The organism is Nonomuraea rosea (assembly GCF_039539705.1).
GTDB lineage: Bacteria > Actinomycetota > Actinomycetes > Streptosporangiales > Streptosporangiaceae > Nonomuraea > Nonomuraea rosea.
In genome coordinates, this window is the sequence record NZ_BAABDQ010000050.1 from 57,672 (window position 1) to 106,501 (window position 48,830).

The 48,830-nt window shown below is 70.4% G+C and carries 44 protein-coding genes (1 of these 44 only partly in view); 18 read left to right on the plus strand and 26 right to left on the minus strand.

All coding sequences use genetic code 11. The annotated features are described in order from the left end of the window. The 5 genes from ABEA43_RS58635 to ABEA43_RS58655 all read right to left on the minus strand — a co-directional run. On the minus strand, positions 1-304 hold the start of the coding sequence (locus ABEA43_RS58635; RefSeq protein WP_345576593.1) for a glycoside hydrolase family 130 protein. The gene continues 1,172 nt to the left of window position 1, outside the view; only the first 304 of its 1,476 coding nucleotides appear in the window; the start codon lies at positions 302-304; the stop codon falls past the left edge of the window. Beyond that, positions 301-1,305: a glycosyltransferase gene (locus tag ABEA43_RS58640; RefSeq protein ID WP_345576595.1), complete on the minus strand. Its 1,005-nt coding sequence runs from the start codon at positions 1,303-1,305 to the stop codon at positions 301-303. Before ABEA43_RS58640 ends, ABEA43_RS58635 begins: the two co-directional genes overlap by 4 nt. After that, a complete protein-coding gene (locus ABEA43_RS58645; protein ID WP_345576597.1) occupies positions 1,302-2,429 on the minus strand; it encodes a glycosyltransferase in 1,128 nt (375 codons plus the stop codon). Before ABEA43_RS58645 ends, ABEA43_RS58640 begins: the two co-directional genes overlap by 4 nt. A gap of 273 nt (positions 2,430-2,702) precedes the next feature. Then, on the minus strand, positions 2,703-5,474 hold the full coding sequence (locus ABEA43_RS58650) for an ATP-binding protein (protein ID WP_345576599.1): 2,772 nt from the start codon (positions 5,472-5,474) through the stop codon (positions 2,703-2,705). 75 nt (positions 5,475-5,549) lie between these two features. Beyond that, positions 5,550-5,951, minus strand: coding sequence for a hypothetical protein (locus ABEA43_RS58655; protein WP_345576601.1), 402 nt, complete (start codon positions 5,949-5,951; stop codon positions 5,550-5,552). A gap of 100 nt (positions 5,952-6,051) precedes the next feature. Here ABEA43_RS58655 and ABEA43_RS58660 point away from each other — a divergent pair, with 100 nt between their 5' ends. Next, complete coding sequence (locus tag ABEA43_RS58660; protein ID WP_345576603.1) at positions 6,052-6,501, plus strand: MarR family winged helix-turn-helix transcriptional regulator; 450 nt, start codon at positions 6,052-6,054, stop codon at positions 6,499-6,501. A 101-nt stretch (positions 6,502-6,602) separates the two neighbouring features. Here ABEA43_RS58660 and ABEA43_RS58665 read toward each other — a convergent pair whose 3' ends face one another. Further along, the gene (locus tag ABEA43_RS58665) at positions 6,603-8,096 is read right to left on the minus strand and encodes an arabinofuranosidase catalytic domain-containing protein (protein ID WP_345576605.1); all 1,494 of its coding nucleotides are present in this window, start codon (positions 8,094-8,096) and stop codon (positions 6,603-6,605) included. A 140-nt stretch (positions 8,097-8,236) separates the two neighbouring features. Then, entirely contained in the window at positions 8,237-8,434 is a 198-nt protein-coding gene (locus tag ABEA43_RS58670; protein WP_345576607.1) for a hypothetical protein, read from the minus strand. Positions 8,435-8,829: 395 nt separating this feature from the next. Between ABEA43_RS58670 and ABEA43_RS58675 the strand changes: the two genes are divergently transcribed. The 4 genes from ABEA43_RS58675 to ABEA43_RS58690 all read left to right on the plus strand — a co-directional run bounded on the left by ABEA43_RS58675 (position 8,830) and on the right by ABEA43_RS58690 (position 14,849). After that, complete coding sequence (locus ABEA43_RS58675) at positions 8,830-9,255, plus strand: RICIN domain-containing protein (RefSeq protein WP_345576609.1); 426 nt, start codon at positions 8,830-8,832, stop codon at positions 9,253-9,255. 5 nt (positions 9,256-9,260) lie between these two features. Then, positions 9,261-11,273, plus strand: coding sequence for a family 43 glycosylhydrolase (locus ABEA43_RS58680; RefSeq protein WP_345576611.1), 2,013 nt, complete (start codon positions 9,261-9,263; stop codon positions 11,271-11,273). 56 nt (positions 11,274-11,329) lie between these two features. Further along, positions 11,330-12,763, plus strand: a complete 1,434-nt coding sequence (locus ABEA43_RS58685; protein ID WP_345576676.1) for a non-reducing end alpha-L-arabinofuranosidase family hydrolase — start codon at positions 11,330-11,332, stop codon at positions 12,761-12,763. A gap of 298 nt (positions 12,764-13,061) precedes the next feature. After that, positions 13,062-14,849 (plus strand): acetolactate synthase large subunit, encoded by a 1,788-nt coding sequence (locus ABEA43_RS58690; protein WP_345576678.1) that lies wholly within the window; start codon positions 13,062-13,064, stop codon positions 14,847-14,849. 17 nt (positions 14,850-14,866) lie between these two features. On the opposite strand, the gene ABEA43_RS58695 is transcribed toward ABEA43_RS58690, so the two are convergent. The 4 genes from ABEA43_RS58695 to ABEA43_RS58710 all read right to left on the minus strand — a co-directional run bounded on the left by ABEA43_RS58695 (position 14,867) and on the right by ABEA43_RS58710 (position 20,134). After that, a complete protein-coding gene (locus tag ABEA43_RS58695; RefSeq protein ID WP_345576613.1) occupies positions 14,867-16,417 on the minus strand; it encodes an AMP-binding protein in 1,551 nt (516 codons plus the stop codon). Positions 16,418-16,454: 37 nt separating this feature from the next. After that, positions 16,455-18,374: a flavin-containing monooxygenase gene (locus ABEA43_RS58700; RefSeq protein WP_345576615.1), complete on the minus strand. Its 1,920-nt coding sequence runs from the start codon at positions 18,372-18,374 to the stop codon at positions 16,455-16,457. An 84-nt stretch (positions 18,375-18,458) separates the two neighbouring features. Then, positions 18,459-19,094, minus strand: coding sequence for a TetR/AcrR family transcriptional regulator (locus ABEA43_RS58705; RefSeq protein WP_345576617.1), 636 nt, complete (start codon positions 19,092-19,094; stop codon positions 18,459-18,461). Positions 19,095-19,186: 92 nt separating this feature from the next. Continuing rightward, positions 19,187-20,134, minus strand: coding sequence for a helix-turn-helix domain-containing protein (locus ABEA43_RS58710; RefSeq protein WP_345576619.1), 948 nt, complete (start codon positions 20,132-20,134; stop codon positions 19,187-19,189). Between the two features lie 101 nt (positions 20,135-20,235). Between ABEA43_RS58710 and ABEA43_RS58715 the strand changes: the two genes are divergently transcribed. Continuing rightward, the gene (locus ABEA43_RS58715) at positions 20,236-21,273 is read left to right on the plus strand and encodes a saccharopine dehydrogenase family protein (RefSeq protein ID WP_345576621.1); all 1,038 of its coding nucleotides are present in this window, start codon (positions 20,236-20,238) and stop codon (positions 21,271-21,273) included. A gap of 89 nt (positions 21,274-21,362) precedes the next feature. Then, entirely contained in the window at positions 21,363-22,088 is a 726-nt protein-coding gene (locus ABEA43_RS58720) for a hypothetical protein (protein WP_345576623.1), read from the plus strand. On the opposite strand, the gene ABEA43_RS58725 is transcribed toward ABEA43_RS58720, so the two are convergent. The 4 genes from ABEA43_RS58725 to ABEA43_RS58740 all read right to left on the minus strand — a co-directional run bounded on the left by ABEA43_RS58725 (position 22,045) and on the right by ABEA43_RS58740 (position 24,679). Beyond that, positions 22,045-22,542 carry an SRPBCC family protein gene (locus tag ABEA43_RS58725; protein WP_345576625.1) on the minus strand — a complete coding sequence of 166 codons (498 nt, stop codon included), beginning with the start codon at positions 22,540-22,542 and terminating at the stop codon, positions 22,045-22,047. The two genes, ABEA43_RS58720 and ABEA43_RS58725, sit on opposite strands and share 44 nt — an antisense overlap. Before the next feature lies 1 nt (position 22,543). After that, positions 22,544-23,737 (minus strand): RNA polymerase sigma factor, encoded by a 1,194-nt coding sequence (locus tag ABEA43_RS58730; protein ID WP_345576626.1) that lies wholly within the window; start codon positions 23,735-23,737, stop codon positions 22,544-22,546. A 6-nt stretch (positions 23,738-23,743) separates the two neighbouring features. Next, on the minus strand, positions 23,744-24,100 hold the full coding sequence (locus ABEA43_RS58735; protein ID WP_345576628.1) for a YciI family protein: 357 nt from the start codon (positions 24,098-24,100) through the stop codon (positions 23,744-23,746). Positions 24,101-24,241: 141 nt separating this feature from the next. Continuing rightward, the gene (locus tag ABEA43_RS58740; protein ID WP_345576630.1) at positions 24,242-24,679 is read right to left on the minus strand and encodes an ester cyclase; all 438 of its coding nucleotides are present in this window, start codon (positions 24,677-24,679) and stop codon (positions 24,242-24,244) included. Between the two features lie 611 nt (positions 24,680-25,290). Here ABEA43_RS58740 and ABEA43_RS58745 point away from each other — a divergent pair. Then, entirely contained in the window at positions 25,291-26,310 is a 1,020-nt protein-coding gene (locus ABEA43_RS58745; protein WP_345576632.1) for an NAD-dependent epimerase/dehydratase family protein, read from the plus strand. Here ABEA43_RS58745 and ABEA43_RS58750 read toward each other — a convergent pair. The 6 genes from ABEA43_RS58750 to ABEA43_RS58775 form a co-directional block, all read right to left on the minus strand. Beyond that, complete coding sequence (locus ABEA43_RS58750; RefSeq protein WP_345576634.1) at positions 26,300-27,508, minus strand: cytochrome P450; 1,209 nt, start codon at positions 27,506-27,508, stop codon at positions 26,300-26,302. The genes ABEA43_RS58745 and ABEA43_RS58750 overlap by 11 nt on opposite strands. Positions 27,509-27,594: 86 nt before the next feature. After that, positions 27,595-31,362 carry a type I polyketide synthase gene (locus ABEA43_RS58755; RefSeq protein WP_345576636.1) on the minus strand — a complete coding sequence of 1,256 codons (3,768 nt, stop codon included), beginning with the start codon at positions 31,360-31,362 and terminating at the stop codon, positions 27,595-27,597. A 48-nt stretch (positions 31,363-31,410) separates the two neighbouring features. Then, positions 31,411-32,454 (minus strand): ketoacyl-ACP synthase III family protein, encoded by a 1,044-nt coding sequence (locus tag ABEA43_RS58760; RefSeq protein ID WP_345576638.1) that lies wholly within the window; start codon positions 32,452-32,454, stop codon positions 31,411-31,413. Positions 32,455-32,473: 19 nt separating this feature from the next. Continuing rightward, positions 32,474-32,725, minus strand: coding sequence for an acyl carrier protein (locus tag ABEA43_RS58765; protein WP_345576640.1), 252 nt, complete (start codon positions 32,723-32,725; stop codon positions 32,474-32,476). Beyond that, positions 32,722-33,774 (minus strand): ketoacyl-ACP synthase III family protein, encoded by a 1,053-nt coding sequence (locus ABEA43_RS58770; RefSeq protein WP_345576642.1) that lies wholly within the window; start codon positions 33,772-33,774, stop codon positions 32,722-32,724. The genes ABEA43_RS58765 and ABEA43_RS58770 overlap by 4 nt, the downstream gene beginning before the upstream one ends. Before the next feature lie 360 nt (positions 33,775-34,134). After that, entirely contained in the window at positions 34,135-35,457 is a 1,323-nt protein-coding gene (locus ABEA43_RS58775; RefSeq protein ID WP_345576644.1) for a cellulose binding domain-containing protein, read from the minus strand. A 482-nt stretch (positions 35,458-35,939) separates the two neighbouring features. Here ABEA43_RS58775 and ABEA43_RS58780 point away from each other — a divergent pair, with 482 nt between their 5' ends. The 3 genes from ABEA43_RS58780 (at position 35,940) to ABEA43_RS58790 (ending at position 38,379) form a co-directional block, all read left to right on the plus strand. Then, entirely contained in the window at positions 35,940-36,161 is a 222-nt protein-coding gene (locus ABEA43_RS58780; RefSeq protein WP_345576646.1) for a hypothetical protein, read from the plus strand. Between the two features lie 131 nt (positions 36,162-36,292). Then, positions 36,293-37,591 carry a family 4 glycosyl hydrolase gene (locus ABEA43_RS58785; RefSeq protein ID WP_345576648.1) on the plus strand — a complete coding sequence of 433 codons (1,299 nt, stop codon included), beginning with the start codon at positions 36,293-36,295 and terminating at the stop codon, positions 37,589-37,591. 8 nt (positions 37,592-37,599) lie between these two features. Next, the gene (locus ABEA43_RS58790) at positions 37,600-38,379 is read left to right on the plus strand and encodes a DeoR/GlpR family DNA-binding transcription regulator (RefSeq protein ID WP_345576650.1); all 780 of its coding nucleotides are present in this window, start codon (positions 37,600-37,602) and stop codon (positions 38,377-38,379) included. 14 nt (positions 38,380-38,393) lie between these two features. On the opposite strand, the gene melA is transcribed toward ABEA43_RS58790, so the two are convergent. Both melA and ABEA43_RS58800 read right to left on the minus strand, forming a co-directional pair. Continuing rightward, complete coding sequence (gene melA / locus ABEA43_RS58795; protein ID WP_345576652.1) at positions 38,394-39,662, minus strand: alpha-glucosidase/alpha-galactosidase; 1,269 nt, start codon at positions 39,660-39,662, stop codon at positions 38,394-38,396. After that, positions 39,659-40,576, minus strand: coding sequence for a carbohydrate kinase family protein (locus ABEA43_RS58800; protein ID WP_345576654.1), 918 nt, complete (start codon positions 40,574-40,576; stop codon positions 39,659-39,661). Before ABEA43_RS58800 ends, melA begins: the two co-directional genes overlap by 4 nt. 116 nt (positions 40,577-40,692) lie before the next feature. On the opposite strand from ABEA43_RS58800, the gene ABEA43_RS58805 reads away from it, so the two are divergent. Genes ABEA43_RS58805 through ABEA43_RS58815 form a run of 3 tightly spaced genes read left to right on the plus strand, consistent with a single transcriptional unit; the run spans position 40,693 to position 43,735 of the window. Next, positions 40,693-41,991 carry an ABC transporter substrate-binding protein gene (locus tag ABEA43_RS58805; RefSeq protein ID WP_345576656.1) on the plus strand — a complete coding sequence of 433 codons (1,299 nt, stop codon included), beginning with the start codon at positions 40,693-40,695 and terminating at the stop codon, positions 41,989-41,991. 2 nt (positions 41,992-41,993) lie between these two features. After that, positions 41,994-42,917, plus strand: a complete 924-nt coding sequence (locus ABEA43_RS58810; RefSeq protein ID WP_345576658.1) for a carbohydrate ABC transporter permease — start codon at positions 41,994-41,996, stop codon at positions 42,915-42,917. Then, positions 42,917-43,735: a carbohydrate ABC transporter permease gene (locus ABEA43_RS58815; protein ID WP_345576660.1), complete on the plus strand. Its 819-nt coding sequence runs from the start codon at positions 42,917-42,919 to the stop codon at positions 43,733-43,735. The genes ABEA43_RS58810 and ABEA43_RS58815 overlap by 1 nt, the downstream gene beginning before the upstream one ends. On the opposite strand, the gene ABEA43_RS58820 is transcribed toward ABEA43_RS58815, so the two are convergent. From ABEA43_RS58820 to ABEA43_RS58830, 3 genes are all read right to left on the minus strand, one after another. Next, positions 43,725-45,236 (minus strand): carboxylesterase/lipase family protein, encoded by a 1,512-nt coding sequence (locus ABEA43_RS58820; RefSeq protein WP_345576662.1) that lies wholly within the window; start codon positions 45,234-45,236, stop codon positions 43,725-43,727. The genes ABEA43_RS58815 and ABEA43_RS58820 overlap by 11 nt on opposite strands. Before the next feature lie 82 nt (positions 45,237-45,318). Next, on the minus strand, positions 45,319-45,732 hold the full coding sequence (locus ABEA43_RS58825) for a nuclear transport factor 2 family protein (RefSeq protein ID WP_345576664.1): 414 nt from the start codon (positions 45,730-45,732) through the stop codon (positions 45,319-45,321). A 22-nt stretch (positions 45,733-45,754) separates the two neighbouring features. After that, positions 45,755-46,237 (minus strand): DUF3237 domain-containing protein, encoded by a 483-nt coding sequence (locus ABEA43_RS58830; protein ID WP_345576666.1) that lies wholly within the window; start codon positions 46,235-46,237, stop codon positions 45,755-45,757. 129 nt (positions 46,238-46,366) lie between these two features. On the opposite strand from ABEA43_RS58830, the gene ABEA43_RS58835 reads away from it, so the two are divergent. From ABEA43_RS58835 to ABEA43_RS58850, 4 genes are all read left to right on the plus strand, one after another. Next, positions 46,367-47,056 (plus strand): winged helix-turn-helix transcriptional regulator, encoded by a 690-nt coding sequence (locus ABEA43_RS58835; protein ID WP_345576668.1) that lies wholly within the window; start codon positions 46,367-46,369, stop codon positions 47,054-47,056. A 139-nt stretch (positions 47,057-47,195) separates the two neighbouring features. Continuing rightward, positions 47,196-47,711 carry a hypothetical protein gene (locus tag ABEA43_RS58840; protein ID WP_345576670.1) on the plus strand — a complete coding sequence of 172 codons (516 nt, stop codon included), beginning with the start codon at positions 47,196-47,198 and terminating at the stop codon, positions 47,709-47,711. An 11-nt stretch (positions 47,712-47,722) separates the two neighbouring features. After that, a complete protein-coding gene (locus tag ABEA43_RS58845; protein WP_345576672.1) occupies positions 47,723-48,145 on the plus strand; it encodes an SHOCT-like domain-containing protein in 423 nt (140 codons plus the stop codon). A 363-nt stretch (positions 48,146-48,508) separates the two neighbouring features. Further along, the coding region (locus ABEA43_RS58850; protein ID WP_345576674.1) for an ATP-binding cassette domain-containing protein at positions 48,509-48,830 on the plus strand (322 nt) is incomplete at its 3' end.

The window sequence follows — 48,830 nt, forward strand, 5'->3', positions numbered from 1 at the left end:
CCACGAGAAGCCGAGCCGGCAGGGACAGCTCGGTCTCGCGCGGGACGCGATGGCGGACCAGATCGTGGTGGTGGGCGAAGGTCGTTTCGAGGTCGTCGTGACGACCGCCGAATCGCCGCAGCGTCTCCTGGAGCAGCTCGGTTGTCTTGTCCTCGCCGAGGAGCATGATGCGATCGATCAGCGCGGCGGCGCGGGAACGGGTGAGCGCGGCGTCCTCCCCGGGCACGAAGAGCTTGATGATCACTCTTCGCGGGTCCGGAGTGAGCGTCGGGCCGATTCGGGTGGCCAGATCCCCTGCGGTCACGGCAGGCGCCGCTCGTGCTGCATGGTGGAGATCAGCGCGAGAGTCGATTCGGCTCCCTGGTTGAGGTTGGGGCCTTGTTCGGTCAGGCCGTCGTAGCCACCGCCGGTCGCGGGGCTCCACATCGCCGCCCCGGCGTCGTTGGCGCCGTGAAACCACGCCACCGCCCGTCGTACCCGCTCATGCCACGCGTCGTCGCCGGTCACCTGGGCGGCGGTGGCGCAGGCGTCGGCGAGCGCGGCCACCTCGATCGGCTGCTGGTCGTAGCGGGATCGCGGCGCGTCCCGCCGCCAGCCGGCGACGGGCACGACGGAGAGCCGGCCCTCCGTCGTCTGGATGTCGCACAGCCAGGTGAGCATGTTCAGGCCGCTGGTGAGCAGCGGCCGGTCGCCGCTGAGGTCTCCGGCGGCGATGACCACCTCGGCGAGCGCGGCGTTGGCATAGGTCAGGTACGGCTGCGGCCACGGCCAGGAGGGATCCTCCGCGGGGGCGCCGACGACCTCCGCGGCGTCCATCAGCAGGCTCGCGGCCGCGCTGTGGTCCGGGGTGACGCGCAGGACCTCGGCCGCGCCGAGCCCGGCGAAGGCCATGGCGCGCGGATGCGGGGAGCGCTGCTCTGCGCCGAGGACGAAGGCGTGCAGCGCGTCCTGCCGGACCCAGGGAGTGGAGTTGCGGGCCGCGGCCGTGCCCAGGCCCCACATCGCTCTCCCCCACCAGTCGCCGACGCCCGGCCGGTCGCTCCAGCGCCGATCGAATGAGAGCCGGTTGTGGAACGCGCCAGAGGGATCCTGGGCGTGCGTGAGGAAGGCCAAGTAGCAGTCGGCGAGCCGGGAAAGACGGTGGACCGGGCTCGGTTCGCGGCTGGCGACGACGAGGCCACGGGCGACGTCGTCGGTGCAGTACCCGTGGTGGCGCAGGACGACGGCGTGCCGGGCATGCTCGAACACACCGGTGTCGTCGCTCAGCCGCAGCAGGTGTTTGAAGCCGGGCGTGGGGGCCCTCATGGCAGCATCGCGGCCGCCGCGACGGGCCGCTCGGCGAGAAGCGATCGCGCGAGGCTGTCGTACCGGGCCGCGACCGCGGGCCACAGCAGGGTCGGGATCAAGGCGCGGGTACGGCCGGTGACATCGCTGACCGACCGGGGGTCGGTGATGACCCGGCGGATGGCGGCGGCGAGCTCGGCGGGGTCGCCATGCGGGACGATCAGGCCGGGACCGCCGGTGAGCAGCTCCACGGCATGCGGAAAGGCTGTGGCCACGACCGGCACGCCCGCGGCCACGGCCTCGATGAGGACACCGGACGTGACCTGCTCCGCCGAGTCATAGGGCAGCACGACGACGTCGGCCGAACGCACCAGTTCACTCAGCGACTCCTGGTCCCGGTAGACCGGGTCGTGCCGGACGGCCTTGGACACGCCGATGCGGGCGGCGAGCTCGTACAGGCTGTCGCGGTAGGCCTCGCCCTGATGCTCCAGCACCTTGGGGTGGGTCTTGCCGGCGATCGTGTACATGGGCGGCGGGTCGAGGTCTCCGAGGAGCGCGAGCGCGCGCAACGCCCATTCGATGCCCTTGCCGGGGCCGAGCAGTCCCCAGGTGAGCAGGTGTGGACGGGAGTGGCGCCGAGCAGGAACCCGCATGTGATCGGCGGCTCCGTGCGGGATGAGGGACACTTTGCCGGCATCGACCCGGTATCCGGTCGTCAACCGGTCACGGGCGGTGCCGGTCATGGTCACCAACGCGTCGGCGGCGTCCCCGATCTCCTCCAGCAGGGCTTTCTGCCGGGGCGTGGGCCTGGCCAGGACGGTGTGCAGCACCACGATGCTCGGCATGGCGAGACGGCACAGCAGCGGCACGACGTCCTCGCCGTCGGAGCCGGGGTAGATGCCGTACTCGTGCTGCACGATGGCCACGTCGAAGTCCTCGAGAGCGGCGGCGGCGTCCTCCCAGCCGCCGCGCCTGCCAGGAGTCCAGGTGTGCACAACTCCGGGCGGTGGCCGTTCGTCGTCGCCTTCCGCGGTGACGCGAACGATCCCGCCCCTGGCGAACTGGGCGGCCAGGGCCGAGTTGAAGGTCGCCAGTCCGCACTCAGTCGGCGGATGCGTGCTGAGAAAGCCATAAGTGCGGGGCAATTTCCTGCCTTCCAGAAAATGGACGCACCAGAATGGACACCGATGCGGCACGCGGTGAAGACGCCTGAAGAATCGAGCCTCTCACCGGGGGCCCGCCCTCATACGGGGGCCCGGCTGCCGCGACTCCTCAGCCGATGGAGGGCCTGCGGTGGAGTGACACTATCAGGCGCAAAATTGATTAAGGACATTCAGCTACATAAGCCGCAAAAGCCCAGAAAAGGTAGATACGTGCCAGGTCGCTGAACGGGCGCGCTCACACTCGCCCGCGTCGGTTCAGGTCTTGGGTGGCACGCAGCCCAGCTCGGCCAGCCCCCGTATCCCCTCGTCCGCCCGGCCAGGGAGCAGCAGCAGGGTGCAGGCGTGTTCGAAGCGGGCGTCGATTCGCTCCCAGATCTCCAGGGCTATGCGGAATTGGCCGTGGTCCTCGTGCAGGCGGCCCCTGGCGCGGGCCAGGCAGGCGGCGGCCCAGTCGTTCTCGTCCGCGCTCGTGGCCGCCAGCCGGTCGGCCGCCCCCGGGAGACCGGCGACCACCGCCAGCTCCGCCACGATCGCCGCCCGGTACGGCGCCGTCGCCGCTGTCGGGCTGCCGGTCAGGGCGGAGTCGACGAGCTCGGCCGCCTTTTCGAAGCGTCCGTGGTGCAGCGCCAGCCTGGCATCGGCGAAGGCCGTGAAGCGGGCGTACCGTTGCCGGTCAGGTGGGTTGAGCGCGCGTGAGCGCCATAGGTGCGCGGCGTCGCTGTCACCGCGCAGGCCGTGGGCGAGCGCGAGGGCGCCGACCGCGGGGCCGAGCTGCGGGCCGAACGGCCGGTCCACCCGTTGCCAGCCTTCCCACATCTTGGTCTCCAGGCTCATCGCCTCGTCGAACCGGCCGGTGAGGACCAGCGGCGTGATCAGGTGAGCAGCCGCCAGGTAGGAGCCTCCTACCAGGTCGTCGTCCATGGCCTGGCGGGCGACGTTCAAGGCGGCCGGCAGATCGCCCACGCTGAGCAAGCCGTAGAACGCCATCCTGAAGGTGTCCACGATTTCGGGGCAGGCGGCGGGGGCGTGCCGTGGCAGGCTCTCCAGCAGAGACAGACGCCGGCCGGTGACGCGGCAGGCGTGGCGCCGCCTTTCGCTCTGGAGCGCGGCGAGGGTCTCGATGTCCAGTGCCGCGCTGAGGAGCACGGGGTCCCCGGTCGCTCGCGACGCCTCCACCGCTGCGGCGATCGGCGCCGGATCCGCCCGGTCGCCCCTCGCGGCCGTCCTGGGTGCCTGGGCATGAGCAGGGGCCGCGGTCGCCATCCAGGCTGCCGCGGCGGCCAGGTGCGCCGCCACCGTCGGGTTCGCCGGGTCGCCGGCCGCCCGTGCCTGCGCCAGCAGCCCGGCCTTGCTCGCGTACGGCACCACTTCCTCGAACTCGGCGTGATGGCGGCAGGCGGCGCTGACGGCGCAGGCCAGCGTGATGGCCGTCAGGTCGCCGTCACCCGTCTCGCGCGCCCGGCCGACGGCCTTGAGCAGCAGCTCGAACGGCTGCCGTCCGATATCACCGACCGCGAACGTGCAGTCGGCCGCGGCGCGCAGGTCGGCCACCGCCTCCCGTGGGGTCGGTGCCCGCCGCGCCGCCGTCTCGTAGTGGCCGAGCGCCTCCTCAAGGAACCGGCGCGCGTACGTCAGGTGACCGAGCGAGCGGGCCAGCCGGTGCGGCAGGTGTCCGGGCCCGTCCGGCGCCCAGGCCAGGGCGCTGCGCAGGTTGTCGGCGACGGCGTCGAAGTCGTCGCGCCAGGAGTCGGCGGGCCGGCCGTCCGCCGCTGTCTCCAAGCGCGCTTCCAGGGCCGTCGCCACTCCCGCGGCCCATTCGAGGTGCAGCCGCCCGGCCGCTTCCCGCTCGCCCGCCTGGTCGAGCCGCTCCGCGGCGTAGGCCCGTACGGTCTCCAGCAGCCGCCACCTGGCCGCGCCGGAGCGGTGGCGTACGATGAGCAGGTTCTTGTCGGCCAGGCGGCCGAGCAGGTCGGCCGCCGCGCTCCCCGCCAGGCCGGGGGTGACGGCCACGACGGACTCCAGGTCGAACGGCCCCGCGAAGACGGCCAGCCGCCGGAACAGCGCCCGCTCCTGCTCGTCCAGGAGCTCGTGGCTCCAGCCGATGACCGCGCGCAGCGAGTGGTGCCGCTCGTCGGCGCCCCGGCCGCCGACCAGCAGACGCAGGTGATCGTCCAGTCCGACCAGCAGGGCATCGACCCCCAGCGCGGCCACCCTGGCCGCGGCCAGTTCGATGGCCAGCGGCATCCCGTCGAGCCTCGCGCACAGCAGCGCGAGCGTGGCGGGGTCGGCGGTGAAGCCCGGATCCGCCGCGGTGGCCCGGTCGAGGAAGAGCAGCTCGGCGTGCGAGGTGAGCGGCACCGGTGCCACCATGGCCGACGTCAGGGGGAAGGGCAGCAGGGGGAGGCAGCGTTCGCCGGGCACGCCGAGGCGTTCCCTGCTGGTGGCCAGGATCCGGGTGCCGGGGCAGCGGCTGAGCATCTGCTTGGTGAAGCGGGCGACGGCGTCGATCACATGCTCGCAGTTGTCGAGGATCAACAGCACCTCGCCCGTACCGAGCCGTTCGGCGATGGCCTCGTGCAGGTGCAGGTCCGGGCGTTCGGTGACGCCCAGTGCGGCGGCCACCGCCTGGGCGACGTACGCCTCCCCGACGGGCACCAGGTCGACGAACACCCCTCCCGAGGAGAACGCGCCCACCTCGATCGCCAGCCGCGTCTTGCCGACGCCACCGGGTCCCACCAGCGTCACCAGCCGCGCGGCTTTCAGCGCCTCCAGCAGCCGCTCGCGCTCGGCGCCACGGCCGATGAACGTGGTCAGCGGCACCGGCAGGCCGGCGATGCCGGGAGGCGCGGCCGATCCCCGCCCGGCCAGCTTGCCGAGCTCCCGCCGGTTGGTGACACCGCATTTACGCAGCAGGGACGACACGTGGTTCTCCACCGTGCGGACCGACAGGTGCAGGTGAGCGGCGATCTCCGCGTTGGACAGCTGCGCGCCGACCAAGGTCAGCACCTCTGCCTCACGCTTGGACACACCACCTGAAAACTGGACGGACACGGGCCCATCATGCCCTGGCGCGACTTGCGGAGTGGTCCGCACGGCGAAGGGTCAGGCCTCGCGCTCGCGGGTGACGAGCCGGGCGGCGAGCAGTCCCAGCACGACGATGCAGGTCAGGTCGAACCAGCTGCTCAGCGGCGACAGATCCCCGCGGATCGCCGCGTTGGGCAGAATGAGCGCGAGGAACGTGGCCTTGCCGGCCACGGCGGCCAGGGCGGCCGCGAGGCGCACCGGAGGGTGGAAGGCGGCCCACATGATGGCGGCCCCGAGCAGCAGCTGCAGCATGCCGCGGTGCTGCAGCAGGGCCTGCGTCATGGGAGTGGGGTCGGACACGCCGTAGTTCCAGTCGAGGATGCCGACGTTCAGGAGGGCGACGGCGGGCAGTGTGGTGATCGCGCCGATCAGGATGAGAACGACACGCAGGGCAGGCTCGCCACGGGAAGACAGCGTCATGAGAGCTCCTTGAGCGGCACTATTCGTCAGCCTGGCTGACGAATTTCCGTCAGTCTAGCTGACGATTATCGCCGGGCTCAAGGGCTCTACATTGGACGGCATGAGCAGGCGCGGCGCAGCAGAGCGGATCTCCATGGCCACCGGCTACCTGCTGGCGCGGCTCGGCGACTTCGCGCGGCAGCGCATCGAGGACGAGGCCGGCGGCTGGGGCCTCACCGGCAAGGAGCTGCGCGTACTCGCCTACGCGCACGACGCCTCCATGTCGCAGCGCGACCTGACGGCGGTGGCCCGCATGGACCGCACCACCATGACGGAGGTCATCAACACGCTGGAACGACTGGGGTATGTGCGCCGCGTCCGCAACACCGCCGACCGCCGCAAATACCTGGTCACGGTGACCGAGGACGGCGCGCGCACAGTGGAGGCGGTGCTGGCGCACATGGCGAAGGTGGAGGCCGACTTCCTCGGTACGCTGACACCCGCCGAGCGCTCGCTGCTGAACGACATGGTCGCCCGCCTGTTCGCCGCTCACGACCCCGATCGCGCGTAGCCGGACGCCACCACGGCAGGCGTGCCGCGATCACTGCCCGATCTGCCGGCGGCGGCCGAGGCGGTGCGCCCCGGAGAGGCGGCACCGCCCGCTCGCTGCCTCTACGGTGCGATCGACCAGAGCTGGCAGGGGTTGTTGAGCCACATCCACAGCCGGGCCGGCGTGCCGTTCGCCGTACCGCAGTTCTCGTCGTCGAGCACCATGCCGCTGTTCTCCACCACGAGCTCGTAGCGGCCGTTGCCCGCGGGGATGACCGCCCACTGCTGGCACGTGTTCCCGAGCGACTGCCACAGGTTGACGGCCGTGCCGAGGGCCTGCCCGCAGTTGACCGCGTCGAGCACCTTGCCGGCGTTGACGTTGGTGATCGTCCACTTGTTCGCACCGACGCTGTTGAAGCGCCACTGCTGGCACGTGTTGCCGAGCGACTGCCACTGGTCGACCTGCGTGCCGTTGGCCGTGCCACAGTTGACGGCGTCGAGCACCTTACCGCTGGTGAGGTTCGTGAGCCGGTAAGTGGCTCCGTTCACGGGGAAGGTGACGCTCTTGCCGTAGCCGACGGAGACGACGTTGGCCTGCACGGCGTTCTCCGTGGCGTCGGTCGGATAGCCGCTGGTCATGACGCCTTCGAAGAACGATCCGACAGAGCCGTTGCTGTTGTCGCCGCCGATGCCGAGGATGATCGCGCCCTGCTTGGTCATCGGCCGGTAGCCCGCCTGGGTCGGCAGTCCGCCGTTGTACCGCGTCGCCAGGCTGCCGGACTGCGCGTTGCCGTCCTTGATGGCGTACGTCGTGGTGCCGTTGTTCTTCAGCATCGCCGTCACGAACGCGGAGTTGCGGCCGGTGTTCGCGGTCCAGGAGCCGTTGCCGCCGGCGAACAGCCCGTTCTCCAGGTCCGCCGCGACGCGCGGTCCGGCCGCGCACGGTGCGAACCAGCACAGCGTGCCGAAGTAGATCGCGTCCATGTCGCCGTTGCCGGTGTCCAGGTTGTTGGTCTCGGCGTTGCCGTAGTCGAAGCAGCAGCGGTCGTTGACGTGGGTGCCCTCGGTCACCATGTACATGCCCTCGGGCTGGCTGCCGGTGGCGACGCCGTTCGTCGCGTTGTTGCGGTAGCCGTTGCCTGCGGAGATGTAGACGCCGTAGACCTTGTGGCCGCCGGCCGTCACGGGCAGGGCCGCCGCGTTCGCGCCCTGGTCGGGGGTGGGATTGGCGCCGCCACCTGGCGCGATCGTGAGGTCGTTGTGGCGCGGCGTCTGGTCGTAGATGCGGACGATCGTGCAGTACGTGCCGGAGCAGAAGGAGTCCTGGGTCGCGGCGTTCGCGTAACCGCCGGCGCTGAGCACGCCGATGTTGGTCGTCGCGCCGTCGGACCAGCGCCGCACCTGGTAGAGAGCGCCGTTGTAGGAGCCGAAGAGCGCGCGGGTGGTGCTGTGCGCGGCGACGCACGGCGTGCCGCCGCTCGCGTAGATGTCGCAGGACAACGTGCCTGCCGCCTGTGCCGTGCCCGAGACGGCGACCAGCGTGGTGACGACGACCGCCACCAAGGAGGCGACGGTGACGGCTGTTCGCCGCCATTGGCGCAGAGACCAGAAACCCATGGTGTGCCTTTCGTGTGTATGCGAGGCAGCGCAGTCCCCGGCGGGTGACATCGGAGGAAAGAGTCGTTTGTTAGCGCTAACATCTATACCCATTAAGCGGCATTGTTAGCGCTAACATTTTTGGGTGCACGCGTTTGGAGTTATTCAGCTATAACATCCAGGTTTCCGCCGTGTTTCGAGCAAAGTGTCATCAACGACGCGGCGACTGTCAATACCTGGCGGAACTGCCCCTTCACCTGGCCGCTTGTTCGCGACAACGCCTCCGACAGAAAGATAAAGCCTCTATTACCGCTAATTAACCGCCATTGGCTAAGAAACTTAATCAAGATCAGCTTCACGGAACCCATCAGACGCCGTCCAGCAGGCCATCCCAATGAGCCATAAGCCGACATATCGGCATAAAGCGGACAGAAACTTTCGGTTCCTGCACCGTTCGTAACGCCGACACGGCGCTCCCCGGCAGACCGCAAACCGGCTCAACCTGGCATCCACTTCCCTGTTGCCAACCGGTAGCTTCTGTGAAACTTTCACATGCGCAGGCAGTGCGACGTGATCTCCTCCCGGACGAATGTCCAGGCGGGGCAACGTCCCGGCGGCAATGCCCAGGTCGGCAAGGACCACCCCTCGTTGACGCCAGATCTGACCGTCGGATGTACTCCGCGACAACGCACTCAGTTGGAGTAGGCCACGTTTTCCTGCAAGACCGAATGTTAACGCTAACAAGGAGCTCCACATGTCCTTGGCCGTGCGGGTGGTCATGAAGGCCGCCAACGACAACCCGAACGTGCAAGCCGTCACGTACGGCCCGGTCGTGTTGTCAGGCGACTACGGCGACACCGGTCTGTCGCCGGCCCCGGCCCTGACCGCCTCGTCGATCACCCGGACCAGCACCTCGTCGTTGGCCTTCACCGCCACGGCCAGCGGGCTGGCGCTCGGCATCCAGAACATGTCCACCGCCGACGGCGGCCTGGCCGTCCAGCGGGCCGACAACGGCACCGCCGACCACCGCTGGCGGCTCCGCTACGGGCCGGGCGCCGCGTTCCGCGTCCAGTGCGCCAACGGCGGCCGGGGCCTCGGCCTCGGCGGCACGTCCCAGGGCGCGCAGGTCGTGCTCGCCGACGACAACGGCTCGAACAACAACCTCTGGAGGTTCCTGTGAGGCGCGTGCTCGCGGTTCTCTCGTCGCTGCTTCTCGTGTGCGTGGTCCTCACGGCCCAGGCGTCGGCCGCGACGGTCGACACCAGCGCGTGGTACGTCCTGGTCAACCGCAACAGCGGCAAGGCGCTGGACGTGTACAACCTGTCCACCGCCGACGGCGGCCGCATCACCCAGTGGACCCGCAACGACCAGAACCAGCAGCAATGGCAGTTCGTCGACTCCGGCGGCGGCTACTACCGGCTCAAGTCCCGCCACTCCGGCAAGGTGCTCGACGTCTACAACTGGTCGACCGCCAACGGCGGCGCGATCGTCCAGTGGGCCGACGGCAACGGCACCAACCAGCAGTGGCGGCTGGCCGACAGCACGGGCGGCTACGTTCGGTTCATCTCGCGCCACAGCAGCAAGGCCCTGGAGGTCCAGGGCGCCGCCACCGCCGACAACGCCGGCATCGTCCAGTACGACGACTGGGGCGGCACCAACCAGCAATGGCAGCTCGTCCAGGTCGGCAGCGGCCCGAGTCCTGGCGGCACTTACACCAACCCGGTCGTCTGGCAGGACTTCGCCGACGGCGACATCATCCGGGTCGGCGACGCCTACTACTACTCGGCCTCGACGATGCATTACTCGCCCGGCGCGCCGATCCTGCGCTCCTACAACCTGGTCGACTGGGAGTACGCCGGCCATTCGGTGCCGAAACTCGACTTCGGCTCGGGCGCCTACGACCTCAACGGCGGCCGGGCGTACGTGAAGGGCATCTGGGCCTCGGCCCTGAACTACCGCCCCAGCAACAGCAGCTACTACTGGATGGGCTGCGTCGAGTTCAACCGGACCTACGTCTACACCGCCTCCGCCGTGGACGGCGCCTGGACCAAGCGCTCACAGATCAACAACTGCTACTACGACGCCGGTCTGCTGGTCGACACCGACGACACCATGTACGTCGCCTACGGCAACGGCACCATCAGCGTGGCGCAGCTGTCGGCCGACGGGCTCAGCCAGGTGCGCGCCCAGCAGGTGTTCCAGACCCCGAGCAGCGTCGGCACCCTGGAGGGCTCCCGCTTCTACAAGCGGGGCGGCTACTACTACATCTGGCTGACCCGCCCCGCCAACGGCCAGTACGTCCTGCGCTCCACGTCACCGTGGGGCCCGTACGAGATGCGCCAGGTCCTGCTCGACCTGCCCGGCCCCATCGCCGGCGGCGGCGTCCCCCACCAGGGCGGGCTCGTCCAGACCCAGAACGGCGACTGGTACTACATGTCGTTCGTCGACGCCTACCCCGGCGGCCGGGTCCCGGCGCTCGCGCCGATCACCTGGACCGGCGACTGGCCGGCCGTGCAGACCGTGAACGGCGGGTGGGGCGCCACCTACCCGAGGCCGAACATCCAGACCAGCAGGACCGTGGCGTCCATGATCGGCCCCGACACCTTCACCTCGGGCACGCTCGGCCACCGCTGGGAATGGAACCACAACCCCGACACCAGCCGCTTCTCCACCGGCAGCGGCCTGCGCCTGCAGACCGCGACCGTCACCAACGACCTCTACACCGCGCGTAACACGCTGACCCACCGCATCCAGGGCCCGTCGTCCACGGCGACGATCGAGCTCGACTACGCGCAGCTGGCCAACGGCGACCGAACCGGGCTGGCGATGCTGCGCGACCAGTCGGCCTGGATCGGCGTCAAACGCGACAACGGCGTCAACCGGGTCGTGCTGACCAACGGGCTGAGCATGAACGGCTCGTGGCAGACCACCGGCACCGGCACCGAGGCGGCGAGCGCGAGCATCTCGGGCGGCCGGATCTGGCTGCGGGTCAACGCCGACATCCGGCCCGGTTCAGGCAGGCAGGCCCGCTTCTCCTACAGCACCGACGGCAGCACCTTCGTGAGCCTCGGCCCGGCCTTCACCCTGAACAACGCCTGGCAGTTCTTCATGGGCTATCGCTTCGGGATCTTCAACTACGCCACCCAGTCCCTCGGCGGCGCGGCGACCGTGCGCCGCTTCGACCTCACCACCCCCTGACAGCCGACGCATAGGAGCACATCGTGAAATTCAGATTCCCAGCCGTCCTCGCGGCGTTGGCCGCCTTACTGGTGAGCCTGTTCGTCGCCAATCAGAGCGCCAACGCGGCCACCGTCGACACCAACGCCTGGTACGTCCTGGTCAACCGCAACAGCGGCAAGGCCCTGGACGTCTACAACCTGTCCACCGCCGACGGCGGCCGCATCACCCAGTGGACCCGCAACGACCAGAACCAGCAGCAATGGCAGTTCGTCGACTCCGGCGGCGGCTACTACCGCATCAAGTCCCGCCACTCCGGCAAGGTGCTCGACGTCTACAACTGGTCGACCGCCAACGGCGGCGCGATCGTGCAGTGGGCCGACGGCAACGGCACCAACCAGCAGTGGCGGCTGGCCGACAGCACGGGCGGCTACGTTCGGTTCATCTCGCGCCACAGCAGCAAGGCCCTGGAGGTCCAGGGCGCCGCCACCGCCGACAACGCCGGCATCGTCCAGTACGACGACTGGGGCGGCACCAACCAGCAGTGGCAGCTCGTCCAGGTCGGCGGCGGCAACCCGAGCCCGACGCCCACGCCGACCGGTATGTGCGACCTTCCCTCGACGTACCGCTGGACCTCGACCGGCGTGCTGGCGACCCCGAAGTCGGGCTGGGTCTCGCTCAAGGACTTCACCGTCGCCCCCTACAACGGCAGGCAGCTCGTCTACGCGACGACGCACGACGCGGGAACGAGCTGGGGCTCGATGAACTTCAGCCTCTTCACCAACTGGTCCGACATGGCCTCGGCCAGCCAGAACACGATGTCTTCTTCCACCGTCGCGCCCACGCTGCTCTACTTCGCCCCGAAGAACATCTGGGTGCTGGCCTACCAGTGGGGCGGGACCGCCTTCTCCTACCGGACCTCCAGCGACCCGACCAATCCGAACGGCTGGTCATCGCAGCAGACGCTCTTCTCCGGAAGCATCACGGGCTCCGGAACAGGGCCCATCGACCAGACGCTCATCGGTGACAGCACGAACATGTACCTGTTCTTCGCCGGGGACAACGGCAAGATCTACCGGGCCGGCATGCCCATCGGGAACTTCCCGGGCAGTTTCGGCTCCACCTCGACGGTGATCATGAGTGACACGACGAACAACCTGTTCGAAGCCGTCCAGGTCTACAAGCTCCAGGGCCAGAACAAATACCTCATGCTCGTCGAGGCGATCGGCGCGCAGGGCCGCTACTTCCGCTCGTTCACGGCCACCAGCCTGAGCGGTTCGTGGACGCCGCAGGCCGCGACCGAGGGCAGCCCCTTCGCCGGCAAGGCCAACAGCGGCGCCACCTGGACCAACGACATCAGCCACGGCGAGCTGGTCCGCACCAGCGCCGATCAGACCATGACCGTCGACCCCTGCAGCCTGCGGCTGCTCTACCAGGGGCGCAGCCCCAGCTCCGGCGGCGACTACGGCCTCCTGCCCTACCGGCCGGGTCTGCTGACGCTGCAGCGCTGAAACTCGACGGCCCGTGGACCTGCCGGGGCACGATCACGCCCCGGCGGGTTCGCGCCCTTCCCAGCCTCGGGGGTGGTTGCCGATCAGTCGGCGCGGGCGCCTATAGTGGGCGGCGGAACCTGCGGAGACACCGGGCAGGCCCTGAAATCACGGGGTCGCGGGCGGGTTCCGTCGTTACTGCTTCGAGTGGATCCTCGTGCGGTTGTCTGCTCCGGCTCTCCATCGCGTCGCCCGATCCGTACGCGATCCGCTCTTCGCGGAATGGTGAGAGCCGTCCGAATCCGGCAACGCGCGACGTCTGCGAGCCCATCGGGACGACGCGCGCTCACATGAGGAAGACGCTGTGACAGAGACGATGACGGGTGCCCAGATCCTGATCCGGGCCCTGGAAGAAGCGGGCGTGGAGCTCATTTTCGGGATGCCGGGCGGGATGATCCTGCCCGCCTACGACCCGCTGATGGACTCCACGCGGTTGCGCCACATTCTGGTGCGCCACGAGCAGGACGCCGGTCACGCGGCGGCCGGCTACGCCACCGCGACAGGCCGGCCCGGGGTGTGCATGGCGACCTCAGGACCCGGCGCGACGAACCTGGTGACGCCGCTGTGCGACGCCGCGATGGATTCGGTGCCCGTGGTGGCGGTGACCGGCCAGGTCAGCCGCCCCCTGCTGGGCACCGACGCCTTCCAGGAGGCCGACATCTGCGGCATCACCCAGGGCATCACCAAGCACAACTGGCAGGTGCGCGCGGCCGTGGACATCCCGCGGGTGATCGCGGAGGCCTTCCACGTCGCCACCACCGGCCGCCCCGGCCCGGTCCTGGTCGACATTCCCAAGGACGTCCTGCAGGAGCACGCACCGTACGCGCACCCGGAGCGGATCGACCTGCCAGGAGTGCCCCAGACGCCGCGCCCGCACCAGCGCGGTCTCACGCAGGCGGCGGCCGCCCTGCGCGCGGCGCAGCGGCCGGTCCTGTACGCCGGCGGCGGGATCATCAAAGCCGGCGCGGCCGGCGAGCTGATGACCTTCGCCGAGCTCACGGGCATCCCCGTGGTCACCACGCTGATGGCCCGCGGCGCGTTCCCGAGCAGCCACCCGCAGAACCTGGGCATGCCGGGGATGCACGGCACGGTGCCCGCGGTCACCGCGTTGCAGCGAGCCGACCTCGTCCTCGCGCTGGGAGCCCGCTTCGACGACCGCGTCACGGGCGACCCGAAGACCTTCGCCCGGCACGCGAAGATCGTGCACGCCGACATCGACCCGGCGGAGATCGGCAAGAACCGCGCGGTGGACATCCCCATCGTCGGCGACGCCCGCGACGTCCTGACCGGCCTGACAGAAGCGGTCCGCCAGATCGGCGGCCCCACCCCCTGGCCGGCTTCCGGACCGTGGTGGGACACCCTCGAAGCCTTGCGCGCCGCCCACCCGATGACCTACGACCGGCCCGCCGACGGCTCGCTGGCGCCACAGCAGGTCATCGAGCGGATCGGGCAGCTCGCCGGCCCCGAGGCCCTCTACGTCTCCGGCGTCGGGCAGCACCAGATGTGGGCCAGCCACTACCTCCCGCTGGAGCGTCCCCGCTCGTTCCTGAACTCCGGCGGCGCGGGCACCATGGGATACGCGCTGCCCGCCGCGATGGGCGCCAAGCTGGCGTATCCCGGCACCGCCGTGTGGGCCGTCGACGGCGACGGCTGCTTCCAGATGACCTGCCGCACCCTGGCCACCTGCACCGTCGAGGGCGTCGCGATCAAGGTCGCGGTCATCAACAATTCCGGCCTGGGCATGGTGCGCCAGCTCCAGTCCCTGTTCTTCGACGACCGTCACTTCGGCGTCGACTGCAGCACCCCGCAGCTGCCGGACTTCGCCGCTCTGGGCGAGGCGTACGGCGGCGTCGGCCTGCGCTGCGACCACGCCGAGGACCTCGACGGGACCATCCGCAAGGCCATGGAGATCAACGACGTCCCGGTCGTCATCGACTTCCGCGTGAACCAGCAGGAGATGGTCTGGCCGATGATCGCGGCCGGAGCGTCCAACGACGACATCCGCATCGCCCGCGACACCGCTCCGACCTGGGACGCCGACTACTGAGCGCGCGCCGGTGAGGGTCAGATCTCGCGGGAGGCCTCCTGCCAGTAAGGGGCGCGGAGCAGGCGCTTGTACAACTTGCCGGTCGGGGTACGCGGCAGCTCGGGGAGGAAGTCGATCGATCGGGGCACCTTGTACCCGGCCAGCGACTTGCGGCAGTACGCCATCAGCTCCCCGGGCAGCTCGCCGGCCGCCTCGATGCCCTCCACCAGCTCGACGGCGGCTTTGACCTGCTCGCCGAACTCGTCGTCCGGGATGCCGAAGACCGCGACGTCCCGGACGGCCGGGTGCGTGATCAGCACGTGTTCGATCTCGGCCGGATAGATGTTCACGCCGCCACTGATGATCATGTCGATGGCGCGGTCGCACAGGAACAGGTAGCCGTCCTCGTCGAAGTAGCCGATGTCGCCGGTCGTGAACAGGCCGCCGGTGCGGTGGATCGAAGCGGTCTTGTCCGGGTCGCCCCAGTACTCGACGTCGTCACCGTTGGCGTACCGGAACCAGATCTCGCCCTGCTGCCCCTGGCCGACGGGGACGCCGTCGGAGTCCAGGATGCGGATCTCCGTCGCGGGCTGCGGGCGGCCGACACTGCCGGGCTTGGCCAGCCACTGCTCCGCGGCGATGATCGTGTTGACGCCCGCCTCGGTCGAGCCGTAGTACTCGTTGACCACCGGCCCCAGCCAGTCGATCATCTGCCGCTTGACCTGCGGCGAGCAGGGGGCGGCGCCGTGCCAGATCGCCGCCAGGCTCTCGCCGGAGAAGTCCTGTCTGGCGGCCGGATCCAGGCGCAGGAGGCGGACGAACTGGGTGGGCACCAGATGCACGTTGGTGATCGCGTGCTCGTCGATCAGGCGCAGGGTCTCGGCGGGGTCGAACGCGCGCCGCATGACGACGGAGCTGCCGCTCATGAACGCCATGAAGGAGAACATCCACTGCGCCGAGTGGTAGACCGGTCCCGCCAGCAGCGTGCGCGCGTCCCCGGGGAGCGAGAAGGTCGTGGCGAACCCGTCGGCGGCCAGCGCGAGGACGTCCACCGGCATCCCGACGATGGATCGCTTGCGGCTGACGCCCTTGGGACGGCCGGTGGTGCCGGAGGTGTAGAACATCGGGCTGCCCATGACCTGGGGCTCCGGCTCGCCCGCCGGGCCGGTGGCGAGGAACTCCTCGTACGGAAGGAAGCCCGGGATGCCGTCGCCGAAGGCGATCCGGGTGGGCAGGTCGAGCCCCTCGACGGCCTCGCCCGCCTGCGCGGCGAACGCCGGATCGGTGAACAGCACCCGCACGCCCGCGTCCCGCAACACGTAGCCGAGCTCCTGGGCGGCCCAGTGCCAGTTGACCAGCACGTAGCGCAGGCCGATGTGGCCGGCGGCCGCCATGACCTCGAAGTACTCGCGGCGGTTGGCCGAGTGGACGGCGATCGCGTCACCGGCGCTCAGCCCCGAGGCGAGCAGCGCGCCGGCCAGCCGGTCTACTCGCTCGTCGAGCTCGCGCCAGGTGGTGACGCCCTCCTCGTCCGCCAGCGCGATCTCATCGGGACGGGTCTCGGCGAAGCGCCGCAGCAATCGGGCCATCGTTGCTCTCCACTTTCATATCGCTGGACATACTGCGTCATAGGACGTGATAGTCGCCGAGGTCGGGCTCGCGGGTCCTCTCCCAGTACTCCATGAGGGTGAAGGGCCAGTTCTGCGCGACGCGGCCGAGTGCGTTCTTGTACCAGCTGTTCACCGAGGACACGCCCCAGGCCCGCTGCCGGTTGGCGGCGTCGATCAGCTCGTTGTACGCGTCGTGCACCTCCTCCCGGCACTCCAGCGCCCGGTGCCCGGCACGCAGCAACGAGCCCAGACATTCCAGGATGTAATGGGCCGCGCATTCGGAGAAGAAGATGATGCTGCCGTTGACGACGATGTTCGTGTTCGGCCCGTACATCAGGAACAGGTTCGGGAATTCCGGCACGGTCATGCCGAGGTAGGCGCGGGCGTCGCCGTTCCAGCGCTTGTGCAGGTCGGCCCCGTCGCGGCCGGTCACCGTCATCGGCATGAGGAAGCCGGAGGCGGAGAATCCGGTGGCGTAGACGATCACGTCGGCGTCGTGGTCGCCGTCGGCGGTGCGGATCCCGTGTTCGGTGATGCGGCTGATCGGGCCGGTGACCAGCGTGACGTTGTCCCGCTTGAGCGCGGCGGCCCACACGCCGTTGTCGCGCAGCATCCGTTTGGCGCCGAGCGGGTAGCCGGGGATCGCGGCGCGCAGCAGGTCCGGGCGGTCCGCGAACAGGTGCTCCAGGTACGCGGTCAGCAGAGCGCGCCGTTCGTCGTTGACCGCCGACACCGAACGTTCGCCGTCCTGCCACGCGGGATCGACGTACACGGCGGGCAGCCCGCCCTCCACGGTGCTCGCGAACAGCCAGAAGCGGTACCACCGCGCGTAGCCGGGAACGTGCTTGAACAGCCGGCGCAGGCCGCCCGCGACGGGGGCGTGGTAGTGGGGGGTGGGCCCGAGCCAGGGCGCGGTGCGCTGGAAGACGACCAGGCTGCCGGCCGTCCTGGCGATCTCGGGCACGAACTGGAAGGCGCTGGCTCCCGTCCCGATCACCGCGACCCGCTTGCCGGCCAGGTCGATGCCGTGGTCCCAGCGCGCCGAGTGGAAGCTCGGCCCGGCGAAGTCCTCCCTGCCCTCGATCCGCGGGTAGGAGGGGCGGTTGAGCTGGCCGACCGCCGAGATGACCGCCTGGGCGGCGAGGATCTCGATGCCGCCGTCCGGCGTCCGTACGCGGACCGTCCACGCGCAGGTCTCGTCGTCGAACTCGGCGGCCAGCACCTCGGCGCCGAACCTGATGTGCTCGCGGACGCCGCTGCGGCCGGCGAACCGCCGGAAGTAGTCCAGCAGCACGTCCTGGGTGGCGAAGTAGGAGGGCCAGTCGTCGTGGTCGAAGAAGGAATAGCCGTACAGGTGGCTGCTGACGTCGACGCGGCAGCCCGGGTAGGTGTTCTCCAGCCAGGTGCCGCCCACGTCGTCGTTCTTCTCGACGATCGTGTACGGGACGCCGGCCTGCCCCAGCCGGTGCCCGGCCAGCAGCCCGGACATCCCCGCACCGACGATGACGACGTGGAAGGGACGATCGGGAGCGAGCCGCTCCTTGCGCCACCGGGGAGCCGCCGGGTCGTCCCGCGTGGCGACTTCCTCGATCAGCAGCGGCAGGTAGCGCCCGGCGTCGGTGCCGGCCAGGAACCGGCCGGTGGCCAGCATCTCCTCCTCGTCCGCCGGCGTCTGCCGGAAGGAGCGGCGGCCGTCGCGGATCGCGCCGAGCGTGGCGAGCGCGAGCGCGCGCGCCTCGTCCTGCTGTGCCGGCGTGTAGCCGCCCTGGGGCATCAGCGGGTTGACCGTGGACGGGCGCAGGTGGTCCGGGAGCAGCGCCGGATCGCCGGTGGCGGTGGCCAGGGCGGCGAGCAGCGGTGGCAGCTCGGCGTCGAGGAGCGCTCCCCGGATCGCGTCGTCCGCGTCCGTGATCGGCTCGGCCGGGTCAAGAGGCATCGGGGCCCCTCTCAAATAGCTGTTCACGCCTTACTTGAAACGCTATTACAAGTTGAAATCACGTTTCAAGTACTGCACGGCGGGCTATTCGATCGGTTGGGCCAGCCGGCTGACCAGAGTGGCGAAGTAGTCGGTCAGCTCCGTCGCCTCCTCCCGCGTCGCGCACTCCACGATCTGCCGCGCGCCGGCGGCCACCACCCCGGTCACGGCGGCGGCCAGCGCCTCGCCGAACCGCCGACCCTCCAGCTGCAGCACGCCCATGTTCTGGTCGATCCACCGGCGCAGCCCGCTGCGGGCGATCGCGTCGAATCCGGGCGGGTTGTCGCCGGACAGGAACAGCCGGGCCAGGTCGCGTTCGTCCCAGCAGCCCAGGAGGTAGGCGCGCGCGCCGGCCAGATAGATCCGGAACGGGTCGCGCTCCCCCGCCTCCCGCGCCCCTTCGATGGCCTGCTGGGTGGCGGCCCAGAGCCACCCGGAATGGCGCCTGTGCAGCTCCAGGAAGAGGTGTTCCTTACCGCCGAACTGGTTGTACAGGCTGCCCACGCTGGTGCCGGAGCTCGCCACGATCTCCGAGATGGTGGCGCCCTCGAAACCGTTCGCGGCGAAGACCCGGCGGGCGCCGTCGAGCAGCGCGTTGCGCGTGGCCAGAGCGCGCTTGGACAGCGGCTGGCCGGGCGCGGCAGAGGAGGTTTCCTGCCGGGTGTCCGACGTGCGGGCCATCGCCGCCCCTCCCCCTGAACCAGCGGTCATGCCGGGCCCCAGTGTTTCACGGCCAGGGGTTGCGGTCAGGCTGAGCGCGGAGGGTCGCGGCCTCACGCCCGGAACGTGCGGCGGTAGGCGTCCGGCGGGACGCCGATCGTCCGGTGGAAGTGGCGGCGCAGGGTCGTCGCCGTGCCCATGCCCGCGGCCGAGGCGATGGCGTCGACGCTGTCGTCCGTGCTCTCCAGCAGCTCCTGCGCGCGGCGGATCCGCTGCGCCAGCAGCCACTGCAACGGGGTGGTGCCGGTGACCGCGTGGAAGTGGCGGGCCAGGTGGCGCGAGCTCATGTTCGCCTGGCTGGCCAGGTCCTCCACGGTGAGCGGCTGGTCCAGCCGGCGCATCACCCAGGGCAGCAGCTCGGCCAGGGGATGGCCGTCCTGGGCGGGCACCGGCGTGGAGACGAACTGGGCCTGGCCGCCGGCCCGGTGGGGCGGCACGACCAGGCGGCGGGCGACCACGTTGGCGATCGCCGAGCCGTGGTCGCGGCGGACCAGATGCAGGCACAGGTCCATCGCCGCGGCCTTGCCCGCGGAGGTGAGCACGCTGCCGTTGTCGACGTAGAGCACGTCGGGGTCCACCTCCACCCGGGGATAGCGCGCGGCCAGCTGTCCGGTGTGGGCCCAATGGGTGGTCGCGCGCAGCCCGTCCAGCAGGCCGGCGGCGGCGAGCACGAACGCGCCCGTGCACAGGGACACCACCCGCGCGCCCGACTCGTGGGCCGCGCGCACCGCTTCGACCAGGTCGGCCGGCGGGTCCTCGTCGACGTCCACCAGGGCGGGGACGATCACGGTGCCGGCGTGCGCCAGCCGGTCGAGCCCGCAGTCCGGCTCCACCAGGAACCGGCCGGCCCGGACGGCGTGCGTGCCGCACACCGTGACGTCGTACCAGGGGCCTGGCACGGCGTCAGGGGCGGAGCCGAAGACCTCGCAGGCCAGGGCCAGCTCGAAGTGCAGCATCCCGTCGGTGGCGGCGACCGCGACGGAGCGCGGGAAAGAGCTCATGTCGGAAATTGTACGGGTCACGTCGTTCCGGACACTGGGCACCGGTGGGCCGGCGGGACAGGATTGACGCACTGAAGCACTTCGAGCACGTGGGAGCAGACATGGAATCGGGTCGTAACGTAGCGGTGTTCGGCGCGTACGGGCACACCGGGCGGTTCGTGGTCGCGGAGTTGCGCGAGCGCGGATACGTGCCGCTGCTCCTCGGCCGCGACCAGGACAAGCTGCGGGCGCTGGCCGGGCTGGAGCTTGCGGCGCGGCAGGCGTCGGCCGACGATCCGGCCTCGCTCGACCGCGCGCTGACCGGCGCCGCCGCCGTGATCAACTGTGCCGGGCCCTTCGCCACCACCGGCGCCCCGCTGATCGAGGCGGCGCTGCGGGCCGGCATCCCGTACGTCGACGTGGCGGCCGAGATCGAGGCGAACGCCGACACGTTCGCGCACTTCGCCGAGCGCGCCCGCGCCGCGGGCACCGCGGTCGTCCCGGCGATGGCCTTCTACGGCGGCCTCGGCGACCTGCTCGTCACCACCGCGATGGACGACTGGACGGCGGCGGACGAGGTGCACGTCGCCTACGGCCTGAGCAGCTGGCACCCCACGGCCGGCACGCTCGCCTCCGGCACCGTGTCGGGGCAGCGACGGGGTGGCCGCCGGGTCCGCTACACCGGCGGCCGGCTGGAGTACCACGACGACGCCCTGCCGACCCTGGAGTGGTCCTTCCCGGCGCCGCTCGGCCCCCAGAAGGTCATCGGCGAGTTCACCATGGCCGACGTCGTCACCGTTCCCAGCCACCTGGACGTCCCGGAGGTGCGCACGTACATGACCGCCAAGGCGGCCGCGGACCTGTCCGCTCCTGACGCCTCGGCGCCGGCCGCCGTCGACGAGCGCGGCCGCTCCGCGCAGACCTTCGTCATCGACGTCCTCGTCCGCTCCGGCGGCACCGAACGCCGCCTGGCCGCCACGGGTCAGGACATCTACGCCATCAGCGCACCGCTCGCGGTGGAGGCCGTCGACCGCATCCTGACCGGCCGTACCAGGACCACCGGCGTCGCCTCCGCGGGCGCGATCTTCGACGCCGCGGACTTCCTGCGCGCCCTGTCCCCGCACCTCTCGCTGCACGTCCCGACCGGCACCCGCGACTGACCGAGCTCTCGTCATCTTCGCTGAACGCTGACAGGAACGCCGTCGCTGGTCGATGATCTAGGGGAAACCTCCGGCCGAAGGGAATCTCGATGGCGCGGCTCCTGCCCGGAAGATCCAGGCGTCTCGTCATAGTGCTCGTGGCGGCGGCCTTGGCCATCGAGGGACTCTCGGCCTGCGCCTATTCGCAGCCGCGCACCATCGATCCGTCCGATGGGGACGTGGCCAAGCGCAGGGACGCCGCCCGGCGTACTGTCGCGGCCCGGCTCGACCACGCCAGGCGCACCGCTGGCGTGACCAAGGAGATAAGCCGCCTCACCATCGACCGATGCAGGCGAGGCAACGACGACGCGAAGAACACCGAGGACTTCCTGTCGATCTGCAGCCTCATCCAGCAACGGGCGTACGTCTGGGACGGCGACGTGAACGGCTTCCTCGACCGGTTCCCCACGTGCGACGGCACCCTCACGAACAGGGAAAAATGGCGAAAGCTGCGCGGGAAACCGGCCCCGGGAGACCTCGCACGCACCTATGACGCCGGCGACCTGCCGGGTTTGGAGTGCAGCGCCGTAGAGATCGAATTCGTCACCTCCGCGACACCGCAACTGGATCTGGAAACCATAAAGCCAGGTGCCATCATCATGGATCCAGACTCCGGCATCGACGACCCTTATCACTGGGTCGTCGAGGGGAAGCCGTGGCTCGCCGATTGGCTCAAGATCCGCCACAAGAACCGATTCCTGGTGGCCATGTCAACGATCCAGGACTACGCCGTCACCTCTCGGAGACGAGCGCGGCCAAGTGGCGCAGCGAGTTGATGAGATGCTCGGGGCCGAACGGCGGGAACTGGATGTACTCCCGGCGGAACCCCGGCACCGCCGACCAGTCGTAGGTGAGCGTGACCTCAGTCTCCGACGGACCGAGCGCCGCCAGGTCGTAACGCCAGATCCAGCCCCCGAACTCCAGCTGACCGTCGTCCTTCTCATATCCCGTGAGCCAGCCGATGGCGCGCGGCGGGTCGAGCGCCTGGACCTTGTTGACCACCCGGTAGTCACCGTCCGGATGGCCGGCGTGGTGCATGTCCATCCGGAAGATCTGCCCCACCTCCGTCAGCGGCGCCTGGTTGACGGATTCCCGAACCCAGCCGGTCCCGTCGATCGCAGCATGGGTCGTCGGGTCCGCCAGCACCGCGAACACCTTCGCGGCGGGCTCGGCGACCGTCAGGGTGGCGCTCACGTTCTCCTGGTCCACGGTGTGCACACTCCTTCTCATCTCAGGTCTCCCGCCTCAGGCGTGCCCGTCGTGTCTGCAGAAAGGTTCGTTCGGTGTCGTTGGTGGCCAGGGTGATCGCTTCGTCGTAGGCGGCGATGGCGTCGGCGGTACGGCCCAGGCGGGTGAGCAGGTCGGCGCGGGTGGCGGGCAGCAGGTGGTAGCCCGGCAGGTCCAGCTCCTCGACGGCGGCCAGCGCCGGCGCGGGCCCGTGGACCTCGGCCACGGCGACCGCGCGGTTGAGCGCGACGATCGGGTTCGGGGTGTGCCGCAGCAGCTGATCGTAGAGTGCCAGCACCTGTGTCCAGTCGGTCGCCGGCCCGTCGGTGTGCACGGCGTTGATCGCGGCCTGCAACTGGTACGTGCCCGGCTGCGCGCGGCGCAGGCACCGGCGTACCAGCGCGTGCCCTTCGGCGATCAGGTCCCGGTTCCACAGCGACCGGTCCTGTTCTGCGAGCACCACCAGCTCACCCGAAGGGCTCACCCTGGCGGGCCGGCGGGCTTCGCTGAGCAGCAGCAGCGCCAGCAGCCCGGTCACCTCCGGCTCGTCGGGCATCAGCTCGGCCAGCGCCCTGGCCAGGCGGATCGCCTCCGCGCACAGGTCGGTACGCAGCAGCGGCCCGGTGGTGGCGGCGTAGCCCTCGTTGAAGATGAGGTAGAGCACGGTGAGCACCGAGGCCAGCCGATCGGGCAGCTCGGCGGCGGCGGGCACCCGGTAGGGGATGCCGGCGTCGCGGATCTTCTTCTTGGCGCGGACGATCCGCTGGGAGACGGTCGTCTCCGGCACCAGGTAGGCGCGCGCGATCTGTGCCACCTCCAGCCCGCCGAGCAGGCGCAGGGTGAGCGCGCTCCGCGCGGGCGGTGACAGCGCCGGGTGGCAGCAGGTGAAGATCATGCGGAGCTGGTCGTCGCGCACCGGGCCCTCCTCCTGTTTCGGTTCGCCGGGCTCGTGCAGCAGGAGTGCTTGGGCGTGGCGGGCCTCGCGGGTGGATTCGCGGCGCAGCCGGTCGATCGCCCGGTTGCGGGCGGTGGTCACGATCCAGGCGCCGGGATTGGGCGGCGGCTCGTCCCATTTCTGGATGGCGACGGCGAAGGCGTCCTGCACGGCCTCCTCGGCCAATCCGATGTCACCGAGCAACCGGGTCAGCGTGGCCACGCACCGGCCGTACTCGGCCCGGTAGAGGCGGTCGAGATCCATCCGCGCTCATGCCTTCTGCGCGTCTGCGAACGGGCGCACCTCGATCGGGGACCCGCAGGCCAGCGCACACTTTCCGGCCCAGGCCAGCGCCTGGTCCAGGTCGTCGCACCGGATCACCCAGAACCCGCCGAGCTGCTCCTTCGTCTCGGCGAACGGGCCGTCGGTCATCGTGGTCGTGCCGTCGCCGGGGTGGACGACGGTGGTGGCGGACGAGGGGAGCAGGCCGCCGACGAACACCCACGTACCGGCGGACTGCATCTCGGTGGTCACCTGGGTCGTACGGGCCTGCTGCAGCCGCAGGTCCTCCTCGGACGGCCACGGCGCGCTTTCGTCGAACTGGACGGCGAGCAGGTACTGCTTCACGGCGAACTCCTCCGGCAGGGGGGCAGGCGGCCGGCTCGTGCCGGTCTCTCACCTTGGCTACGAACGGGCTCGACGCCATTCGACACCACCGCGGAAGAAAATCAGCAGACCTGCTCGCCACGAGCGATCCGGCCCTCGATCTCAGCCCGACAGCCGCTCGGGATTGAGCCGGACTCCGAGGGAGGCGAACAGCTCCAGCTGGTCGAAGTAGAACCGGTGGCTGATGATGAGGCCGTCGTCCATGTCGGCCGTGCTGCCCCCGCGTACCGCGATGCCCTGGCCGGTCGGGTCGAGCGTGCCGCCGTTGGGCATGAGGAACGGGCCGAGGTGGGTGCCGGTCAGCGTCCACTCGTGCAGGGTCACGTCATCGGTGGTGATCTTTCTCCAGACGGTGACCTGCGCGTCCGGGAATCCGGCGAAGATGTGCTCGTAGTAGGTGGCGATCTGATCGTGCCCCTCGGCCATGCCGCCCGGCGCCACGAAGACCGCCTGCGGGCTGTAGAGCCGCAGGATCCCGTCCATCGCGTGACCGTTGATGGCCTCGGTCAGCGCATCGCCGATCTGCCCGTCCTCTGACATCGCCCCTCCTTCATCCAGATACGCCCGACGCTACCGAGTCACCGGCGCCGACCCCGGTAGCCGGGCGGCAGACACGCTCGGCCGCTCAGGAGGTGAGGATGCCGATGCCGTCGCCGAGCAGTTTCAGCGGCCGCGGCGAGGGTCAGCGAGGCGTTCTTGACGTTGGCCGCCGACAGCGCGAGCCCGAGCCCGAGGACAGGCCCCTCCCGCGCCGCCGATCGCCAGCATGATGCCGCCGAGCGCGACGAGTCCGGCCACCCAGCCGAGGGCGAACAACAGCCCGTTGAGCCGTCCGCGTGGCGTGGCCAGGACGAGGATGACGGAGCCCTTCGGAGCCGATTGTCGCAGCAGGGCGGTTCCCCCAGATGGTGCCGCGCCGAGTCTCCTGCACCAAGCACCTGATCCACCTGCTCTCCCCGGAACAACTGCGGCAGCTCGCGGGCATCAGGGAAGTCCTGCTCGACCACCTGACCGAGCGGGACCGTGCCGGTGGTTGCTCGAAGCCTGACATCGCAGGTGGTGGCCTTTCGGAGGCGGGGGTGACCCGCGGACGATCTGATTGCTGGCCGCCAGGACCTGGGGCCTCGGCCGGGGCGGGGTAAGATCGGCTGGTGACGGTCCACGATCGCAGAGCCTTCATCATCGGAGGCACGGGGCAGATCGGCCGGGCCACCGCCGCCCGGCTCACCGCGGCCGGCTACGCGGTGACCCTCGGGCACCGCCGGCCCCGTCCGGACGCCGCAAAGCCGGGCGCCGCCGGGCTGGACGGGATCACGTCGGTCCAGGTCGACAGGGCCGACACCGAGGCGCTGCTCCGTGCCCTCGACGGCCACGACCTGGTCGTGGACACGGTCGCGTTCACCCCGCTCCACGGTGCGCAGCTCGCCCAGCTGGCCGGCCGCGTCGGCTCGCTGGTGGTCATCTCGTCGGGAGCCGTCTACCAGGCTCCCGGCCTGCCGGTGCCGATCCCGGAGACGTGGCCGACGATCGAGCGCGACACCCACGACTACCCGGCGGGGAAGGCCGCGCTGGAGCGCCGCCTGCTGGCGACGCCCGGCCTGCCGGTCAGCATCCTGCGGACAGGCGTGCTGCACGGCCCGTACGGCACCTCGCTCGATCACTGGTCGTTCATCAAGCGGGCGCTCGACAAGCGGCCGTACGTCGTGATCGCCCAGGACGGCCGGAGCCGGTTCCCCACCTCGGCGGTCGCGAACGTCGCCGAGCTGATCCATCTGTGCGCGCGGCGCCCGGGGGCCCGGGTCCTCAACGTCGCCGACGACCCGCTGACCGTCGCCGAGATCGGCGCCAGGATCTTCGCCGTCATGGGCCACGAGGCGGAGATCATCACCTTCGCGGGCCCGTCGCGTCCGGACGGCCTGGGGTTCAATCCGTGGAATGTGCCGGAGCCGATCGTGTTCAGCATGGACAAGGCCCGTGCCGAGCTCGGCTACCGCCCTGCCGTCCCCTACGACGACGCGCTGCGCCAGGTCATCGAATGGGCCGTCCCCGCCGTATCCGAGGCGGGCGGCCGCTGGCAGGAGGTCTTTCCCGATCTGATCGACCGCCACGGCCCCGACGTCTGGTTCCCCTACGCGGCCGAGGACGCCTACGTCGCCGGCGCTACCAGGTGACCGGCATCGCGTGCAGCCCGAAGAACGGCGCGTCGCCGGCGAAGGGCAGCTCGCCGAACTCGATCGCCAGGCGCAGCGTCGGGATCCGGGTCAGCAGCGTGCCGCACGCGACCTGCAGCTCGGCGCGGGCGAGGTTGCGGCCGATGCACTGGTGAATCCCGTGGCCGAAGGCGACGTGGGGGCGGGCGGGCCGGTGGATGTCGAAGTCGTCGGGGTTCTCGAACGCCCGTACATCACGATTGGCGGAGGCGGCCAGCACCGTCAGGCGGTCACCGGCGCGGATCCGTACGGAGCCGATCTCCAGGTCCTCGGCCGCGACCCGGTCGAAGCTGACCCAGTCCTGTACGGAGTGGAAGCGCAGCAGCTCCTCGATCGCACCCGCCAGCAGGCCCGGGCCGGCGCGCAGCGCGGCCAGCTGCGCCGGGTGCCGCAGCAGTGTGAGCATGCCTAAGGAGATCGTGTTCGCCGGGGAGTCGTAGCCCGCGAGCAGCAGGAGAAAACCGATGTTGATCAGCTCGTCCGTGGTCAGCTCGCCGGTGGGCAGGTGCCTGGCGGCCAGCCGCCGGATCATTCCCTCGTGCGGCGCACGCTCCGCGTCGCTGATGAGTTCGCGCAGATAGCCGCGAACGTCGCTGGACGCCTGCGCCGCCACACTCGGATCCATGCTCGTCACCGACAGCATCCGCAGCCGGGACTCGAAGAACGCGTGGTCGCCGGCCGGGATGCCGAACAACGCGCAGAGGACCCGCGACGGGACCCGGCGCGCGTACAGGGCGACGAGGTCGGCGGGCGGCCCGGCCTCCAGCAGCTCGTCGATCGCGGTGTCGGCGATGCGCTGGAGGTCCGGCCGCAGGGCCTCGATCGGACGGGCGCCGAGCTCCGAGATCAGCAACCGCCGGAACCGGCTGTGCTCCGGTGGATCCATGTCGACGAAGAAGCCGTCGTCGGGGCGGTCGTCGTCGGGCCCGCGAGGTCGTTCGGGGCGTCCGGTGTTCGAGCTGATCCTCGGGTCACTGAGGATCTGCCGCGCCTCGGCGTAGCGGGTGACCGCCCAGACCGGCGCCCCGTTGGGCAGGGCAGCGCGGACGACGGGCGCGGCGGCACGCATCCGCCGATATTCGTCCGGTGGCGCGAACGGGCAGGTCCGCGCCATCGGAAAGGTCGGAGTCGCAGGTACGTCGTGCTCGGCTGTGCTCATGGCGCTCCCTGTGCCGCTCGACCATGGAGCCGAGCGGCGTGGCAGGACTCGCTGATCATGCTAACAACCGCACTCGCGGATGGCGATCATCCGATGGCGGGCCTGCTCTCGGGAACGGGCGCCGCGTCCGGTCTCGGCGTGGCGAGCAGCTCCACCAGGTGATCCGCGATCGCGGAGATGGCGGGTTGCTGCCACAGCAAGGTCGCGGGGAGGCGGCGGCCGAAGCGCTTCTCCAGGCGCCGCCGGACCATGACGGTCATCACCGAGTCCAGCCCCTGCTCGACGAGGGGACGCCGGATCGCCAGGTCCTCGGGAGCCAGCCGCATCACGGCCGCGATCTCCGCGCGGACCTCGGGCAGGACCTTCTCCCGCAGATCCTCGGGCGCCAGGCCGGCGAACGACTCCGCGGGCTCCTGGAGGTCGTCCCCGGCCGGGACCGGCGCGTCGATCACCGGATAGCGGAGCCCCGTGAGGTGTCCCACCACCCGGCCGTCCGCCTCGGCCAGCAGCACCCGCACGGTGTCGGCGGCGGCCGGGTCCATGGCCGCGTCGATGATCACCGTCGAGGGCGGCGTGCCGGTCAGCACCACCTCGTCGATGTGCACGACCATGCGCAGCACCGGATCGCCGGGGAACACGCAGGGCGCCACCGACATCGCCGCGTCCAGCGCCGGCGCCCAGCTCCCCGGCTCCCCGGTACGGACCGTGGCCCGCAGCACGCCGTCCGCGCTCAGCAGCGTCCCGATCGTCCAGTCGAAGCCCGTCGAGGGCACCCCGACGGTGGCCAGCCGCTGGTGCACGAACCCGGGGTCGATCGGGGCGAGAGCGCCCTCGTCCGGCAGCACGTCGGGCTTCACCTGGCCAGGAGCGGCCACGTTCGCGGTGACGTGCACCAGCCAGGCGGGTTCGGGCTCGTCGGGGCCGGCCGGCGTACGGGCCGCGAGCCGTACCGCCGGCGGCTCGTGCACGACCTGGACCTGCCGGCGCTCCGCTGTCATCAGCGGATGCATCATCTCCACGCCGGTGAGCGTGACGTCCTCGTCCTCGACGGCGTGCAGGAACGTGTTGACCAGCACGGCGGCGGGCACGATCTCGACCCCGTTGAGCGCGTGGCTGCCCGGGTAGGGCCGGTTGGCGTCCTCCAGGCTGGTCCGCCACAGCCGGGCCCGGCTGCCCGCGAGACTGGTCCCGGCTCCGAGCAGGGTGTGGCCGTGCGGGTCGTGCCCCGGGTTGTCCTGTCCTGTGTAGACCTCGCGCCAGTGGCGGCGGTGCTGCCAGGCGTACGGCGGCAGGTCGGCCGGAGCCGCGGCCGGCTGCAGCCGGCTCCAGTCCACCTCGACGCCGTGACAGTGCGCCGTGCCGACCGCGACGAGGAAGGCCGGCGTCTCCGGCTGGTTCCTGCGCAGCGACGTGCCGACGAACACGTCCTCGAACCCGTTCTCCGAGAGCGTCTCGGTGACGGAGTGCGCGACCACGGGGTGCGGGGAGATCTCCAGGAACACGCGGTAGCCGTCCTGCGCGGCGGCCGTCGTCGCCGCGGCCAGGCGCACGGGCTCACGGAGGTTCGCCGCCCAGTACGCGCTGTCCAGGACGGGCGTCGACCGGGGATCGGCCAGCGCGGTCGTGTACATGGGGATGCGGGGCGCGCCGAACGAGAGATCGGCGGTGGCCACGGCCAGCTCGGCGGCCAGCGGATCCATCTGCGGGCTGTGGAAGGCGACGTCCGACGCCACCCGCCGCACCACGATGCCCTCGGCCGGCCACTCGTTCAGCACCGCCTCGACCGCGGCGACCTCGCCGGACAGCACGGTGGAGCCGGGCGCGGACGAGATCGCCGCCACCAGGTCGGTACGGCCGGCCAGCCTCTCGGCCGCCTCCTCGAAGGACAGGCCGGCCATCACCATGGCCCCCTTGCCCTCGGCCTGGCACAGCAGCCGGGAGCGGCGGCAGATCAGGCGGGCGCCGTCGGCGACGCTCATCGCGCCGGCCGTCACCGCCGCCGCGATCTCGCCGACGGAGTGGCCGATGACGGCCTTCGGAGCGACCCCGTACGCGTTCCAGAGCCTGGCGAGGCCCAGCTGCATCACGAAGATCATGGTCTGTACGCGGTCGATCGAGTCGAGGTCGCCGTCGGCCAGGACCTGCCGGGGCGAGAAGCCGATCTCCTCGGCGAAGATCGGCTCCACCTCGTCGACCACGGACGCGAACTCCGGCACGGCGAGCAGCTCCCGGCCCATCCCCCGCCACTGGCAGCCCTGCCCGGAGAAGACCCAGACCGGCCCGGGACCGAGCTCGGGCAGCACGTCGCCGGTGATGACGGACTCGGCCGGCACGTCGTCCGCGAGCCTGCGCAGGCCGGCCGTCAGCTCGTCCCTGTCCGCCCCGATCACGACGGCGCGGCGGGTCAGATGGGTGCGCCGGAGCGCCAGCGTGTGTCCCGCCGACGCCAGGTCGAGTCCTTCCCCGAGGTGATCGGCGAGGTTGCCCGCGTACTGACGCAACGCCTTCTCCGAGGCGGCCGACAGCGGGAACAGCTCCCCCGCCGCCCCGCCCCGAGGCGCCTCCTGAGCCGGAGGGGCCTGCTCCAGCACGATGTGCGCGACCGTGCCGCCGTACCCGAAGCTGGAGACGCCCGCCCGGCGGGGATGCTCGCGCTCCGGCCAGGCCGATCGTTCTGTCACCACGCGGAGGCCCGAGGCCTCCCACGCGATGGCCGGGTTCAGGGTGGTCAGCAGGCTCGGGGGGATCTCACCGCGGTCGAGGGCGAGCACCGCCTTGATGACGCCGGCGATGCCGGCGGCGCCTTCGAGGTGGCCGATGTTGGACTTGACCGAGCCGATGAGGCACGGGTCGCCGGAGGGCCGCCGCGTGCCGTACACGGAGGAGAGCGCCTCCGCTTCGAGCGGGTCGCCCAGCCGGGTCCCGGTGCCGTGCGCCTCGACGTAGTCGACGGTGGACGGCGCGACGCCCGCCAGCCGGCAGGCCCGGGCCATCACGTGGGCCTGGGCCTCCCCGCACGGCGCCATGATGCCGTTGGTGTGCCCGTCCTGGTTCACGGCGCTGCCGATGACGAGCGCGAGGATCCGGTCGCCGTCGCGCTGCGCGTCGGACAGCCGCTTGAGCACGACCACGCCACAGCCCTCGCCGCGCCCGTAGCCGTCGGCCGACGCGTCGAACGACTTGGACCGCCCGTCGGGGGCCAGGGCGCCGGCGGTGCCGAGCGTGAGGGTCTGGCCCGGGGTGATCAGCAGGTTGACGCCGCCGGCGAGGGCGACGTCGCTCTCGCCGAGCCGCAGGCTCTGCGCGGCCAGGTGCAGCGCGACCAGCGAGGCCGAGCAGGCGGTGTCGATCGCCATGCTGGGGCCGCGCAGGTCCAGGGAGTAGGAGATGCGGTTGGCGACGGCGCAGGTCGCAGCGCCGATCCCGGTCCACGCCTCGATCTGGGGCAGGTCCTCCAGCAGGCTGCCGCCGTAGTCGGCCGTGCAGACCCCGACGAACACCCCGGCGTCGGTGCCGGCCAGCTCGTGCGGCGGCAGGCCGGCGTGCTCCAGGGCCTCCCACGCGGTCTCCATCAGGATCCGCTGCTGCGGGTCCATCAGCTCGGCCTCCCGGGGCGACAGGCCGAAGAACTCCGCGTCGAAGCCCTCGATGTCGCTCAGGAAGCTGCCATGACGCACGGCGTCGCGCAGCGCGGCGGCGTACTCGGGGCTCCGGTTCTCATACCGGCGCCAGCGTTCGGCGGGCAGCGGCCGGGTCGTGTTCCGGCCGCCGCACAGCAGGTCCCAGAACGCGTCCGGTGAGTGAGCGTCGCCGGGAAGGCGGCATCCGATCCCGACCACCGCCACTGGTTCCACCCGGGCTCCGTGCGGACTATCGACCATCTGCGTTCGTTTCCCTTCGGTTCAAGCCCATTGAGGAGTGTCGATGATCTTGATCACGGCGCCGGAGACGGTCACTCCCGGCCCGGTGCCGAGCATCAGCAGGTGGTCGCCGGGGCCCAGCTGCCCGGTCATGAGCAGGTGGTCGAGGGAAAGCACCTGGTCGCTGGCCCCGCAGTGGCCGATGGTGCGGCCGTAACCCCAGGTCGAGCGGGACATGGGCAGGTCGAGCACGGCCATGCACCGCTGTTCGACGATCTCTTCCGAGTAGTTCATGAACGCCACCCGGGTGAGGTCGCCGGCCTCGATCCCGCTCTCGTCCAGCACGCGCTCGATGACCTCCATGAGCGCCCGCTGGATCTTGAACAGCGCCGCGGTGGCCTCGCCCTTGGGCATGACCTGCTGCCGGAACTGCTCGTTCCTGGCCGCGAAGCTCATCCGGCGCCCGACCGTGACGCCCGGCGGGAACAGGGGTTCGGTGCCCCGGTGCAGCTCCTCGGCCTCAGCCACCGTCGTCGTGCAGACCGACATCAGGCGGGCGAAACCGCCCTCCTTGGTGAGCACGAGCGCGCTGGCGGCGTCGCCGCCGATGTAGCCGGGGCCCATCCGCCACCGGTCCATCAGCGGGGTGCCGTAATTGTCGGAGGCGACCAGCAGGGCCGCCCGCTGCCCGGGTACGGAGTCCAGGTAGCCGGCCGCGAGCTCCAGGGCGATGAACATCCCGTTGCAGCCCTGCCGGATCTCGGTGGCCAGGACGTTCCCGCCGACGAGGTGGCGCTGCAGGTAGGAGTGCGGGGGCCAGCCGTCCGGCCCCTGGTGCCAGGTGGAGGCGTACAGGAGAAGCGCCAGGTCGGACGGCGCCCGCCCGCTGCGCTTGAGCGCGCTCTGCGCCGCGTGCAGGGCCATCTCCGGAGCCGGTTCTTCACCGGCCACCGCCGTCCCGGCCAGGTTGTGCAGCTCGGCCTCTTCGCCCGGGTACCAGCCCTTGGCGACGGCCTTCTCGACGCTGACGCGGGTCCGTGGGAGATAGGCTCCCACCCCGCTGATGTACGTGTCCGCCCACTGCATGACTCTGACCTGGCTCCGGCTAGACGGATTCGAGTTCTCTGACCATCGCCACGATGGTCACGACGTCCCTGAAATTCTCGGGGTCGAGCTTCGCGGCGGGGATCGCGACGCCGACGTCCTTCCGGAGGAAAGTCAGCAGCCGCGCCGTCCGCAGGGAGTCGAGGAGGCCCGACACGAGGAGCGGGGTCGTCTCGTCGACCGTGATGTCGTCGCCGTCCTGGACGAGGTTCTTCTGGATGAAGTCGATCAGGTTCTGGGTGATCTCGGTCATGCGCGTGCTTCTCTCGTGACGGGAGCGGGAGCGAGGATCTTGAAGGCCGCCGCGGCGACGGACGTTCCCGAGCCGAAGCCGACCATGAGCAGGTGATCTCCGGCTGTCAGCCCGCCGGTCGCGATCAGGTGCTCGAAGGCGATGAACTGGTCCACCGCGCCGCAGTGGCCGACGCGCCGCCCGTAGTCCCAGGTCGTCTGCTCCTCGTCGATGCCCAGCCAGGCCATCTGCCCGTCCAGGTCCTCCCGGCGGCCGTGCGGGAACGCCACCCGGGTGATGTCGGCCAGCCCGATCCCGGCCTCGTCCAGGGTCTGCTCGACCTGCTGCATCATCGTCTTCTGGATGGTCAGGTGGATCCCGGTTCCCTGCGCGTTGAGCAGCCGCTGGCGGAACTCCTCGTGCCGGTCCCCGAAGCTCAGGCCCCTGCCGACGGTGGCGTCCGGGGGGAACAGGGGGTAGGCGCCGTCGTTGACCGCGTCGGCCTCCGGGATCACCGTCGCGTTCACCGACAGGAGCTCGGCCATGCCGTATTCCTTGCCGAGGAGGAGCGCGGCGGCGGCGTCGCCGATCAGCGCCCCGGGGGTCATCCGCCAGCGGTCCACCAGGGGGGTGCCGTGGTTGTCGGAGGAGACGACCATGGCCGTCTCCCGTCCCGCGTCGGCCTGGAGGTAGCTCGCCGCCAGTTCGAGCGAGCTGATCATCCCGACGCAGCCGCTGCGGATCTCGAACGCGGGCACGTTCCCGCCGAGGAGGTGCTTCTGCAGGTAGTGCTGGGGCTGCCAGCCGTTCGGGCCCTGGTGCCAGACCGACGGGTAGAGCAGCAGGTCGAGATCGCGCGGGGAGGACTCACCCCAGCGGTCGTACGCGTCCAGGACCGCGAGCCGCGCCATCTCGGGCGCGGGCATGTCGCCGGCGACCGCCGCGCCGAGTTGCCGGAACTCTTCGGCCTCGGCGGCCGGGTACCAGCCCTCACGGACCGCCCGCTCGACGCTCACGCTGTCAGGCACATAGACGCCGAGGCTCCTGACGAACATGTTGGATGTACGCACACGTCCCCTAACTCAACTCATCGGCGATCCCGGACAACGGCCTTCAGCGGTGGAAGGCGGTTTTCCGATTTATTTCGGGTCACGGGATATCAAGCGGCTCCCGGCCGGCCGAGGAAACGACGTGGAATAGGCCGGTGAGCCGTCACGGGCAAGGATAGGGGCGGCCCGTCGGAGGAAGCAATATGAGCGTCCATAATCCGGGTCGGCGACATTCTGTGAGCAGAGTTCGACAGAACGTGTCGCGTTCCGGGAATGGGCCTTTCCGCTCCGTGCCGCGATTCCGAATGCAATTCCAGAATTCGGACGACAGAGAACGGCGCCGGGCCGTCGCCATTCAGCTCAGGCCCGGCGCGCGTCGTCTCAGGCGGGCACTCTCGTGCACACGGCGTTGTTGAGTTGGAACTGGGCGGGAATGCCGTTCGTCCCGGTTGCGGTCGCCGAGAAGCCGAGGCTCTGGCTCGAACCGGGGCCGATGTAGGAGTTGTGGCCGGCGTCGCGTGCGGTCACCTGGGTGCCGGTCTGGGTCACGGTGGCGTTCCAGGCGGTCGTGATCTGCTGGTTGCCCGTCCAGGTCCACGTCGTGGTCCAGCCCTGGATGGGGGTCGTGCCGGTGTTCTTGATGGTCACGCTGCCGTTGAAGGCGCCGTCCCAGACGCCGGTGGCGTAGGTGACCTCGCAGGAGGTGCCCAGCTTGAGCCCGCCGCGCAGGAAGGTCGCGAAGTTGGCCCAGGTGGGGTTCAGCGTGCCGGTGCCGACGGTCTCCCCGCAGTCGGTGGTGGTGGAGACGGTCTGCAGACCGTGGTGGACGGGGTCCATGACCTCGGTCAGGATGTGGTCCGCGCCGGGCACCGAGATGAACGTCGCGTCACCGCACTGAGCCTTGATCCTGTTGTAGAGCAGGACGCTCTGCCCGTGCGGCACCAGGAAGTCGGCCTGGCCGTGCAGGAACATCAGCGGCGGATCGTTGCTGTCGGCGTAGGTCATCGCGTTGGCCTGGGCCGCCTGGGCCGGGCAGGTCTGGATCGGGCAGCCGAGCAGGAGGGATTCCGGCGAGGCGGGAGAGTCGTGGTTCAGCCCGCCGGTCGGCAGGTTCTGCGCGTTCATCTGCAGGAAGTCGGTCGGGCTGAAGAAGGCGACGCCCGTCTGCACGGCGCTGGAGACGCCGGTCGTGCCGACGGTGCCCTCCAGCGCCGTCACGCCGCCGGACAGGGTGGCCATCTCCGTCAGCCACCCGCCCGAGGAGTTGCCCATGATCGCGAAGCGATTGGGGTCGAGCTGATACGTGGCGGCGTTCGCGCGCAGCCAGCGGATGGCCGCCTTGATGTCGTGCACCTGGGCCGGGAATATCGCCTGGGCGCTGGACCGGACGCTGACGCCGGCCACGGCGAAGCCCAGGGGGTTGAAGATGTTCGCGATCGCCTCCGCGCCGGCCTTGCCGTCGTCGCTCGTCCACGCCGAGCCGCTGTGCCAGATCAGCAGCGGGCGGGGCGTGATGCCGGTGGACGGTAAGCGAAGGTCGAGCAGGTGTCCCCTGCTGCCGGCCGGTTGTGCGGGGGCGTAAGCGATATCAGTGATCACCTGCGCGGCTTGGGCCGGTGGCGCGAAGGCCAGCGACACGCCGACGGAGGCCAGCATGGTCAGCACCATGCCGACGATCTTGGCCGTGCGGATCCGAGCTTGCATGGTACGACTCCGGTTTGGTCGGATGATCACCGCTTCCCGGCAGCCGTCCGTGTCTCCTCCGATGCCGGGGCAGCCGCGATCAGCGCGCCGACCGAAGCGCCTATGAGAACAACGTCGTGCTCGAGTGTCGCGGCTCACATCGATATGGGCGGTGCGACGATATGACACGTAAGTGACGATGGTCAAAGTTTTCTGTGTAACGTGCCAACCAACCAGGAAAAGCGGCATAAATCGTACTTTGGGGGCTCGCGAGGCCTTCCGGGGCCGCCATGTCCGGAATTGGACAGCGACCGAAACTCCGGAGAAACAGCAGAATCGGAAAGTGACGCCGACCTTACGCGCAGTAAACGACCGCAATGGCCGTCGCGAAAACGCCGATGAAACTTTCAAACCCCTGCGTCCGATCGGGAACTGACAATTTCCCTGGCGCGCAGTTAGTGATAATGTCCACCGTCATGATCTCCCCAGTCACAGGAGGACGAATGCGAAAGGTACGCGCTGTTCTCGCCTCGGCCGTCATGGTCCTCGGAGTGTCGATGACGATCGGCGCCACCCCGGCGACGGCGGCCGCGCAGCTGTCCGGCGTCTTCAAGGACTACTCGGAGTGCCAGCGGGTCGGGAACCTGGGCGTCGCCCAGGGCTGGTGGGACGACTATTCATGCGTGTGGGAGAGCCGGTACCGCTACTACTTCCTCTACGCGTGACCGCTTGAGACGCACGCGCCCCCGGCCCTGAAGGGTCCGCCCGGGGCGCGTGCGGCGTCGGCCCGGACGATCGCCCCGAACCGGGACGAAGGCCGGACCAGCAGGTCTGCGCAGCGTGGCATACTTCGTGGATGGCGCGGATCGTCTTCATCGGGGTCGGTGACGTGGAGTTGACGCGCCGCGTCCTGTCCGGCCTGGTGCTCGTCCCCGAGCTCCGCGGCGAGCTGGAGATCGTGCTGCACGACGACGATCCCGGTCGGCTCGCGACCGCCGAGACCCTCGTGCGCGCGATAGACGCCGAGGCCGGCTCCGCGGCGAAGATCCGCAGCACCTTCGAGCGGCGGCAGGCGCTGCGCGGCGCCGACTTCGTCATCAGCGACCTCGACGTGGGCGGGTTCGAGGCGACGCTGCGCGACTTCGAGATCCCCCACCGCTACGGCCTGCGCCAGACGATCGGCGACACCATCGGCATCGGCGGGGTGTTCCGCGGCCTGCGCACGATCCCCGTGCTGGTGAGCCTGGCGGCGGAGATGGCCGCCGAATGCCCGGACGCCTGGCTGCTGAGCTGCAGCGACCCGATGGCGATGACGGGCTGGGCGGTGCAGGAGGCCACGGGCCTGGAGCGCTTCGCCGGGCTGTGCCACGCGGTCTGCGACACCCACGCCTACCTGGCCGACCTCGTCGGGCGCGGCCAGGACGAGGTGACGTTCCTCAGCGCCGGGGTCAACCATCAGTCGTTCGTCCTGCGCTTCGAGGCCGGCGGCCGCTCGCTCTACCCCGAGCTCGACGCGGTGCTCGAGTCCGACGCGCAGCTGCGCAGGCACGTCCGGGTGGAGCTCTACCGGAAGTTCGGGCACTTCCCGACGATGTCGAGCGAGCACGCCGCCGAATACGTCCCCTGGATCATGCGGCACCCGGAGGAGACCGCCAGGCTGGGCGTCCCCGTCGAGGAATACCTGCGGCGCGTCGGCAAGAGCCTGCACCTGTACGAGGAGACCCGCCGCGCCCTGTCGGCCGGGCATTCGCTGCTCATCCGCTGGCAGCACCAGGAGCCGGCGGCGGCGATGATCCGCGCCCTGCTGATCGGCGAGGAGAAGGAGATCTACGTCAACGTGGCCAACCGCGGCCTGATCGGCAACCTGCCCGAGGGGTGCTGCGTGGAGGTGCCGGCGCTGGCGGGCGCCGGCGGGCTGCGCCCCCGCGCCGTGGGCGACCTGCCCGTCCAGCTCGCCGCGCTCAACCGCACATTCCTCAACGTGGTCGAGCTGACCGTCCGCGCGGTGCTCGACGGCGACCGCGGGCACGTCTACCACGCGGCGATGCTCGACCCGAACACGGCGGCCACCCTGACGCTGCCGCAGATCGAGGCGCTGTGCGACGAGCTGATCGAGGCGCACGGCGACCTGCTGCCCGCGGCGGTCCGGGCATGATGGAGTCGATGCCGACGGAGGTGCGGCGTGATCGCATGCTCGCGCTGCTGACCGAGCAGGAGTTCGCGCGGGTCGCGGAGCTGGCCGAGGCGTTCAGCGTGTCCAGCGTGACGGTCCGCGCCGACCTCGACGCGCTGGAGGAGCAGGGCAAGGTGCGGCGGGTGCGCGGCGGCGCGATGTCGGCCGCCCCCGCGCAGCACGTCGAGGCGTCGTTCGAGCTGTCGCTCGGCACGGCGGCGGTGGAGAAGTCGCTGATCGCGAAGGTCGCGGCGCGGCTGATCACCTCGGGCGAGAGCGTGCTGATGGGCGCGGGCACGACGACCACGTACGTGGCCAGGGAGCTGGTGGCGCGCCCCGAGCTGACCGACGTGACGGTGTTCACCAACGGGCTGCGCACGGCGCTGGAGCTGGAGCCCGCGATCCCCCGGCTCTCGGTCGTGGTGACGGGCGGCAGCCTGCGGCGGCAGCAGCATTCGCTGGTCGATCCGCTGGGCGGCAAGCTGCTGGAGGGCATCCGCGCCAACACCGTCATCCTGGGCTGCGGCGGCATCGACGCGATCGACGGGGTGACGAACGTGAGCCTGCCCGACGCGGAGATGAAGCAGCGCATGCTGCGATCCGCGACCAGGAAGATCCTGGTCGCGGACGCTTCGAAGCTGGGCGTGGTGGAGATGGCGCCGATCTGCGCGATCGGCGAGATCGACCTGCTGATCACGGGCGAGTCGGCCGACCCCGAGTGCGTGGGCTCCCTGCGCGGCAAGGGGCTGGAGGTCGAGATAGCCCGCTGAGCCGCGCACGGCTGCTAGAGGCGCAGGGCCTTCGGCAGCAGGTCGCCGTGCGCGCGGGTGAGGTCGTCCGCCAGGCGCCAGATCTCGTCGAGCGTGAGCGTGGCCGCCGTGTTGGGGTCGATCATCATGGCGTGCCTGACGTACTCGGGCCGTTCTTCGAGCGCGGCCCGCACGGTCAGCTCGTTCATGCTCATGTAGGTCCGGTTGAGCGCCGCGCACTGCGGGGGCAGCGCGCCGACGGCGGTGGGCCGCACGCCGGTGGCGTCCACCACACAGGGCACCTCCACGACGCCGCCCTGGGGCAGGTTCGAGATCAGCCCGTCGTTGACGACGTTGCCGTAGACGACGCGCGGCGTGCCGGTGACGATGCTGTGGATGATCTGCGGGGCGTACTCGTCGGTGCCGGCGATGTCGAGCTCGCCGCCGCCGCGCACGGTGTCGCGGGTCTGCCGGTACTCGCGCAGGTTGTCCTCGCTGATGCGCACGTACTCCCCCACCGGGATGCGCAGCCGCTCGATCTCGCTGTCGTGGTGCATGAGCCAGGGCACGTACTCGGCGGAGTGCTCGCTGGTCTCCGTCGGGTAGTAGCCGAGCCGGCGGAACATGTCCACCCGCACGCGCCGGCGCAGCTCGGGATCGTCCACGTCGAGGCGCGGGTAGAGGTCCTCGCCGTCGCGTTCGAAGCGCAGCACCCACGCCTGGTGGTTGACCCCGGCGGCGAGGTAGGTGACCTCCTCGTACGGCACCGACACCAGCTCCGCGAGCCCCCGCATCGTCCAGTACACCGAGTGGCAGAGCCCGACCACGTTCCTGACCTTGCCGGACAGGTACCAGACGTTCATCGCCATGGGGTTGGTGTAGTTGAGCAGCAGCGCGTCGGGGCAGACGCCGGCGATGTCGGCGGCCAGCGCGTCGAGCACGGGGAACGTGCGCAGCGCGCGGAAGATGCCGCCGACGCCGATGGTGTCGGCGATGGTCTGGCGCAGCCCGTACCGGGCGGGGATCTCGAAGTCGGTGACGGTGGCGTCGTGGCCGCCGACCTGGATCATGTTGATCACGAAGTCGGCGCCGTCGAGGGCCGCGCGCCGGTCGAGGTGGGCGGTGACGGTGGCCGCGTCGCCGGCGATGCGCCGGCAGACGGCCTCGGCGACCTGCAGGCGCTCGGGGTCGATGTCGTGCAGGGCCAGGTGCATGCCGTGCAGCTCGGGGAACTTCACGAGGTCGGCGAGCAGTCCCTGGGTGAAGACGACGCTTCCCGCCCCGACGAACACGATCTTCTTCATGAGATTGCTTCCTCCCAGGTGGGCTGCGCCGCGGTGCCCCCGGCGGCGCGGGTGGACAGGGTGCCGCAGGCCACGGCCACCTCTAGAGCGCGCCGCAGCGGCTCGCCGCGCAGGAGCGCCGCGAGCAGCCCGGCGTTGAAGCTGTCGCCCGCGCCGACGGCGTCGACCACGGCCGCGGGGCGCGCGGGCGCCGCGACGAGCTCGCCGTCGGCGAGGGAGAGCGCGCCGTGCTCGCCGCGCTTGACGACGGGCAGGGTGCCCATGGCCGCCAGCGCGCGGACGGCGTCCTCGATGCCGGGCACGCCGGAGATCGCGCGGGCCTCGGCCTCGTTGGGCAGCAGCACGTCGGTGACCGGCAGCACCTCGTCCAGCCCGGCCCACTTCCCTGCCGGGTCGTCGTTGGTGTCGAGCGAGGTGGACGCGCCCGCGGCGCGGGCGGAGCGGAAGAGTCCTGGCAGGCCGGCGGCCAGCAGCGGCTGCAGGAAGTACGACGAGACGTGCACGTGCGCGGCCCGCTCGACGAGCCCGAGCGAGACGTCGGCGGCCGTGAGCCGGTCGAGCGTGCCGGAGGCGGTGAGGATCGCCCGGTCGTCGCCGTCCACCAGGATCACGGTCATGGCCGTGGGGACGGCGGGGTCGACGACGCAGCCGGAGACGTCCACGCCGCCGGAGCGCAGGGCGTCCAGGACGAAGGCTCCCGCGGGATCGTCCCCCACGCGCCCGGCGAAAGCGGTGCGCAGGCCCAGGCGGGCGGCGCCGTACGCGGTGATCGCGCCGGAGCCGCCGAGCACCAGGCCCGCCGCGGGGACGAGCTGCTCACGCTGGCCGAACTCGGGTTGGCGAGGCGCCCCGGACACGATCACATCCGGGTTGGCGTCGCCGACGACAAGAAGGTCGAAGGTCGTTCTGGACACCACCGCACGGTCCCAGGAGTTGTGAAACGTTGTCAACCCTTGCGCTTTTTCGAAGGTATTGACAAGACTTCGAAAGTCATGATGATTGGCTCCAACATCCGGGAGGAGCATCCACGATGCGAAGAAGAACCGTGACAGCCCTGGTCGCGGCGATCATCCTGGCGGCCGCAGGCTGCGGGGGGTCACCCGCGGAGGGCCCCAAGACGGCGGACCCGCAGGCGAAGGTGAAGCTCACCTGGTGGACGGGTCAGACCGCCGACGTGCAGAAGATCCTGGAAGGGCTGGCGACCAAGTTCACGCAGGCCCATCCCAACGTCACCATCGAGGTGACGTCGGGAGCGTCCACCACCGACCAGTTGCTGCAGAAGCTCTCCGCGGGCTTCGCCAGCGGCGTCTATCCCGATATTTCGTACTCTTACGGTAGCTGGGCGTCTCAGCTCCAGGAATCCGGCAAGGCCCTGGACCTCACCGAGAAGGTGCGGGACGCCTCGGTCAAGTGGGAGGAGTTCCCCGCCTCCGCCCGCACCACGGCCACGCCAGCCGGGCAGGTGATCGGCTTCCCCGCGCTCGTGGACAACCTCGCGCTGCTCTACAACAAGTCGGTCTTCGACGCCAAGAAGGTGCCGTACCCGACCGACGACTGGTCCTGGGAGGACTTCAGGGCGGCGGCCAAGAAGCTGACCGACCCCGCCGAGAAGATCTACGGCACCGCGTACTCGGTGAGCGGGTCCGAGGACACGACCTGGCACCTGTGGCCGCTGTTGTGGCAGCGCGGCGGCTCCGTGCTCTCCCCCGACCAGAAGAAGGCGGCCTTCAACTCCCAGCAGGGCGTGGACGCGCTGGAGTTCCTGCGGGCGATGGCCGTGGACGACAAGAGCATGTACCTCGACCAGACCGACGAGCGGTACGGCCCGCTGTTCGAGGACGGCCGGATCGGCATGATCATCTCCGGTCCGTGGGAGCTGTACAACCTGGGCCAGAAGAAGACCAAATACGGCGTGGCCTACCTGCCGGGCACCAACGGCGACCACCAGACCGTCTCCGGCCCCGACCTGTGGACCCTGTTCGACAACGACGACGCCAACCGCGCCTACTGGTCGTTCGAGCTGATCAAGTGGCTCACCTCCGCCGAGGGCGACGCCCAGTGGAACCTCGTCACGGGCAACCTGCCCCTGCGCACCTCCGAGACCGCGTTGCCGGCCTACAAGGAGTACATCAAGACCTACCCGGGCGTGGAGAAGCTGGTCGCCAACCTGGCGAACGCCAAGCAGGCCAGGCCCACGGTCACGGGATACGTCGAGCTGTCCAGGTTCGTCGGTGAGGCCATCTCCAAGACCCTGCAGGGCGCGGCCACGCCGAAGGACGCCCTGGACCAGGCGGCGGCCAAGTCCGCGACGGCGCTGGCCGGAGGCTGAGGATGCCGCTGCTGCTCGCCGGCCGGCACGCCGGAGCCCCCAGTCGCGGGACGCGGTGGCTCAGCCGCAACCTGACCGGCTGGGGGTTCGCCGGCCCCGCCACGCTGCTCGTCATCGGCCTGTCGATCTTCCCGGCGGTGTGGGCGTTCCTCATCTCGCGCCAGAAGTGGAACGGCATCGCCCCCGCCAAGCCGATCGGCTGGACGAACTACGAGGTCATGGCGCAGGACCCGGACCTGTTCGCGGCGGCCGGCCACACGCTGATCTTCACGGTCCTGTTCGTGCCGTCGTCGATCCTCCTCGGGATGCTCATCGCGGTCGCGCTCAACCGCCCGATCCGGCTGGTCGGCTTCTATCGCACGTGCATCTTCATCCCGTTCGTGGCCTCGGCGGCGGCGACCGGCATCCTGGCCAGCTTCGTCTTCAATCCCCAGTACGGCGCGGCCAACAGCGTGCTGCGCGTTCTCGGCCTGCCGCAGCAGCAGTTCCTGGAGAGCCAGTCGCAGGCGCTCACGGTGATCTGCCTGATCGCGCTGTGGGGACAGGTCGGCTTCACCGTGGTGGTGTACCTGGCCGCGCTGCAGGACATCCCCAAGGATGTCGTCGAGGCGGCCAGGATGGACGGCGCCAACCGCTGGCAGGTCTTCCGGAACGTCACCCTGCCCGCCCTGGGCCCGGTCACGGTGTTCACCGCCATCTGGCAGACGATCACCGCGCTCCAGCTCTTCGACCTGGTCTTCACCACGACCAGGGGCGGCCCGCTGGGCGCGACCCAGACCATCGTCTACTACGTCTACGCCCAGGCCTTCCAGCTCACCAGGTTCGGCTACGGCTCGGCCGTGGCGTACGGGCTGTTCGCCGTGACCATGCTCATCACCGTCGGGATGATCCTGTACTCCCGGCGCAGCAAGATCGAGGCCTTCTGATGCGACGCCTGCCCTTCAGCCCGTGGCATCTGCTGCTGATGCCGGTGGCCCTGCTGTTCGCGCTGCCTCTCGTGCAGATGGTGCTGACCGCCTTCATGCCGGACAGCGACATCAACCGCTTCCCGCCGCGCTTCATCCCGAGCCGGCTGCAGCTCGACGGCTTCACCGGCCTGTTCACCCAGTCGCCGGCACTGCACTGGCTGCTCAACACGGTGATCGTGGCGGCGGTCGCGGTCGTCTCGCACCTCATCCTGTGCTCCATGGCCGGGTACGGCTTCGCACGGCTGAAGTTCTTCGGCAAGAGCGCCGGGTTCATGGTGATCCTCGCGACCATCATGATCCCGACTCAGCTGCTGATGATCCCGACGTACATCATGTTCAGCCGGCTCGGCCTGATCGACACGCTGGCGGCGGCGTTCGTGCCCTGGCTGGCCTCGGCGTTCGGGATCTTCCTCATGCGGCAGTTCTTCCTGTCGCTGCCCGCCGAGCTGGAGGACGCGGCCCGCATCGACGGCTGCAACACCTTCGGGGTGTTCTGGCGCGTGGTGCTGCCGCTGGCCCGCCCGGCGCTGGCCACGCTGACCGTGTTCACCCTGCTCGGCTCGTGGAACGACCTGATCTGGCCGCTGGTCGCGATCAGCGACGAGAACGTCTACACGATCCAGCTCGGCCTGGCCAACTTCCAGGGCACCCGGCACACGCAGTGGTCGCTGCTGATGGCGGGCAACGTGGTGGCGACGATGCCGCTCATCATCGCCTTCGTCGCGGCGCAGCGGCAGTTCGTCGCGACGATGACGTTCAGTGGTCTCAAGGGGTGAGGCGTAACGCGAGCGGGGCGAAGTCGTGCCCGGCCCACAGCTCACGGGAGATCTCCTCCGGATACGCCCTGATGCCGGGCTCGGTGTCGATGACCCAGGTGAACCTGTCACCCGGCTCGTACGCCGGCCAGCCCGGATCCCCGGTGGTGGCGAAGGCGATCCAGGCGGCGCGCACCCGGGCCGACAGCTCGGCGGCGGCCGGCGGCGGATCCTGGCCGATCAGCAGCCCCGCCGCCCCTCCATCCGTCAGGTTGCCGAACGTCAGCGGCAGGCCGAGCCCGTGGCAGGCGCCGAGAGCATCGCCACCCATGCCGGGGGCCGGCCAGGTCAGCTCGTACAGGTGCGCCCGGCCGCCGTGCCGGTGCAGCTCCTCGGCCAGCCGGACGGACGGCATCCGGAACAACCAGTCGGAGTGCACCAGCTCGTACAGCCGCTCGTCACCGGCTTCCGGGTAGGCGGCCCGGTAGGCCTCCGGATCCGGGGCCAGCTCCCGCAGCGCGGCGGCCGCCCGCTCGGCGGTGATCTGGCCGATGTCGCCCTGGAGGGCGAGGAACAGCCGATATTCGTCGCGGGTGTGCCCCGCGATCAGGTCCACGTCGGGCGCGGCCCCGTCCGCCAGTGACCGCCACGGCGTGTCGGCCAGCACCTCGCCGTCCACGACCGGCGCGAACGGCGTCCGGATGTACGCCGCCCGGTCCCACTGCGGGTGGCCGTCCATCTTGTCCGCCACCGCGTCCCCGGCGTCGATCAGCCGCTCCGGCGACAGGCGGGCGAGCTCGTCCGCGCGCGGGGGCACGCCCAGCTCGCCGGCCACGGCGGTGGCGATGTCGGCGGCCAGCTCGGCGGAGTAGAACAGGCCCGGCACGCTCTGCACGATCGCCCTGCGGAACAGGCCGGCGGCCTGGGGCATCGTCATCAGCGCCGCGATGCTCCCGGCTCCCGCGGACTCCCCGAAGACGGTGACCCGGCCCGGATCTCCGCCGAAAGCCGCGATGTTGTCGCGCACCCAGCGGAGGGCGGCCACCTGGTCCAGCAGGCCGCGGTTGGCCGGCGCCCCGTGGAAGTGCCCGAAGCCCTCGGCGGAGAGGCGGTAGTTGAAGGTGACCACGACGACGCCGTCGCGGGCGAGCACGCGGCCGTCGAAGAGCGGGTCGCCGGACCGCCCGTACATGTAGCCGCCGCCGTAGATCCACACCATCACCGGCAGCCGGGCGGCGCCCAGGTCGGGGGACCAGACATTGGCCGTCAGCCAGTCACCGTCCGCGTCGTCCGCCCAGGACGAGCCCAGCAACCTGGACTGCGGCGGCGGCGGACCGAACGCGACGGCCTCGCGCACCCCGTCCCACGGCTCGGCCGGCGCCGGTGCGGCCAGTCGCAGGGCGCCCACCGGCGGGCTCGCGAACGGCACGCCACGGAAGACGGACACGCCGTCCTCCGTCCGCCCGCGCAGCGTTCCCGTGATCACCCGGACCTCAGGGTCGGCGGATCCGATGGCGCTCATGGCACGCTCCTCTTCCGGGGGCGCCGGCTGCCACAGCCAGGCTCGGCCATCTTCGCCCGAACCACGGGCTCACCGCACCTCGTTATCGGGCGGTCCATCCGGGGGTCATGAGCGCGGCCTGTGCCTGGGGAAGGTCGATGAACGTGTCCTTGCGTTCGACCAGCCCGTCCGCATCCAGGGTGACGACGTCCAGGCAGTCGAAGCGGATCGGCCGCCGATGGCCGTCCTGGCCGGTCAGAACGGCGGTGAGAGCCCAGTCGAGAACCCAGTGGCGGTCGCCGACGATCACCCGGTACGTCTCGAACCCCAGGTCCGGCCACTGCTCGAACAGGGCGGCGAAGGTGTCGCGCACCGCCGTCCTGCCGTGGACCGGCCGCTCGCCGTTGTGCAGCCAGAACTGGCTTCCTGGCGAGTGCAGGGCGACGATCGCGGCCACGTCGCGGGTGGCGAACGTGGCGGCATAGGTGTCGAACAGGTCCCTGGTGGTGGGGGGCATGGTGTTCCTTCCGATCGGCCGATCACTGGACGCTGTAGACGCGGTAGTTGACGTGGTGAAGGGACAGCTCGTTGATCGCGATGGCGACGGTGGAGTTCAGCCACGCGTAGCCGGCCGCGCCGGTCTCGAACAGCGGCGCGGTCCGTGCGTGCATCTCGTCCCAGCCGATGGTCTGGCCGGCCAGCAGCCGGTCGATCGCCGCGTCCGACAGCGCGGCGCGGCCGGTGACGGTGACGAACACCAGCTCCCCGTCATGGGTACGGATCGTCGCCCGGACGTCGAGGCGCGCGACGCGGTCGGAGCCGATGACGATCCAGTCGCCTCCGCCGGGCAGGAACTCGCCGCGCAGCCGCGGGCCCTCGACGGTCCCGTGGCGGACGACGGCGATCATTCGCGTGCCCAGCGGGGTGGACAGGGTCTGCATCGCCTGGAAGGTGATGGCGAAGTCGCACAGGTGCTCGATCGCCAGTGCGGTGGTGGCTGGGTCGGTGTCGACGAGAGTCACGCGGTCCTCCCGGGCCGGTTGGGGGAAGCAGGCTCCACCTTCGAGCTCGTACTTGGAAAAGTCAAGTGAGCAATCTGGATTCCAGACTGACAGCTTGGGTTTCACGACCTGTGGGATAGGCTGCGGGTCATGACATCGCGGTCGTACGGCCATTACTGCGCGGTGGCCAAGGCACTCGACCTGGTCGGCGAACGCTGGTCCCTGCTGGTCGTCCGAGAGCTGCTCAACGGGCCGAAACGCTACGTCGACCTGCTCGCCGGGCTCGCGGGCATCTCCACCGACATGCTCGCCACCCGCCTGAAGGCCCTGGAGGACGCCGCGATCATCAGCCGGCGCACCCTCCCGGCGCCCGCCGCGTCAAAGGTGTACGAGCTGACGCCGCTCGGCCGGGACCTGCAACCGGCGGTGACCGAGCTCGCCCGGTTCGGCCTGCGCCTGCTGAGCGACCAGGGCGACGACGCCTTCGAGATCCACTGGATCACGCCGTCCCTGCAGGCGATGTTCCGGCCGGAGCGGGCCCAGGGCGTGTCCCTCACCGTCGAGTTCGCCGTGGACACCGGCGCCTTGCACGGCCGCATCGCCGACGGAGCCCTGCGCACCTTCCCCGGCCACGCCGACGATCCCGATGTCGTCCTCACCTTCGCCGACGCCGCGACACTCGCCGAGATCGGGCGCGATCCCGCCGCGGCGCTCATCGCGATCTCCACGGGCCGCCTCCACGTACAGGGAGGACCCGACGCCGTCCAGACCGCCGGCGAGCTCTTCGGGCTCACCGAACGGGCCGGCCCTCGGGCGTCATGCTCGGGACGGGTTTCCTGAGCGCCGCCGCCGCGATCGCCCAGCTCCTGGCCGTGCGCGGCGTCGTTCGCCGGGACGCGGTCCTTGGCTTCTCCCCCGGAGCCCATGGCTCCTCCTGCTCCCGTCGGCGTTTCTCCTGGCCTTCGCCGCGGCCAACCTCGTGTCAGACCGGATCGCCCGCGCCACAGCCCCACCCGGGTCCTTCTGGGAGGCCGACCACGCGCTCGGCGTCATGTGGCAGGTGTGCGCCTTCGCCGGCATACCCGCCGCAGGTCTGGCCCTGCACGGGATCCTCCTGCGCAGGCACGGCGTCCGCCCGCGCTCCCTGCTGATCATCGGCGTCTTCACGGTCGTCTTCCTGCTGGCGCTGCTCCTGGTGGCGTGGGGCAACCTGGTGATGTACATGGACGAGCAGTCGGGCTTCTCCGAGCATCTCCCCGGCTGGCGGGAGGAGGTCACCACCGGCATCCTCGGCGCCGCCGCCCTCATCCAGCTCGCCGCCCTCCCGCTGCTGGCCCGGCGGGGGGCAGGCGCGGGGCTCCGGGATCCCTCGGAGGAACCGTCGCGTCCAGTGCCGCGGGCACTGGACACCGGCCGGCGCATCGTCTCCGCCTTGCCCGGCACCCGGGTCGACGTCGAGCAGGGCCGTACGGCTGTGCTCGTGGCCATCCGATAGGAGAGGTTCCGATGAACGAACAGCGCAAGGACATCCTCGGCATGCTGGCCGAAGGCAAGATCACCGCAGAGGAGGCCGATCAGCTCATCGCCGCCCTCGACCAGGACCGGCCGTCGCCCGCGCCGAGTCCCGGCGCCCGGCCGAAGGGCAGGGCGAGATACCTGCGGGTGGTGGTGGAAACCCTGGACGCCGGCGAGCCGGGGCGGATCAACGTGCGGATCCCCCTGCAGCTGCTGCGGGCCGGCGTCCAGCTGGCGGCCCTCATCCCGCCGCAGGCACTGGATCGGGCCAACGCCGAGCTGGCCAAGTCGGGCGTGCCGCTCGACCTGACGCAGCTCAAGCCCGAACAACTTGAGGCGCTCGTGGAGCACCTCGACGAGCTGACCCTGGAGGTCGAGCAGCCCGACGCCCAGGTGCGTGTCTTCTGCGAGTAGCCGCCGCCCGAGGCCGCGCCCCCCAGCGAGAGCGCGGCTGAATCTCCGATCTGAAGGCTGAAGCCGCCCATCGGCGGAGGGCCACTCGGATGAGTGGCCACGTGCGCCCGCCGGAGATGCCGATCGCCGGCCATGCGCTGCCCGTTCAAGCCGAGCACCACCTCTCTCGACTGCTTCCCGCCACGTGTCAGCGGCCGCGTCAGGACGGCGACGGCCCGGTATCAGCGCGGTCGGCGATGGTGGACCCCATGAACGGTTGAGCACCCCAGAGAACCCGTTCTTACCCCCGCTTGCGCCTCAGCTATTCAGCGATACTATGTACCGGTAGTCAATAACACTACCTACGAGAGATCAGGTATCCAGATGACAGCCCACCAGCTCCAGCGGCCTGCGATCCGCGTGCAGGGCCTGGAGAAGTCGTACAAGAACCTGCACGTGCTGCGCGGCGTGGACTTCGCCGTGGCGCCCGGCAGCATCTTCGCCCTGCTCGGCTCCAACGGAGCCGGCAAGACCACCGTCGTGAAAATCCTGTCCACGCTGCTCAAGGCCGACGCGGGTACGGCCGGCGTGCACGGCTTCGACGTCACCACCCAACCGGCGGACGTACGCGAGTCGATCAGCCTCACCGGGCAGTTCGCCGCCGTCGACGAGATCCTCACCGGCCGGGAGAACCTCGTGCTGGTCG

Excerpts from the sequence above, each read along its gene's own strand:
- ABEA43_RS58705 (WP_345576617.1), bottom strand. The coding sequence starts at position 19,094 with ATGGCCCGCACGTCGGACACCCGGCAGGAAACCTCCTCTGCCGCGCCC.
- ABEA43_RS58665 (WP_345576605.1), bottom strand. The coding sequence starts at position 8,096 with ATGGGTTTCTGGTCTCTGCGCCAATGGCGGCGAACAGCCGTCACCGTC.
- ABEA43_RS58720 (WP_345576623.1), top strand. The coding sequence starts at position 21,363 with ATGGCGCGGCTCCTGCCCGGAAGATCCAGGCGTCTCGTCATAGTGCTC.
- ABEA43_RS58775 (WP_345576644.1), bottom strand. The coding sequence starts at position 35,457 with ATGCAAGCTCGGATCCGCACGGCCAAGATCGTCGGCATGGTGCTGACC.
- ABEA43_RS58710 (WP_345576619.1), bottom strand. The coding sequence starts at position 20,134 with ATGAGCTCTTTCCCGCGCTCCGTCGCGGTCGCCGCCACCGACGGGATG.
- ABEA43_RS58825 (WP_345576664.1), bottom strand. The coding sequence starts at position 45,732 with ATGCCCCCCACCACCAGGGACCTGTTCGACACCTATGCCGCCACGTTC.
- ABEA43_RS58700 (WP_345576615.1), bottom strand. The coding sequence starts at position 18,374 with ATGCCTCTTGACCCGGCCGAGCCGATCACGGACGCGGACGACGCGATC.
- ABEA43_RS58765 (WP_345576640.1), bottom strand. The coding sequence starts at position 32,725 with ATGACCGAGATCACCCAGAACCTGATCGACTTCATCCAGAAGAACCTC.
- ABEA43_RS58815 (WP_345576660.1), top strand. The coding sequence starts at position 42,917 with ATGCGACGCCTGCCCTTCAGCCCGTGGCATCTGCTGCTGATGCCGGTG.
- ABEA43_RS58640 (WP_345576595.1), bottom strand. The coding sequence starts at position 1,305 with ATGAGGGCCCCCACGCCCGGCTTCAAACACCTGCTGCGGCTGAGCGAC.
- ABEA43_RS58760 (WP_345576638.1), bottom strand. The coding sequence starts at position 32,454 with ATGCAGTGGGCGGACACGTACATCAGCGGGGTGGGAGCCTATCTCCCA.
- ABEA43_RS58820 (WP_345576662.1), bottom strand. The coding sequence starts at position 45,236 with ATGAGCGCCATCGGATCCGCCGACCCTGAGGTCCGGGTGATCACGGGA.
- ABEA43_RS58835 (WP_345576668.1), top strand. The coding sequence starts at position 46,367 with ATGACATCGCGGTCGTACGGCCATTACTGCGCGGTGGCCAAGGCACTC.
- ABEA43_RS58750 (WP_345576634.1), bottom strand. The coding sequence starts at position 27,508 with ATGAGCACAGCCGAGCACGACGTACCTGCGACTCCGACCTTTCCGATG.
- ABEA43_RS58810 (WP_345576658.1), top strand. The coding sequence starts at position 41,994 with ATGCCGCTGCTGCTCGCCGGCCGGCACGCCGGAGCCCCCAGTCGCGGG.
- ABEA43_RS58675 (WP_345576609.1), top strand. The coding sequence starts at position 8,830 with ATGTCCTTGGCCGTGCGGGTGGTCATGAAGGCCGCCAACGACAACCCG.
- ABEA43_RS58790 (WP_345576650.1), top strand. The coding sequence starts at position 37,600 with ATGCCGACGGAGGTGCGGCGTGATCGCATGCTCGCGCTGCTGACCGAG.
- melA (WP_345576652.1), bottom strand. The coding sequence starts at position 39,662 with ATGAAGAAGATCGTGTTCGTCGGGGCGGGAAGCGTCGTCTTCACCCAG.
- ABEA43_RS58845 (WP_345576672.1), top strand. The coding sequence starts at position 47,723 with ATGAACGAACAGCGCAAGGACATCCTCGGCATGCTGGCCGAAGGCAAG.
- ABEA43_RS58805 (WP_345576656.1), top strand. The coding sequence starts at position 40,693 with ATGCGAAGAAGAACCGTGACAGCCCTGGTCGCGGCGATCATCCTGGCG.
- ABEA43_RS58780 (WP_345576646.1), top strand. The coding sequence starts at position 35,940 with ATGCGAAAGGTACGCGCTGTTCTCGCCTCGGCCGTCATGGTCCTCGGA.
- ABEA43_RS58730 (WP_345576626.1), bottom strand. The coding sequence starts at position 23,737 with ATGGATCTCGACCGCCTCTACCGGGCCGAGTACGGCCGGTGCGTGGCC.
- ABEA43_RS58655 (WP_345576601.1), bottom strand. The coding sequence starts at position 5,951 with ATGACGCTGTCTTCCCGTGGCGAGCCTGCCCTGCGTGTCGTTCTCATC.
- ABEA43_RS58660 (WP_345576603.1), top strand. The coding sequence starts at position 6,052 with ATGAGCAGGCGCGGCGCAGCAGAGCGGATCTCCATGGCCACCGGCTAC.
- ABEA43_RS58725 (WP_345576625.1), bottom strand. The coding sequence starts at position 22,542 with ATGAGAAGGAGTGTGCACACCGTGGACCAGGAGAACGTGAGCGCCACC.
- ABEA43_RS58740 (WP_345576630.1), bottom strand. The coding sequence starts at position 24,679 with ATGTCAGAGGACGGGCAGATCGGCGATGCGCTGACCGAGGCCATCAAC.
- ABEA43_RS58785 (WP_345576648.1), top strand. The coding sequence starts at position 36,293 with ATGGCGCGGATCGTCTTCATCGGGGTCGGTGACGTGGAGTTGACGCGC.
- ABEA43_RS58695 (WP_345576613.1), bottom strand. The coding sequence starts at position 16,417 with ATGGCCCGATTGCTGCGGCGCTTCGCCGAGACCCGTCCCGATGAGATC.
- ABEA43_RS58715 (WP_345576621.1), top strand. The coding sequence starts at position 20,236 with ATGGAATCGGGTCGTAACGTAGCGGTGTTCGGCGCGTACGGGCACACC.